Source organism: Citrobacter sp. NCU1, assembly GCF_010231475.1.
GTDB lineage: Bacteria > Pseudomonadota > Gammaproteobacteria > Enterobacterales > Enterobacteriaceae > Citrobacter_D.
In genome coordinates this window covers 54,374-100,178 of the sequence record NZ_NRDO01000012.1, presented here as the reverse complement: position 1 = coordinate 100,178, position 45,805 = coordinate 54,374, and the positions used below count along the sequence as shown (strand labels likewise).

45 protein-coding genes and 2 pseudogenes are annotated in these 45,805 nt (G+C 50.8%); 30 read left to right on the top strand and 17 right to left on the bottom strand.

Going from position 1 to position 45,805, the window contains the following annotated elements:
• Positions 1 to 183 precede the first annotated feature (183 nt).
• Together CJP72_RS05320 and CJP72_RS05315 are read left to right on the top strand one after the other, a co-directional pair.
• The gene (locus CJP72_RS05320) at positions 184 to 438 is read left to right on the top strand and encodes a GlsB/YeaQ/YmgE family stress response membrane protein (RefSeq protein ID WP_162379853.1); all 255 of its coding nucleotides are present in this window, start codon (positions 184 to 186) and stop codon (positions 436 to 438) included.
• A 136-nt stretch (positions 439 to 574) separates the two neighbouring features.
• A pseudogene (locus CJP72_RS05315) lies at positions 575 to 2,679 on the top strand (TonB-dependent siderophore receptor).
• 50 nt (positions 2,680 to 2,729) lie between these two features.
• Here the strand turns inward: CJP72_RS05315 and CJP72_RS05310 are convergent.
• From CJP72_RS05310 to dhaK, 4 genes are all read right to left on the bottom strand, one after another.
• The gene (locus CJP72_RS05310) at positions 2,730 to 4,436 is read right to left on the bottom strand and encodes an alpha,alpha-trehalase (RefSeq protein ID WP_162379852.1); all 1,707 of its coding nucleotides are present in this window, start codon (positions 4,434 to 4,436) and stop codon (positions 2,730 to 2,732) included.
• Between the two features lie 180 nt (positions 4,437 to 4,616).
• Positions 4,617 to 6,050 (bottom strand): dihydroxyacetone kinase phosphoryl donor subunit DhaM, encoded by a 1,434-nt coding sequence (gene dhaM, locus CJP72_RS05305; protein ID WP_162379851.1) that lies wholly within the window; start codon positions 6,048 to 6,050, stop codon positions 4,617 to 4,619.
• A gap of 10 nt (positions 6,051 to 6,060) precedes the next feature.
• Complete coding sequence (dhaL, locus tag CJP72_RS05300) at positions 6,061 to 6,693, bottom strand: dihydroxyacetone kinase subunit DhaL (RefSeq protein ID WP_162379850.1); 633 nt, start codon at positions 6,691 to 6,693, stop codon at positions 6,061 to 6,063.
• An 11-nt stretch (positions 6,694 to 6,704) separates the two neighbouring features.
• On the bottom strand, positions 6,705 to 7,775 hold the full coding sequence (gene dhaK, locus CJP72_RS05295; RefSeq protein WP_162379849.1) for a dihydroxyacetone kinase subunit DhaK: 1,071 nt from the start codon (positions 7,773 to 7,775) through the stop codon (positions 6,705 to 6,707).
• 323 nt (positions 7,776 to 8,098) lie between these two features.
• Between dhaK and dhaR the strand changes: the two genes are divergently transcribed.
• The 5 genes from dhaR (at position 8,099) to CJP72_RS05270 (ending at position 13,551) form a co-directional block, all read left to right on the top strand.
• Complete coding sequence (dhaR, locus tag CJP72_RS05290; protein WP_162379848.1) at positions 8,099 to 10,015, top strand: dihydroxyacetone kinase operon transcriptional regulator DhaR; 1,917 nt, start codon at positions 8,099 to 8,101, stop codon at positions 10,013 to 10,015.
• A 133-nt stretch (positions 10,016 to 10,148) separates the two neighbouring features.
• Complete coding sequence (gene umuD / locus CJP72_RS05285) at positions 10,149 to 10,583, top strand: translesion error-prone DNA polymerase V autoproteolytic subunit (RefSeq protein WP_162379847.1); 435 nt, start codon at positions 10,149 to 10,151, stop codon at positions 10,581 to 10,583.
• Complete coding sequence (gene umuC, locus CJP72_RS05280; protein ID WP_162379846.1) at positions 10,567 to 11,832, top strand: translesion error-prone DNA polymerase V subunit UmuC; 1,266 nt, start codon at positions 10,567 to 10,569, stop codon at positions 11,830 to 11,832. The genes umuD and umuC overlap by 17 nt, the downstream gene beginning before the upstream one ends.
• Before the next feature lie 137 nt (positions 11,833 to 11,969).
• The gene (leuE, locus tag CJP72_RS05275) at positions 11,970 to 12,608 is read left to right on the top strand and encodes a leucine efflux protein LeuE (protein ID WP_162379845.1); all 639 of its coding nucleotides are present in this window, start codon (positions 11,970 to 11,972) and stop codon (positions 12,606 to 12,608) included.
• A gap of 298 nt (positions 12,609 to 12,906) precedes the next feature.
• Positions 12,907 to 13,551 (top strand): hypothetical protein, encoded by a 645-nt coding sequence (locus tag CJP72_RS05270; RefSeq protein ID WP_162379859.1) that lies wholly within the window; start codon positions 12,907 to 12,909, stop codon positions 13,549 to 13,551.
• Positions 13,552 to 13,617: 66 nt separating this feature from the next.
• Here the strand turns inward: CJP72_RS05270 and fdhF are convergent, their stop codons facing one another.
• Complete coding sequence (gene fdhF, locus CJP72_RS05265) at positions 13,618 to 15,765, bottom strand: formate dehydrogenase subunit alpha (RefSeq protein WP_162379844.1); 2,148 nt, start codon at positions 15,763 to 15,765, stop codon at positions 13,618 to 13,620.
• 490 nt (positions 15,766 to 16,255) lie between these two features.
• Between fdhF and CJP72_RS05260 the strand changes: the two genes are divergently transcribed.
• Entirely contained in the window at positions 16,256 to 16,504 is a 249-nt protein-coding gene (locus CJP72_RS05260; protein WP_162379843.1) for a GlsB/YeaQ/YmgE family stress response membrane protein, read from the top strand.
• Positions 16,505 to 16,568: 64 nt separating this feature from the next.
• Here the strand turns inward: CJP72_RS05260 and CJP72_RS26100 are convergent, their stop codons facing one another.
• From CJP72_RS26100 to CJP72_RS05245, 3 genes are read right to left on the bottom strand one after another with little or no spacing between them, the layout of a single operon-like run.
• Positions 16,569 to 16,643: a hypothetical protein gene (locus tag CJP72_RS26100; protein WP_162379858.1), complete on the bottom strand. Its 75-nt coding sequence runs from the start codon at positions 16,641 to 16,643 to the stop codon at positions 16,569 to 16,571.
• Between the two features lie 2 nt (positions 16,644 to 16,645).
• Positions 16,646 to 16,744 (bottom strand): YoaK family small membrane protein, encoded by a 99-nt coding sequence (locus tag CJP72_RS05250; RefSeq protein WP_162379842.1) that lies wholly within the window; start codon positions 16,742 to 16,744, stop codon positions 16,646 to 16,648.
• Positions 16,745 to 16,791: 47 nt separating this feature from the next.
• Positions 16,792 to 17,817 (bottom strand): sensor domain-containing diguanylate cyclase, encoded by a 1,026-nt coding sequence (locus tag CJP72_RS05245; protein ID WP_162379841.1) that lies wholly within the window; start codon positions 17,815 to 17,817, stop codon positions 16,792 to 16,794.
• Positions 17,818 to 18,015: 198 nt separating this feature from the next.
• On the opposite strand from CJP72_RS05245, the gene CJP72_RS05240 reads away from it, so the two are divergent.
• Positions 18,016 to 18,267, top strand: coding sequence for a putative hemolysin (locus tag CJP72_RS05240; RefSeq protein WP_162379840.1), 252 nt, complete (start codon positions 18,016 to 18,018; stop codon positions 18,265 to 18,267).
• A 5-nt stretch (positions 18,268 to 18,272) separates the two neighbouring features.
• Here CJP72_RS05240 and CJP72_RS05235 read toward each other — a convergent pair whose 3' ends face one another.
• Positions 18,273 to 18,620: a DUF488 domain-containing protein gene (locus CJP72_RS05235; protein WP_162379839.1), complete on the bottom strand. Its 348-nt coding sequence runs from the start codon at positions 18,618 to 18,620 to the stop codon at positions 18,273 to 18,275.
• A gap of 198 nt (positions 18,621 to 18,818) precedes the next feature.
• Here CJP72_RS05235 and CJP72_RS05230 point away from each other — a divergent pair, with 198 nt between their 5' ends.
• The gene (locus CJP72_RS05230; protein ID WP_162379838.1) at positions 18,819 to 19,526 is read left to right on the top strand and encodes a CTP synthase C-terminal region-related (seleno)protein; all 708 of its coding nucleotides are present in this window, start codon (positions 18,819 to 18,821) and stop codon (positions 19,524 to 19,526) included.
• 34 nt (positions 19,527 to 19,560) lie between these two features.
• Here CJP72_RS05230 and CJP72_RS05225 read toward each other — a convergent pair whose 3' ends face one another.
• The gene (locus tag CJP72_RS05225) at positions 19,561 to 20,748 is read right to left on the bottom strand and encodes a CynX/NimT family MFS transporter (RefSeq protein WP_162379837.1); all 1,188 of its coding nucleotides are present in this window, start codon (positions 20,746 to 20,748) and stop codon (positions 19,561 to 19,563) included.
• A gap of 99 nt (positions 20,749 to 20,847) precedes the next feature.
• Between CJP72_RS05225 and CJP72_RS05220 the strand changes: the two genes are divergently transcribed.
• Positions 20,848 to 21,666, top strand: coding sequence for an AraC family transcriptional regulator (locus CJP72_RS05220; RefSeq protein ID WP_162379836.1), 819 nt, complete (start codon positions 20,848 to 20,850; stop codon positions 21,664 to 21,666).
• On the opposite strand, the gene CJP72_RS05215 is transcribed toward CJP72_RS05220, so the two are convergent.
• The gene (locus CJP72_RS05215; protein ID WP_003832453.1) at positions 21,623 to 22,069 is read right to left on the bottom strand and encodes a DUF441 domain-containing protein; all 447 of its coding nucleotides are present in this window, start codon (positions 22,067 to 22,069) and stop codon (positions 21,623 to 21,625) included. The two genes, CJP72_RS05220 and CJP72_RS05215, sit on opposite strands and share 44 nt — an antisense overlap.
• Before the next feature lie 203 nt (positions 22,070 to 22,272).
• On the opposite strand from CJP72_RS05215, the gene yoaI reads away from it, so the two are divergent.
• Positions 22,273 to 22,377 (top strand): small membrane protein YoaI, encoded by a 105-nt coding sequence (yoaI, locus tag CJP72_RS25405; protein ID WP_238339999.1) that lies wholly within the window; start codon positions 22,273 to 22,275, stop codon positions 22,375 to 22,377.
• A gap of 1 nt (position 22,378) precedes the next feature.
• Here yoaI and CJP72_RS05210 read toward each other — a convergent pair whose 3' ends face one another.
• From CJP72_RS05210 to yeaG, 5 genes and pseudogenes are all read right to left on the bottom strand, one after another.
• The gene (locus CJP72_RS05210) at positions 22,379 to 22,885 is read right to left on the bottom strand and encodes a YbaK/prolyl-tRNA synthetase associated domain-containing protein (protein WP_162379835.1); all 507 of its coding nucleotides are present in this window, start codon (positions 22,883 to 22,885) and stop codon (positions 22,379 to 22,381) included.
• A gap of 43 nt (positions 22,886 to 22,928) precedes the next feature.
• On the bottom strand, positions 22,929 to 24,419 hold the full coding sequence (dgcJ, locus tag CJP72_RS05205; protein ID WP_162379834.1) for a diguanylate cyclase DgcJ: 1,491 nt from the start codon (positions 24,417 to 24,419) through the stop codon (positions 22,929 to 22,931).
• A gap of 199 nt (positions 24,420 to 24,618) precedes the next feature.
• Positions 24,619 to 25,955: pseudogene (locus CJP72_RS05200) on the bottom strand (sensor domain-containing diguanylate cyclase).
• A 289-nt stretch (positions 25,956 to 26,244) separates the two neighbouring features.
• The gene (locus CJP72_RS05195) at positions 26,245 to 27,528 is read right to left on the bottom strand and encodes a YeaH/YhbH family protein (RefSeq protein WP_162379832.1); all 1,284 of its coding nucleotides are present in this window, start codon (positions 27,526 to 27,528) and stop codon (positions 26,245 to 26,247) included.
• 122 nt (positions 27,529 to 27,650) lie between these two features.
• The gene (yeaG, locus tag CJP72_RS05190; RefSeq protein WP_162379831.1) at positions 27,651 to 29,585 is read right to left on the bottom strand and encodes a protein kinase YeaG; all 1,935 of its coding nucleotides are present in this window, start codon (positions 29,583 to 29,585) and stop codon (positions 27,651 to 27,653) included.
• A 445-nt stretch (positions 29,586 to 30,030) separates the two neighbouring features.
• Here yeaG and CJP72_RS05185 point away from each other — a divergent pair, with 445 nt between their 5' ends.
• From CJP72_RS05185 to CJP72_RS05130, 12 genes are all read left to right on the top strand, one after another.
• A complete protein-coding gene (locus tag CJP72_RS05185) occupies positions 30,031 to 30,777 on the top strand; it encodes a MipA/OmpV family protein (RefSeq protein ID WP_162379830.1) in 747 nt (248 codons plus the stop codon).
• 229 nt (positions 30,778 to 31,006) lie between these two features.
• Positions 31,007 to 32,269, top strand: coding sequence for a tyrosine-type recombinase/integrase (locus tag CJP72_RS05180; protein ID WP_162379857.1), 1,263 nt, complete (start codon positions 31,007 to 31,009; stop codon positions 32,267 to 32,269).
• Positions 32,266 to 32,985, top strand: coding sequence for a hypothetical protein (locus tag CJP72_RS05175; protein WP_162379829.1), 720 nt, complete (start codon positions 32,266 to 32,268; stop codon positions 32,983 to 32,985). Before CJP72_RS05180 ends, CJP72_RS05175 begins: the two co-directional genes overlap by 4 nt.
• Before the next feature lie 126 nt (positions 32,986 to 33,111).
• The gene (locus CJP72_RS05170; protein ID WP_162379828.1) at positions 33,112 to 33,327 is read left to right on the top strand and encodes a helix-turn-helix transcriptional regulator; all 216 of its coding nucleotides are present in this window, start codon (positions 33,112 to 33,114) and stop codon (positions 33,325 to 33,327) included.
• A gap of 459 nt (positions 33,328 to 33,786) precedes the next feature.
• Entirely contained in the window at positions 33,787 to 34,038 is a 252-nt protein-coding gene (locus tag CJP72_RS05165) for a host cell division inhibitor Icd-like protein (RefSeq protein ID WP_162379827.1), read from the top strand.
• Positions 34,031 to 34,921 carry a tyrosine-type recombinase/integrase gene (locus tag CJP72_RS05160; RefSeq protein WP_162379826.1) on the top strand — a complete coding sequence of 297 codons (891 nt, stop codon included), beginning with the start codon at positions 34,031 to 34,033 and terminating at the stop codon, positions 34,919 to 34,921. The genes CJP72_RS05165 and CJP72_RS05160 overlap by 8 nt, the downstream gene beginning before the upstream one ends.
• Positions 34,911 to 35,216, top strand: a complete 306-nt coding sequence (locus tag CJP72_RS05155; RefSeq protein WP_162379825.1) for a hypothetical protein — start codon at positions 34,911 to 34,913, stop codon at positions 35,214 to 35,216. Before CJP72_RS05160 ends, CJP72_RS05155 begins: the two co-directional genes overlap by 11 nt.
• Positions 35,217 to 35,243: 27 nt before the next feature.
• On the top strand, positions 35,244 to 35,549 hold the full coding sequence (locus tag CJP72_RS05150) for a DUF4222 domain-containing protein (protein ID WP_162379824.1): 306 nt from the start codon (positions 35,244 to 35,246) through the stop codon (positions 35,547 to 35,549).
• Positions 35,546 to 37,684, top strand: coding sequence for a DUF927 domain-containing protein (locus tag CJP72_RS05145; protein WP_162379823.1), 2,139 nt, complete (start codon positions 35,546 to 35,548; stop codon positions 37,682 to 37,684). Before CJP72_RS05150 ends, CJP72_RS05145 begins: the two co-directional genes overlap by 4 nt.
• Before the next feature lie 172 nt (positions 37,685 to 37,856).
• Positions 37,857 to 38,516: an antitermination protein gene (locus CJP72_RS05140; RefSeq protein WP_162379822.1), complete on the top strand. Its 660-nt coding sequence runs from the start codon at positions 37,857 to 37,859 to the stop codon at positions 38,514 to 38,516.
• On the top strand, positions 38,516 to 38,728 hold the full coding sequence (locus tag CJP72_RS05135; RefSeq protein WP_162379821.1) for a PerC family transcriptional regulator: 213 nt from the start codon (positions 38,516 to 38,518) through the stop codon (positions 38,726 to 38,728). Before CJP72_RS05140 ends, CJP72_RS05135 begins: the two co-directional genes overlap by 1 nt.
• Positions 38,725 to 39,159, top strand: coding sequence for a single-stranded DNA-binding protein (locus tag CJP72_RS05130; RefSeq protein ID WP_162379820.1), 435 nt, complete (start codon positions 38,725 to 38,727; stop codon positions 39,157 to 39,159). The genes CJP72_RS05135 and CJP72_RS05130 overlap by 4 nt, the downstream gene beginning before the upstream one ends.
• Positions 39,160 to 39,225: 66 nt before the next feature.
• Here the strand turns inward: CJP72_RS05130 and CJP72_RS05125 are convergent, their stop codons facing one another.
• Complete coding sequence (locus CJP72_RS05125; protein ID WP_162379819.1) at positions 39,226 to 40,368, bottom strand: DUF2971 domain-containing protein; 1,143 nt, start codon at positions 40,366 to 40,368, stop codon at positions 39,226 to 39,228.
• Positions 40,369 to 40,548: 180 nt separating this feature from the next.
• Between CJP72_RS05125 and CJP72_RS05120 the strand changes: the two genes are divergently transcribed.
• From CJP72_RS05120 to CJP72_RS05100, 6 genes are all read left to right on the top strand, one after another.
• The gene (locus CJP72_RS05120) at positions 40,549 to 42,450 is read left to right on the top strand and encodes a lytic transglycosylase domain-containing protein (protein WP_162379818.1); all 1,902 of its coding nucleotides are present in this window, start codon (positions 40,549 to 40,551) and stop codon (positions 42,448 to 42,450) included.
• Between the two features lie 169 nt (positions 42,451 to 42,619).
• Positions 42,620 to 42,793: a hypothetical protein gene (locus CJP72_RS25200; RefSeq protein WP_193568598.1), complete on the top strand. Its 174-nt coding sequence runs from the start codon at positions 42,620 to 42,622 to the stop codon at positions 42,791 to 42,793.
• A gap of 86 nt (positions 42,794 to 42,879) precedes the next feature.
• Positions 42,880 to 43,443 (top strand): NUDIX hydrolase, encoded by a 564-nt coding sequence (locus tag CJP72_RS05115; RefSeq protein WP_162379817.1) that lies wholly within the window; start codon positions 42,880 to 42,882, stop codon positions 43,441 to 43,443.
• A 69-nt stretch (positions 43,444 to 43,512) separates the two neighbouring features.
• Complete coding sequence (locus tag CJP72_RS05110; RefSeq protein ID WP_162379816.1) at positions 43,513 to 44,190, top strand: DUF2213 domain-containing protein; 678 nt, start codon at positions 43,513 to 43,515, stop codon at positions 44,188 to 44,190.
• A complete protein-coding gene (locus tag CJP72_RS05105) occupies positions 44,187 to 44,513 on the top strand; it encodes a terminase small subunit-like protein (protein ID WP_162379815.1) in 327 nt (108 codons plus the stop codon). The genes CJP72_RS05110 and CJP72_RS05105 overlap by 4 nt, the downstream gene beginning before the upstream one ends.
• A gap of 46 nt (positions 44,514 to 44,559) precedes the next feature.
• Positions 44,560 to 45,387: a hypothetical protein gene (locus CJP72_RS05100; protein ID WP_162379814.1), complete on the top strand. Its 828-nt coding sequence runs from the start codon at positions 44,560 to 44,562 to the stop codon at positions 45,385 to 45,387.
• Positions 45,388 to 45,805 lie beyond the last annotated feature (418 nt).

Below are 45,805 nucleotides of genomic sequence, written 5' to 3'. Positions count from 1 at the left end.
CCTGACAGACTGTCGTCAGTTATCGGCATTGCGCGACAGAACTTAATACAAATGGGTGAAATTTTTTTTCAAACTGAACGAATTAAGGCGGCGTCCAAAAGCGCAGAATTTTGGCTTGCCTATACTTAGAGTGCGAGTGCAAGAACGTCTTGCGCATGCGTTCACTGGAAAGAGGGCCTGAAAATGGGAATTATTGCCTGGATTGTTTTTGGTCTGATTGCAGGTGTTATCGCCAAACTGATCATGCCGGGCCGTGATGGTGGTGGTTTTATCCTGACCTGCATTCTCGGTATCGTGGGTGCGGTTGTCGGTGGATGGTTGGCGACCATGTTTGGCATTGGCGGCAGTATCAGTGGATTCAATTTGAATAGTTTCCTGGTGGCCGTCGTTGGTGCAATTATTGTGCTGGGCGTCTTTCGACTCCTGCGGCGAAATTAACAGAACGGCTCCTGCGGGGGCCGTTTTTCTTTCTGCAGGCGCTGTAAGCGCTGGAATGTAAAGGGGGAGGGATGACTTGATTTGTTAATGAAAATGCGAATAATTGTCGTTCCATTTCTCATATAATAATTCACTCATGAAAACCACCCGTTGTTTTACATTGCGCGCACTCTCTGGATGTATCACCCTGGCACTGACACTCCCGTCGTATGCCGAAGAATCAACCATGGTCGTGACAGCCGCCGGGCAGGAGAGTCTGCTGCCCGCCTGGACTAACAGCGCCACCAAGTCGGCCGTGCCGGAAAGCAAAACGCCGCAGGTAATTAATACCATCGACAGTAAAGAGATCGAACAGCGCCACGCGAACTCGGTGAATGAGATCCTGCGCTACGCGCCAGGCGTCTCCACGGAGGTGCGGGGCAGTACCTCGTACATGAGCGAGTATAAAATTCGTGGTTTTACGGTCGAGCAGGAGTATTACAACGGCTTACAGCTCCCCTATAACGTGACCGGCAATACCAAGGCACGGATAGACCCCCTGTTGATTGAAAGCGTGGATATCCTGAAAGGCCCGGCATCGGTGCTTTATGGGAATGGCTCGCCAGGCGGGCTGGTTAACATCCAGGGGAAAAAGCCGCAAGCGGAACAAAAAACGGAAATGGGTTTTACGACCGGGACCCGCAATCTAAAAGAAGGTTTTCTGGATTCGACCGGGCAAATCAGCGACAGCGACTGGAACTACCGTCTGCTGGGCAAAGCGACGGAAGGCGACGATCAGCCGCATACCACGCGTTATGAAAACTATCTGGTGGCGCCCTCAGTCACCTGGCAGCCGGATAATAAAACGCGTCTGACCATTGATGCGCTGGCGCAGAATACGCCGTCGTTGTCACCTTCTAACCCGCTGCCCATCGCCTATTTGCGCTCAGGGTATGCCGACTCACGGGATTATGCCGGGGATGAGTGGAGTGGTTTCAAACAGCGACAATGGATGCTGGGATACAGTTTTGAACACCAGTTTGACAGCGGCTGGGGCTTTACGCAGAAAGCCCGTTATTTTGATGTCGATACCCATCAGCGTAGCGTCTACTCCACCGGGAATGGCATGAACCCGGTATGGGAATTAAATCGTTTTGCCTACACCACCGATGAAGATCTGAAGAGCTTTAATATCGACAATCAGGTGACCAAAACCGTTGAGTTGGGGGACTGGAAACACCATCTGCTGGCGGGTTTTGACTACCAAAAACTCGATAGCCATTACTGGTACCGTTATGCCAGCAACACGCCAGGGATCGATATGCGCGATCCGAATTATGATCAAATTCACAGCGATGAACTCGGGCTCTATACCGCGCAGAAAAACCGTCTCTCCTACCAGCAGAATGGCTACTATTTGCAGGATCAGGTGGAATTTGGCGGGCTGAATCTGCTGGCGAGCGTGCGTTATGACGACTACCGTTCCACGACCACGGATGATCTGCAAAATGGCGAGAAAACATGGATCTCCCAGGATCGCGTGACCAAACGTCTGGGCGCGCTGTATGCCTTCGAAAATGGCATCTCCCCGTTCATCAGCTACTCCGAAGGTTTCAAGCCGATTTCGCCGCAAGGTACGTTAACCGCAAAAGATGTGAAGCCGACGACCAGCAAGCAAGTGGAGGGCGGGGTGAAATACCTGCTGGCAGAATATGCCACCACCTTGACCGCCTCGGTGTTTAATATTCGTCAGAAAAACGTCCTCTCTGCCACGCCAACCTGGGATTACCGTCAGACCGGTGAGATAGAGTCAAAAGGGGCAGAGGTATCTGTTGTGAGCCGCCCGGCGGATAACATCACGCTGATCGCCAACTACGCCTATACCCATGCCATCAATACGGAAGATGAGACTTATGAAGGTAAGCGCCCGACGCAGGTTCCCGAAAACGCATTTAACCTGTGGGGCGATTACACCTTTGATGAGACGGTTTTGCGAGGACTGAACATGGGCGCCGGAGCGCGCTATACCGGACCGATGGAGATCTCGCCGGACAATAAAGGGGTAAGCTTGGCGGCACCACCCAGTACGATATGGCCGTATCGTATCGTCTGGGAGAAGCGCTGCCGTCGCTGACGGGCGTCACGTTAAAAGCCAGCGCGCAGAATATTACCAACAAAGAGACTTTCAGCTGTTATGACAGCACCAACTGCTGGATTGGTCGCGATCGTACGGTTCAGGTCGGTGCGAGCTACAGTTTCTGATAAAAGATGACCCGGCGTGCTGCCGGGTCATTGCATCTGGCTTACAGATTTCAGGGCGTGGCCTGTTTTTGTGGTGCAGGCGGAGTAGTCTCTGCCGGTGCCGGGCGCGTCGCGGGTACGTTGTCGCACGGTGTTTCTTTCGGGCAGATCAAATCGAGCATTTTCAGGGTAACGCCGTTCGTCCAGCCAAACCCATCCTGCAGCGGATACTCGCCCCCGCCGCCGCCCGTCCCGGTACTGCTGACATCATACTTCTCGACCAGCTTTTTCTCGCGCTCCCAGGTGTGTTGAACATTGGTCAGAAAACGCCAGGTGACGTCCATGGCAACCGTATCCTGACCATAATTCTGTAATCCTTCGGTGGCGACCCACTGTAACGGCGCCCAACCATTGGGGGCATCCCACTGTTGTCCGCTTTTCACCGACGTCGTGGCAAGACCGCCCGGTTGCAGTAAATGCGCCTGGGTTGCCGCCGCCACTTTGCTGGCCCGATCTTTTGCCGCGGCATTCACATACAGCGGGAACAGCGTCGCCGCCGTCAGTTGATTACGCACTTTTTTACTCTTGAGATCGTAGTCAGCGTACCACCCCTCTTTGTCATTCCACAGATGGTCCTCGATCCCTTTTTGTCTCGCACTGGCGAGGCTTTCGTACTGGCTGGCTTTGGCATCGTCGCCGGCGGCTTTACTGGCGCGGGCGAGTATTTTTTCCATCTTATACAGCAGCGCATTGAGGTCGACAGGGACGATAGTGGTCGTGCGGGTTGTACTGAGTTGTTGCGGGTCATCCATCCAGCGTGAGCTAAAATCCCAACCGGAGGCGGCCGCCGCGCGCAGGTCGCGATAAATTTCAGTGGCCGGGCGATTCGGATTGCTCTTCGCGGTGGCGATATCCTCTACCCAGGATTCCGGACGCGGCGTATCACGCTCATCCCAGTAACGGTTCAACACCGTACCGTCGTCGAGTTTGACCACCCGTTTATGCTGTTGTCCTGGCTGGAGGGATTCTGCGCCTTCCATCCACCAGCCATACTCTTTTTGCAACTGCGGCAGATATTTTTTCAGGGCGTCATCGCCCTCATGTTGCGCCAGCAACTCCACCATAAACGCGAAGAAAGGGGGTTGTGAGCGGCTTAAATAATAGCTGCGGTTGCCGTTGGGAATGTGACCCCAACTGTCAATTTCGTAGGCGAAATTGGCGACCATATCCGCGACGTTATCCCAGTGGTCGCTTTCCGCCAGTCCCAGCATCGTGAAATAACTATCCCAGTAATAGATCTCCCGAAAGCGCCCTCCGGGCACGACATAAGGTTCAGGTAGCGGCAGCAAAGAGTCCCATTTCCCCGCGCTTTTCGTCGAACGGGTCAACACCGGCCATAGCCCGTCAATATGTTCACGCAGCGATTGTCCGTCCGGAGGAATGTATTTTTCCCCCTCTTTGGGCAACGTAAAATTCACGTCGACAAAATGGCGTAAATCAAAGCCAGACTGACTTTTTTGCATACGATAATCGGCAAGGATTGTCAGGGGATCGCTGTTGGGGACGGCGTCGGCAAATGTCTTCTGGTCAGGGAACAGTTTTGCATTCTGTACATCGTTGAAAAGCGGCCCCAGCAGAATATCCGGGGGTTGCGGCAGACTGTCGTTCTGTTCTTGTGCCTGTACAGACCACGAGGCGAGCGTCAGAAACGTCCCCGTCAGGGCCAGTTTAATCATAAAAGGCAGCCAGCCTGGTTGGCGAATGGCAGGGGTTATCATTGAGGATCCTCCATAGCGGTGTGCCTGAGTTAGCGGCATTAACCCTGAGAAAACCTTAGTCCACGATTGCCCTCTGCGCGTGATTGAACCCACATTTTGGGAACTCACGGGCATTTCGCGCCTTATGGCATGAAATGAATAGCGCGGCCTTTTGCGGGCAGGGACGCGCTATTGATGGATTTATTCTGAGCGGAGAATGCGGCGGGTGGAAATATCCAGCGTAATCATTTCTCCCGTCTTCAACGTACTGACGGATTCGCCCTGCTGACAAAGCCAGCCGATACCCATTTCGCGGGCGATGAGTGCAGAGTGAGACATCTCGCTGCCGGCACTCAGCGCGATCCCTTTGACGAATTGCGGGTTGAGTTGCAACACGGTGGACGGGAAAATATTTTCCGTGAGCACAATTGTCGGGCGAGTGAAGAGCGGCATTTGCACTTTTATGCCACTCAGATGCCGAAGCGTACGGTGGAGCAGATCGTCAATGTCAATGTAGCGCGCCTGCAAATAGGCATCATCGAGATGGTGATACTGCTCTCTGAGGTCGCTCATGACATTTTGCCATGCCGCTTCTGCGCTATAGTGCTGATGGAGAATGAAGGCGCTGGCCATGTCATCCAGTTCCGGGTCGTCCAGCAAGGTGTGGTGCCCGGAAAATATCGCGGCCAGGTCAGCGGAGTATTTTTCCTCCGCGAGCGCTGTCAATTCGCTGAGGTCATCGAGCGTAAGCCGGATCGCGGCGCGAAGACGTTGTTGCTCTTCCTGAGGGGAGGTGGCAGTGATACTGGTGATGTCTGGCAGAACAGGCGCATAGCAAAACGCGATGCCAGTCACCGGGTCGGGTGGCAGATGCTCTGGAATGCCAGGGCCGCTCTCTTCCAGTGAATCACCAAAATTCTCTGCGGCAAGCTGTTTGAACGCCGTCAGCGCTTCATCTGCCTGTTCGCCTTTGGCGATCAGCCGCAGCGTGTCGTTACAGCGTATTTGCAGCAAGGCGATTTGATTCAGACTGTCTGGCGTGACGCATTTACCGTTTTTTTCCAGCAGCATGTCGGCGTTAAAGGCAGACAAAGTGGCGACCAGCCGGGAGGCCGGTCTCACGTGGAGCCCATGACGATTTTTGATGACGACAGAAAGCGAGCGCGCTTCACTGTCATGGACTGAGAACGGTGCTGTGGCGTTGTTTGCTTCAAACGGCGAGGGTAAACCCAGTTGCTCACGTTTGGCATCAAGGGCGTTCATGGCATCGCTGATGACTTTGTCGATACCGGCGCCTGTCGCGGCGCTCACTGTCGCCGCGAGCGTCCCCTCAACCAGCGGCGCGGCACACAGACGCACTTTCGCCGCGATGGAAGGATCGAGTAAATCCAGCGCCGTTTCTGCGCTCAGAAGCGCGCTGCCAATATCCATCATCACCAGCACGTGGTCTGCGTCAGACACGGACTCAATGGCTTCCATCACTTTGATGGGGTCGGTGCCAATGGGATTTTGCGGGTCATCGATGCCCGCCGCCACCGCGAGTTTGCAGCTTCCCCCCATCAACATCTGCCGGGCTAACTCCCCAACGCCTTCGCCCAGTTGGGCGCTATGAGAAACAATGACCAGGTTTACCATCGTATTCTCCTTACTCTCTGGCGGCTGCTGCCAGACATTGCATCATAAACATGACGGAGGTCGCCCCCGGATCCTGGTGACCGATGCTACGTTCGCCGAGATAGCTGGCGCGACCTTTGCGCGCCTGCATGGTGATGGTGCTTTGCGCCGCTGCTTCCGCCTGCTGACGGGCGACCTCCAGCGCGGCCGGTACGGACAGCGCCTGTTCGCAAGACTGGCGTAATGATTCCACCACCGGCAGCCAGACATCACACATCGTTTTATCACCCGGTTCGGCTTTACCTCGGTTGACTACACCCTCAGCGCCCTCGCGCACCATCGCATAGACCTCTTCGAGGGTCAGACTTTGATGGGACTGAGTAACCTGGGCGGCGCGAATGAAAAAGGTCCCAAAGAGTGGGCCGCTGGCGCCTCCGACGCTGGAAAGCAGGACCATTCCGGTATTTTTCAAAATAAAACCGATATCTTTGTCGGCAATCGCGGGTAATTTTTCGACCACTTTGCTAAACCCGCGATGCATGTTCAAACCGTGGTCAGCATCGCCAATTTCTCTGTCGAGTCCGGTGAGAAAATCACTCTCTTTGGTGAAGATTTCTCCGCACAGGTAGAGCCAGTTAACGATTTGTGTTCTGTTGAGCGACATAAAAAATCTCCTTATTTACCCCAGTTGAGAGCCGGGGTATGCACCGGGGCATCCCATAAGGCCAGCGTCTCATCGTCCACTTTCAAGAGGGTGATGGAAAAACCGGCCATATCCAGGGAGGTGCAGTAAGATCCGATCAGATTGCGTTCGATATGAATGCCCGTTTCCTGGCAACGGTTTTCGAGTCGGTGATAGACACCGAACAACTCGGATAACGGCGTCGCGCCAAGATTGTTGACCAGCGCAATCACGCGATCGCCACGTTGCAGCGGTTGTTTAGCCTGTTTGTCTTCCTGCCATGCGCCCTGTACAGGATCCCAGTGACGTAACGTACGGCTGTAGGCGCCGTTTTCCAGCAAGGTGTCGAACATTTCATCCACGGTCTTGTCGAGAGAGGTGAAAGCCCGACGGTCAATACCCGGTTCGCCGTGAATACCCACGCCAAACTCCATCTCATTATCCTGTAAGGTAAATGAGGGTTTACCGGCGGCAGGCACCGTACACGCACCCAGCGCGATACCAATGGAGTGGCCGAGATTGTTTAGTTTACGTCCAAGCTCTGCGCAGGCTTCCAGCGTGTCGCCGCGCTCGGCTGCGGCGCCGACCAATTTCTCAATCAGCACCGTGTTTGCCACCCCCCGGCGACCGGCGGTGTAGAGGCTATCTTTGACGGCCACATCATCATCAACGACGACGGTGGTGACCTTCACGCCGCTGTCGTGCAGGAGTTCGGTAGCGGTTTCAAAATTAAGAATATCGCCGGTGTAATTTTTGATAATCAGCAGAACACCTTCACCGCCGTCGATACGCATCGCGCATTCAAACATTTTATCCGGCGTTGGAGAGGTGAAAATTTCCCCCGGACAGGCGCCGGAAAGCATCCCCTGACCAATGTAGCCGCAGTGCATGGGTTCATGTCCGCTACCGCCGCCCGACAGCAGCGCCACTTTCCCTGGCACAGGGGCGTCTGAACGGGTGACATACAGCGGATCCTGATGCAGCGTCAGGGTAGGAAAGGCTTTCGCCATACCGGCCAGTTGTTCATTCAGGACATCTTCGACACGGTTAATCAATTTTTTCATTTTTGTGCTCCGTCGGTCGTCATGAGATGGCTGCAAAAAGGCACACATTGCAGACATCTGCGTGAGGGTATCGGTTATGGACAACAACACGGCGACCACATCCTGCCGATAAAGTTATTCTGCCGCAGCGACGGCAAAAGAAAATTCCACAAATAAATGTTTCAATACGGAACATATATTTTCATTTATGTTTCATAATGGAACGTAGAGAGGAATTTTTCGTCAAAAATGAGAGCGCCAACACTCTTTGTTGCCGCAAAAGGCGAAGAAAGGTTGCAGGTGTCCGGGACGTGGGAAAACGCGCTTATGCGTGCGGAGAAAATATGGCGACTCTACATCAAACCGGCGACAACGCCGTCTCTACGGTACTTAGTGCCTCATGGCAACGCTGTAGCAAAATGATGCAGCGGGAGCCCTGGATCCTGCCGCATCAGGCTCAGGGGCTGACGTTTGACTCTATTTGTCGACGAAAGACGGCACTGCTGGCGTTGGGGCAAGCAGCGCTGGAGGATGCCTGGGAATACATGTCCCCCCGGCAATGTGGATTATTCATTCTCGATGAGTCGGCCTGTATTCTGAGCCGCTGCGGCGATCCGCTTACGCTACAACAGCTTGGCGAACTGGGTTTTAACAACGGCGCCTGGTGTGCGGAAAGTCTTATTGGCACCTGTGCGTTATCCCTGGCGTCTGCGCTTGGACAGCCGATTCAAACCTCTGGCGATCAACATTTTAAATGCAAGCTGTCTGGCTGGAGTTTCTTCTCCACGCCTATTTTTGATAACCACGGCCGCCAATCGGGTTCCATCGCCTTGTGTTGCCCTGTCGGGCAGGAGGCGGCGTCTGATTTGCCGCTGACGCTGGCGATAGCGCGTGAAGTGGGCAATTCACTGCTGACAGACAATCTGTTGACCGAATCTAATCGTCATCTGAATCAGTTGTACGGTCTGCTCGAGGGGATGGTCGATGGCGTGATGGCCTGGAATGAGCAGGGAACGCTGCAATTTCTGAATGCACAGGCCGCGCGACTACTGCATCTGGATGCCCAGTCAAGCCAGGGGAAAAATATCACTGAGCTGGTCACGCTGCCTGCCGTTTTACAGCGTGCAATCCGGCAAATGCGTCAGCTCAACCATGTTGAAGTGACGTTTGAAAGCCAGCATCAATTTGTTGATGCCGTCATCACCCTGAAACCGATTATTGAGGCTCAGGGGGCCAGTTTTATTCTGCTGCTCCATCCTGTCGAACAGATGCGGCAATTGATGACCAGCCAATTGGGAAAGGTGAGCCACACGTTCGCACAGATGCCGGGCGACGACCCTGACACCCGGCGCTTACTGCATTTTGGGCGTCAGGCCGCGCGGGGACGCTTCCCGGTGTTGCTTTGTGGGGAGGAAGGGGTCGGCAAAGAACAGCTCAGCCAGGCCATTCATAATGAAAGTGAACGGGCTGAAGGCCCCTATATTGCCGTGAACTGTCAGCTGTATGCCGAGACCGTGCTGGGACAGGGCGATACCGATGACGCGACGGAGGGCGGGCGTTTAAGTCGTCTGGAACTGGCAAACGGCGGCACATTGTTTCTGGAGAAAATTGAATATCTGGAGCCGGAATTGCAATCGGCGCTTTTGCAGGTAATCAAGCAAGGGGTATTAACGCGTCTTGATGCCCGCAGGCTGATTCCTGTCGATGTTAAAGTTATCGCATCGACAACCCTGGATCTCGCGTTGCTGGTGGAACAAAACCGCTTTAGCCGCCAGCTTTACTACGCATTACACGCCTTTGAGATCACCATTCCACCGCTTCGAATGCGGCGAAACAGTATTCCTGCCCTGGTGCGTAATACGCTTGCGCGTCTTGAGAAACGCTTCTCGACGCGTCTGAAGATAGAGGATGACGCAATGGCGAAACTGGTTGACTGCGCCTGGCCGGGGAATGATTTTGAGTTGCTCAGTGTGGTCGAAAACATCGCTATGAGCAGCGACAACGGTCATATCCGGCTGAGCCATTTACCGGAGCATCTTTTCACCGAACGCGCCGAAGAGAGGGGCACGCGCCTCTCAACTCACCTGACATTTGCCGGTATTGAGAAAGACGCCATTATTCGCGCAGCGCAGGTTACCGGCGGCCGTGTACAGGAGATGTCCAGCGTATTGAACATTGGGCGCACAACGCTATGGCGTAAGCTAAAGCAGTACAACATTGATGTCAGTCAGTTTAAGCGCCATCGTCAGGACTCGCGTTGAGATTAAACGGGGCACGGATCACTGAATGTGTTGTGACTTCAACGGGTTTATTCTCTTATCGCAGAAGTCGCTTGATTTGAGCGGTAAATACAACATACTGTTTATATGTACAGTATTTATTGGTTTAGCCGCAATGAATGATATTTTTTCCTGTGAACGTAATGACATCATTACGTTACCTCTCTTTCTGGAGCGTGTGTCATGCGGGTTTCCCAGCCCGGCGCAAGACTACGTTGAGGACAGTCTCGATCTTAACTCACTGGTGGTGAAGCATCCGGGAGCAACGTACTTCCTCAGGGTCAGCGGTGACTCGATGGTGGGGGCCGGTATCAGCGATGGCGATCTATTGGTGGTTGACCGTTCGTTGACGGCGACGCATGGCGATATTGTGGTAGCAGCCGTGGCGGGGGAGTTTACGGTGAAAGAGCTGCGAACGCGGCCCCGTCTTCAGCTCGCCCCCCACAATCCGCATTATTCCCCCATCGTGTTGCAGAGCGAGGAAGAGCTGCAAATATTTGGCGTTGTGACCTTTACGTTGAAATCACACAGACATGTTCGCGCTGGTTGATGTCAACAGTTTCTATGCGTCCTGTGAGACGGTTTTTCGACCGGATCTCCAGGGAAAACCGGTGGTGGTGGTTTCAAATAACGACGGATGCATTATTTCGCGATCGGCACAGGCAAAAGCGCTCGGCATAAAAATGGGGGCGCCTTATTTCAAAGTGAAAGACGAATTGCGACGTCAGCACGTCGCGGTTTTTAGCTCAAATTATGCGCTTTATGCCGATCTCAGCCACCGTGTGATGTTGACCCTGGCAGAAATGGCGCCGTCGATAGAGGTCTACTCTATTGATGAAGCTTTTATCGATCTGTCAGGCGTTGCGCGTGGTCATTCACTCGAGGCGTTTGGGCACCAAATTCGTTCTCAGGTACTGAAAAACACGGGGTTGACCGTTGGCGTAGGTATTGCGCAGACCAAAACACTGGCAAAAGTCGCCAATTTTGCGGCGAAAACATGGCAAAAAACCGGAGGTGTGGTCGATTTGTCAGACACTTTGCGGCAGAGAAAACTGCTTGCTCACGTCCCTGTTGAAGACGTCTGGGGTATCGGGCGTCGTACCCGTCAGAAACTCAATGCGATGGGGATTGCGTCGGCGCTGCAATTGGCTGACAGCTCCCTCTGGGTGATGCGTAAACACTTCAGCGTAGTGACGGAACGTACCGTACGTGAATTGCGTGGAGAGTCCTGTCTGGCATTTGATGAGTTTGCTCCAACGAAACAGCAAATTATTTGCAGCCGATCGTTCGGCCATCGCATTACCCGATACGATGAGATGCATCAGGCGATTTGTATGTATGCTGAACGCGCGGCCGAAAAACTCCGGGCAGAACGCCAATACTGCTGCAACATCAGCGTATTTATTCGCACCAGCCCGCATGCCGAAAATGAGGTCTTTTACGCGCCACAGGCCTGCGGTCAGTTAACGATTCCGTCGAATGATACTCGCGACATTATTCGTGTTGCCTGCAGTGCGCTGGACAGGATCTGGAAAGACGGTTTTCGCTACATGAAAGCCGGCGTCATGCTCAGTGATTTTTTCAGCCAGGGGATTGCTCAGCTAAACTTGTTTGATGAAAACGCGCCACGCCCCAACAGTGAGAAATTAATGGCGGTGTTGGATCACCTCAACAGCCAAAAGGGGAGAGGCACCCTCTATTTTGCCGGGCAGGGGGTTCAGCAGCAATGGCAAATGAAACGGGAAATGCTCTCCCCACGCTATACCACCCGGTTTTCAGAGTTACCGCTGGTGAAATAGATAAGTTTTTCGTTATTTTTTCGGGATAATATTCTGGGTGTTGGTGGGCATCCTGATTTTCCTTCCCATCATCAGACGCATTCGTTAGCATATTGTTTCGCAGCTAAGCGTATCTGTGTTTTCAGGAAGAGGTTAACGTGTTCGCAGAGTATGGAGTTCTGAATTACTGGACGTATCTGGTTGGGGCAATTTTTATCGTTCTGGTCCCCGGTCCTAATACAATATTTGTGCTGAAAAATAGCGTCGGGCGTGGGATGAAAGGTGGGTATCTCGCGGCAAGCGGCGTGTTTATTGGCGATGCGGTGCTGATGTTTTTGGCTTACGCAGGCGTTGCCACGGTGATTAAAACGACGCCGGTGCTGTTTAATATTGTTCGCTATCTTGGCGCATTTTATCTGCTTTATCTTGGCGCAAAAATCCTCTACGCGACGCTGAAATCAAAAGAAAATGCGTCGACTGGCGAGGATGTCCCCTTTGGTGCGATTTTTAAACGCGCCTTAATTCTGAGCCTGACCAATCCAAAAGCGATCCTTTTTTATGTGTCGTTCTTCGTGCAATTTATTGATGTGAACGCGCCGCATACGGGGCTGTCATTTTTGATTTTGGCTATCACGCTGGAAGTGGTGAGCTTCTTCTACCTGAGTTTCCTGATTATTTCGGGGGCGTTTGTAACCCACTATATTCGGACTAAAAAGAAACTGGCGAAGGTCGGAAATTCTCTGATTGGTTTGATTTTTGTCGGCTTTGCCGCGCGTCTGGCGACGCTACAGTCGTAATACCTGCCGGCCCGTTTTTCTGACGGGCCTTGCTATTCTTCCCCTGTAAATCGAGACCCCATCCGGATTTGTGGTCAAAAAACAACCCTTAAAAACTGCAGTCAGATGAAATGAAAAATGTGCATGATGACTGCGCTGTGCGGCTTTTTGTTAATGGTCTGGCAGACTACCTTACCCGCAGACATCAGCAGAAATAAAATATTAAGAAAACCTTAAGGATATGGCATGGATTGCTAATGAATGGATATTCACAAAACTTATGATTCGGGTATCGAACGCGGAACAGGCTAAAATGCTTATGAAATTTGATACCCGAATCACCTCAACAACGGTGCTGCTTGCACTGGCCGCGATACTGATCCCCTTCACTGCAGACGGGCATCTTCCTCTGCTCGATGGCGTCGTGGTGACGTGGATCGAAAATGGACAAGCGTTATGGCTGCTGTTTGGTGCATTGTTTACCGTCTGGTATATCAAGCCACTTTCTCGCCCGGAAGGGGCAAAACAGTTTTGGCTATGGGCCGTTGTATGGTGGCTGGTGTTACTGGGGCGTAGCACCAGTTGGGGGCGTGCTTATTTCCCGGACGAACCCAGAATCATATTCAGAACCATCTCTGTCATCTTGATTGCCGCACTTGTATTACCGGTGTTTTTTTCGAAAACGCTGCGTCACGAAATTGTACGTCGATTACGTGAAGAGCCGTTCCCATTGTGGTTGTTCGTCGTGACCGCTGCGACTTTTTTGATTTCCGATACAGTAGAGCATCATCGTTTGATGGCGCCCGTTTTCCTGCATAACCAGCAATATGCCGAGCTTATTGAAGAACTGTATGAGTTGCCGTTTATGTTGGGATTATTTCTGATTACGCTGGGGTTTATGCAGCGGGAGATACAGGGTGAAAATGCGACGTCCAAAGTGGGTGACGTGCAGTTTGCGAAATAGTGCATTAGCCGATACATCTTGCCTGAGTCCGAAAAGACGGACCCAGGCGAGAGGCGATAACGAATCTTACCCGATGGCCTCACAGAGACGTGATTTCATCGCCGTGTAAGTTTCCACAGCATAGTTTTCCGCCCAGCGTTGATCGGCAATCGGCTCAATTTTCACGGCGCAATATTTTGTTTCGGGCGTTTTTGAGATGGGGTCAAGGTTATCCTGAGTCAGCTCATTACAGGCGCCAATCCACCATTGGTATGTCATGTATACTGCGCCACGGTTAATGCGATCGGAGACGTCGGCACGGCTGATCACCTTGCCGCGGCGAGAGGTTACCCAGACCAGATCGCGATGACGAATCCCTAGCTTTTTCGCATCAAGTCCGTTGATTTGCACATTCCCCGGTTCATCAGCCAGTGCCTGCAACGCCGCACAGTTACCGGTCATGGAACGGCAGGAATAGTGCCCGACCTCACGCACGGTGCAAAGCACCAGGGGAAAATGCTCATCCGGCACCTCAGCAGGCGCACGCCACGGGGCGGCGAACAGTTTGCCTTTTCTGTTGGGTGTATCAAATTTACTGTGCAGATAAAGATATGGAGTTCCGGGATGATCAAGGTCAGGACATGGCCACTGAATATGCCCCATATCGCCCATTTTTTCGTAGGTCACGCCATAGAATAGCGGGCATAACTCGCGCATTTCATCCCAGATTTGCTGATTATTTTTATAGTGCATGGGGTAGCCCATTGCGGTGGCGATCAGGCTGATGATTTCCCAGTCACGCTTCACGTCACCGACCGGCTCAACGGCTTTTTCGAAACGCTGAAAACCACGGTCGGCGCAGGTAAAGACCCCTCCGTGTTCGCCCCACGATGTGGCGGGCAGAATCACATCGGCCGCTTCCGCTGTTTTGGTCATGAAAATATCCTGCACCACGACAAAATCCAGCGCGTTAAATCCTGAACGCACCAGCCCCAGATCGGCCTCTGTCTGCAGCGGATCTTCCCCCATGATGTAGTAAGCTTTGACTTTACCTTCGAGCGCCAAATGAGGTACTTCAGTGATGCGCGTACCGACTTTATCGTCCATCAGGGAGGCATCAATGCCCCAGGCGCGGGCAAATTTCTCTCTGACGGCGGCATCCGTCACGTTCTGATAACCGGGAAATTGATTGGGCAACACACCCATATCGCACGCCCCCTGAACGTTATTCTGACCGCGCACCGGTCCCACGCCGACATGAGGACGCCCCAGGTTTCCGGTCAGCAAGGCCAGGCTCGACAGACCACGAACAACGTCAACGGCCTGACCAAACTGCGTCACACCCATTCCCCACATCACCGTCGCAGAAGGCGCGGCGGCGAAAGTACGCATCGCCTGACGTACCTGCTGTGCGGGAACGCCAGTCACGTGTTCGACGGATTCTGGCGCATAATCCTTTACGGTTTGCCAGTACGCATCAAACCCTTCGGTGTGTTTTAACACATACTCCCGATCATAAAGCTGCTCATCAATCAGGACATAGCCGAAGGCGTTGACCAGCGCCATATTGCAGCCGTTGTTTAACTGCAAATGCTGATCGGCGATACGGGCCGTTTCAATGCGCCTTGGATCGCACACGATAATTTTGGCGCCGTTCTGACGCGCTTTAATGACCCTGCGCGCCACAATAGGGTGAGAGTCGGCGCAGTTGTAGCCAAAAATGAGCAGGCATTTGGAGTGTTCGATATCGCTAATCGCGTTGCTCATCGCGCCGTTGCCCAGCGTCTCCTGCAAACCGGCAACGGAAGGGCCGTGGCATACGCGAGCGCAGCAATCGACATTGTTGGTATTCAGCACGGCGCGTGCAAATTTCTGCATGACGTAATTCGTCTCATTCCCTGTCCCGCGGGAAGAGCCGGTGGTCATGATGGCGCGAGGGCCAAAGGCGGCTTTAATGTCTGACAAACGCTTTGCGGTGTAGCGGATGGCTTCATCCCAACTTACGGGGGTGAGTTTGCCGCCTTTTTCATAGCGAATCATTGGACGCGTCAGACGTGGCGTCAGAAGGCGTGTGTCGTTAAGAAAATCCCAACCGTAAAATCCTTTTAAGCATAATTGATTCTGATTCGTTACACCCTCTGCACCTTCGGCGCGGATGATTTTGTTATTTTCAACAACAAGCTTGAGCTTGCACCCGGCCCCGCAATAAGGGCACACACTGGTGATTTTTTTCATCAATAACAGACCTGTTAAAAGCTGAAATAGCGCGAATTGTATAAGAAGTCAGCGCATTACAGGCGATGGACTTCGTTTTGTCATAGCGACGCGGGAAACTAAGCATAAGTTGTGCCAACAGCAGAGAGCCAGAGACGACGGGGCGCGACTGAAAAAGAGGGGGCGAAATGACAGGGGGATCGACAGAAATGACGGTCAGATGTCAAAAAAAAGCCCACCCTTATTGGGGCGGGCAAAACATACTGGAAGCAATGTGAGCAATGTCGTACCGAATACCTGAGCCATTTACTCAACTATTCGGTAATGAGAAAGATAATCTTTATCGTTTGATATTTCAACCCTGCGTTTGATGTGTGTTTATTTGATCAGATGATGGGTGAAGGTGAAAAATTGAAAGGTGATTGAGATCACAAATTTCAATTTTCTGTTCATGTGCTATTCTTTTTATCAGCGAATTAATCGCTAACGTAAAAACATAAGTGAGGAAAGAATGGGCATTATTTCATGGATTATCTTTGGGCTTATTGCGGGTATTCTGGCGAAGTGGATTATGCCTGGTAAGGATGGCGGTGGTTTCTTTATGACGATCATTCTCGGGGTCGTCGGTGCCGTAGTAGGGGGATGGATCAGCACATTTTTCGGGTTTGGCAAAGTTGACGGTTTCAACTTTGGCAGTTTTGCCGTTGCCGTTATTGGTGCCATTGTTGTTCTGTTTATCTACAGAAAAATCAAAAGCTAAGCGAAGAGTATCGCAAGATAAAAAGGCTACCGACGGTGGCCTTTATTATTTCAACTGACCGCCGTTACCACCAGCCCAACTCCGTTCCCAGCAACGCAATAATGGCCACGCCGATCATGATAAGTGTCGTTTTTTTCACCGTTATGCTCCGGGAGATGCGTAGCCACCAATAAAAAACCACGCTAAGAAAATAACCGCTGTAATAAAAATGACGACAGGAAAAACAATACCCAATCTCATGCTACCACCTGATTGTGTTATTTGAAGACGCGCCAGAATAGCAGGGCTCAGTGCGTGACAAAAGGTGTTTTATCGTTGCGTTTTTTATCCTGATACATGGCGCTATCCGCAGCGCGAAGAGCACTGTCAACGTCCGTCTCGCGAGGATTGACTTCAATAACGCCGAGGCTGGCGCCAGGGTACATGAGAACCTCGCCCTCTATCTGATATTCCCCACGAATCTGTTGTTGCAGGCGGTCTTTTAATGTTTGCAGACGCGTCTGGGGGCTGACGTCATTTTCCTCAGTCAGACAGACGGCCAGAAACTCATCGCCGCCCAACCGGCCAATAATATCGTGTTCGCTGCGCCAGTCGGTCAGGCGCTGACCGACCTGGATTAAAAACTGGTCGCCAGCGTCGTGCCCATAGCGATCGTTGATCTGTTTAAAATGATCCAGATCGATATACGCCACAATCACGTTGCGATTCAGATGGCTGGCCAGTGAGAAAAGCGCGTTCATATTCTCAAAAATGGCCCGCCGGTTTGGTAAGCGGGTGAGCGCATCAGTATACGAGTAAGCGATAAGCGCAGCATTGGCCGCCTGCAGTTGAGAAACCAGCGACTCTTTCTGAATATATTGGGCGATGAGTCCGGCAAACAGATGCAATACCTGTTCTCCCCGGTGACTCAACTTATGTTGCTGCTTACTGGTGGCGCACAGTGTGCCGTAAAACGTTCCATCCGGGAGATGAACCGGCGTGCTTAAAAATGTGGTGATTTCCAGCGCCTGGGCAGCGGTGCAATCCGGCCAGCGCTCGGGGACGTTATCACTAAAAAAGCAGTTATCGTCAATTGCGCGTTTACACAACGTGTCATCCCAGGGGACGGATAATCCTTCAGGAATGTGCATCTGCTTACTGTTGTGGGCATATAAAATGTGTTGCAAACGGGCGTCAAGATCGACTTTCGTCAGATAGGTCGATTCCATCTCGGTCACCATCTCCAGCATCTCCAGAAGTTGCCGAACCAGGCTTTCAAGGGACTGTTCGGTGACGAGCGATTGCGAGACGCGGGCAAGGATCATATCTGACATGACGCGGAGGTACTCCCTGATGAATGGCACTGCGTGCTAAAAATTTCGACTTTAATGGCATGATAGGACATCACCGTGAAAGATGAAATGTATCTGTGTTACAAAAAAGTAAATAACAGGGAAAAGGAGCTAATAAAACATGGAGATGCCTTATCAGACGGGTTACCCTGTGCGGATATTGCGTTAATGGGAGTTTATATGAAATTCAGTTTTGCCGTGCTGCCTTGTGTATTTGGACTGGCTGCATGCTCATCTTCAACACTGCCTGATGCCCCAAAACCCCCTCAGGTGGCTATGGCGAATCCCGCTGCGGTCTATTGTGAACAAAAAGGCGGGACACTCGTGCCGGTACAGACCCCACAAGGCGCGCGTGCTGACTGCAAACTGCCTGGCGGGGAAGTTATCGATGAGTGGACGCTTTGGCGCCGGGACCACCCAGCCACTCAGTGAGTACATTAAAAACCGCGTAACCACTCGGCCAACACCAGAGCATGATTTTGCTCGGTATTTTTCGCTGAATACAGCAGTGTGAGCGTTTGCTGGCGGGCAATATCCGCCAGCCGTTGTCCTTCCTGGGTGTGCTGTGCCAGTTCCGCGCGGTATTGTTCTGAAAAGTGGTTGAAATCGATAGCCTCAGCGTGAAAGGCTTTACGCAATTCGGTCGACGGCGTAATGACTTTATCCCACTCATCACACGCAAGATCCGACTTTTTGATCCCGCGGGGCCACAATCTGTCGACAAGGACGCGATATCCGTCGCGTTGATCTGTTGGATCATAGACACGTTTGCACTGAATCTTCATGTTTACCCTCTCATCAAATCGGCGGTTAACCCATCCATATTATTGCCATAAAACAGGGCATGCCATACTGACGCCATCGCGACACTATAGCACCTGGCAACAGCGCCCCCTAAATTAAGGGATTGTGATAACCGCAAAAGATCGGTAGTTTGAGATTCCTTATGTTGTCCCTCATTGTACTGGCATAAGGAACTCCTCATGGAATTCTCCCCTGTTAAAGATACGCTACGCATCGCGCTGGTGGGTGATTACAACCCAGAGATCGTGGCGCATCAGGCTATTCCCCTGGCGATTGATGACGCCGCCGCAGTGCTGGAGCTCATGGCCGATTACGACTGGCTGACGACGTCTGATATTGGTAGTGCTGAAGATCTGGTGGGCTACGATGCGATTTGGGTGGTGCCCGGCAGCCCGTATCAGAATACGGAAGGCGCGCTGACCGCGATTCGCTATGCGCGGGAAAATAGCATCCCTTTTCTGGGAACCTGTGGCGGCTTTCAGCATGCCATTCTGGAGTATGCGCGTAATGTGATGGGCTGGCACGATGCCGCCCACGCCGAGACGGAGACGTCAGGCCGGATGGTGATTGCGCCGCTGACCTGCTCACTGGTAGAAAAAACCGATGCTATCGAACTGCGGGCGAATACGTTGATCGCCAAAGCGTATGGGCAGACGGTGATCTCTGAGGGCTATCACTGCAATTACGGCGTGTCTGAGGAATTTACCGCTGAACTTGAACGTGGCGATCTGCGGGTGACAGGCTGGGATGAAGCCGGAGAGGTTCGCGCTGTTGAGCTGGTGACGCATCCGTTTTTTGTCGGCACGCTCTTTCAACATGAACGTGGTGCGCTGACAGGTAAACCCGTGCCGCTGGTGCAGGCGATGTTGCGGGTCGCAAGAGGTTAAACAAAAGGGCAGGCCAGGATGCCTGCCCGGTACATTATTGCGTAGCGATCTCCCGATCTCGTCCGGCGCAAAGTCCGAACACAGCCATTGCAAGCGATAACAACGCCACCGCCATCAGCGGAATGTGCCAGTCTCCGCGCGCGTCGTGAATTTTTCCCATCAATGGCGGACCGCACGCCGCAAGCAAGTAACCGACCGATTGTGCCATGCCCGAAAGCGCGGCCGCCTGGTGTGCAGAGCGGGCACGCAGACCGATAAAGGTCAGTCCGAGGATCATCGTTGCCCCAGAGCCAAATCCGAACAACAGCGTCCACAGCACTGCCTGTTCGGGCATCAGCCAGAATCCGGCGGTTCCTATCGCGCACAGTAACGACACCCCGGCGGCAATACCGCGTTGATCGTTAAACCGGTGCAGGATGAGGGGGATCAGGAGTCCAGGTACGGCGGTCGCCAGTTGCAACAGGCCGTGAACGGAGCCAGCCTGCGATTCGCTGTAGCCCTGGCTTATCAGAATCGCAGGCAACCAGCCGATGATAACGTAATAAACCAGCGAGTTAATTCCGAGAAACAGCGTGACCTGCCAGGCAAGGGCAGAACGCCAGATACTGCGTGTGTATAACGCTCTGGAGGTACTCAGAGTCGCCTGGGCGGTATTGCGCCACTGCGGTAGCCAGATGAGAAAGGCCAGTAACGGGAAAGCCATCAGCATGAATAGCGCGCCGCGCCAGCCAAAGCCGTGTAGCGCCAACGGGACGACCAGTGCCGAGCCGAGCGCGGCGGCAGCGCCCATCGTGAGTGAATAGGCGCCAGTGAGTTTTGCCACATGCTGCGAGAAATCGCGCTTGATAAGCCCTGGCAACAGCACATTACCGAGGGCGATGCCGCACCCAATGATGGCGGTTCCGCTGTATAAAAAGCAGGTGGCAGGGAGTGAACGTACGGCAATCCCGAGGCAGATCAGCAGAATGGCGGCAAACAAGCTGCGCTCCATCCCAAATCGACGAGCGATAAGCGCCGCCAGAGGCGAAACCAGCGCAAAGGCCAGTAACGGTAACGTGGTCAGGAGACCGGTTTGCGCCGTCGTCAGTCCGTAATCAGTACGGATAGACTCCAGCAGCGGTGCCGCACCGGTGAAGGTAACGCGCAGTGTGGTGGCAATCATCAGGATACCGGCAATCAGTAAGGCGGTATTTTTGCCATGTAATGAAGGTGATAGGGTCATTGCTTTCTCATCGTGTCAGGCGAGGCGCTACTTTACCGTTTTTACAGGCTGGATGAATCAAGCTAAAATGACAGATTATCGCTAAAATCGGACAAATTGATGATTGGTCTGAGACTGGATGGCTATGAGCCTGATCTTCACCACGATGTTGCCGTCGCATTTTGTATCCGCGCCAGAGAAGATGAACTGTTTAGCCCGTTGCATCAGCACCGCAAGGGGCAGTTGATCCTCGCCCAGCATGGCGCGATCACCTGCGACGTTGAAAATGCGATGTGGATGGTGCCGCCGCAGTACGCCGTCTGGATACCCGGTGGAATTGCGCACAGCAACCATGTTACCGCTGGGGCTGAACTGTGTTTTTTGTTTATCGAGCCGCAGGCAGTAAAAATGCCGGAACGCTGCTGCACATTGAAAATTGCCCCGCTGTGTCGGGAGCTTATCTTAGCGTTGGCCGACAGATCGGATCTTCAGCGTACAGAGCCGGGCACACAGCGATTGACGCAGGTATTGTTTGACGAGCTTCCACAGCAACCCCAGGAGCAGATGCAACTGCCGGTTTCCGGGCATCCGAAAATTCGCCGAATGGTGGCGACGATGGCGCGCGACCCGGCCCAATGGCAGACGCTGGGGCAGTGGGCCCGTGAGTTTGCCATGAGCGAACGTAATCTTGCACGGCTGGTTGTGAAGGAGACAGGGCTCAGTTTTCGTCGCTGGCGCCATCAGTTACAGCTTATCCTGGCGCTACAGGCGCTGATTGAGGGGCAGAGTGTGCAACAGGTGGCGCAAACGCTGGGTTATGACTCTACAACGGCATTTATCACCATGTTTAAAAAAGGCCTGGGACAAACACCAGGCCGTTATCTGACGGGATTAACTACTGCTTCCCAACGATCAGCGATACCAGTCCCGCCGCAATAAGCGGACCGACCGGCACGCCGCGAAACAAGGCGACGCCGAGTACGGTTCCCACCAGCAAGCCGGCGACAAGTTGCGGCTGACTGCCCATCAGCGTGACGCCGCGCCCTCCTAACCAGGAGACAAAGACGCCCACAGCGATAGCGACCAGTGATTTCCAGTTTACAAAGGAGTGGATCAGCGTGGAGGGGGGAAGTGTTCCGCTGGCGATGGGCGCCATCACGCCAATGGTCAGAATAATAATCCCCACCGTAAGACCCTGTTTCTCAATCCACGGGAAAAAGGTATTCAGCGGGGTCACGCGCACGATAATCAGCACCAAAATTGAAACGGCGACAGTGGTGTTATGGCTAACAAAGCCGAGAGCCGCCAGTCCGAGGAGGATTAGCAGAGTGACATCAAACATCGGGGTTTCCTTGCCAAAAAAGATAAGCCTGATTACTGTACGCGCAAATGCGTGGCTGAACAGGCTTTTTTTATTAATGGGTTTTATTTTTAGGCGAATGCCAGAGACCGATGTTTAAACAGAAGAGGCTGTCATTACATTGTCATCTATTTGCTTTATCAATAACAAGTGAGTTGTCATTCTTGTCACCACGGGGTGGAACCATGAACGATCACCTGTTTACTGAGACGCTGATCATTGCCTCTTCTTTTTTTGCCATTGCCGTCGTTATTGTGATTTCAGTGCTGGTCCTCGAAAGGAGCCATTAACTCACGATGGCGTACGACGGAATGTGACCAGCTCTGGCTTCGCGATGCGAAGGTAATCTTCGGTCTTCAGGATGACGGATTTTTCCAGAACGCCTGCGTTAAACGCAACCTCGCTATAACGCTCGAACAGCAGCGGATCGGCGACCAGTTTCAGCTTAGGATGGAAGCTGAAGGGAGGAATTGCGCCAAAGACGCAGCCGGTCAGTTCATCCACTTCTGCCGGGCTGGCAAGAGAGGCGCGCAAGCCGCCCAAATGGGTCGCCAGTTGAGCGAGATCGGCCTGCTGATCGGCGGGAAGAATGGCCAGTACGTGCTGGTTGACGCCATTGCCTTTTACTTTGCAGACCAATGCTTTTGCACCCTGACCCAGTGCGGTGCCGCGGATTTCAGAAACAGCTTCACATTTACCCACGGGCTCATGGCAGATCTCGCGCCAGCTTGCCCCTTCCTGTGATAATAAGGCAATCAAACGCTGATGTGTCGCGGCGCCTTTAACCACTTCGTTCATGTTTACTCCTGACTTCGCTGAGAAAAATCAATGCAAAAGACTATCATGAACGCTCCCGCTTTTGCTGTTTGTTGAGATAGAGTTGCGCGTCGGAGGCCTGATAAGCATCATCAATGGTGTCATTTTCCAGCATTGAATACATTCCCCAGGAAAAACTGATCTCTTTTTCGTGAGCGATGATTTGCAAATTTTTAGCGATCCGAATTGGCAATTTATCGGCTGCTTGGGCAGCATAATCAATAAGAATGATGCAGAATTCATCGCCGCCCAGACGAATGGCATAATCGCTTTTACGAATGGAGGCTTCAATGGACCTGGCGAGAATTGTAATTGCCCGGTCGCCCTCCTGATGCCCTTGCGTATCGTTGATCATTTTCAATTTATCGCAATCAATGGCAATAAACGTCACCGAAGTGCCTGATTTCACCAGACGTTGTAAACGTAGTTCAAGGGTGGGCGTTAATATTTTGCGATTATAGAGACCCGTCATGGCATCGCTGATATTTTCGCGCGTGACACTGTGATACAGACGAAAATGCATTCTGACCATATTCAGAAGCAGTGCCGTGGCCAACAGATAGGAGGCAAACAACTTCCAGGACGAGACGACAAAGTACATTAAATCGAGGGACAACGTGACACGCATTCCACCAGGAATATTATGAACATGGTGAACATACGGAAACAGGTCGCTTTCACTTTGGTGAATCACGATCGAGTTCCCTGAATCGACATCTGCCAGCGTCACATTCAGATAACGCCAGACCAGAGGGCGGTCTTCGGTATAAAAAATATTCTTCAGGTTATCCTGGTTAATGTCTACCATCACGACGCCTTTCAGCTTTCCGGATAAATAAACCGGTGTTAAAAAGCTCATCACTTTTTTTTGCGTCAGAGCGTCCCGATAGATACTGGAAATAACCGTGCGTCCGGTAAATAATTCATCGATATCTTCCCGCTTAATACCTAATGTTGCATTAGGCAGGAAAGACCAGTGATGCATAGAAAATTGGCGTGAATTGACCAGATCGTAAAAATAGATGTAGTGGTTTTTCAGGTCAAAATAATAGCGAAACTTATACTCCAGTGTTCCCAGTCCCTGGTTGAAATCCACCTGCTCACGATTGACGTTGACTGCCTGGTCGAAGGCCGGTAGCAAAAATACGTCATCGAGTTGATCCGTGCAGCGATCGGCTGCCGTCTGCAACGTGCCGTGTAGCGCAGGGTAATTATGCGCAGTGAGGTTGACCCCGTGCGTATCGTTGAGGGTCTCAAAACTATCGCAAAATGCGCGTTTCTCCTCTGCGGTGACAGGGGTTTGGGGAGACGCGAACGTACGCATTAAATGCGCAGCAATACTCTGATTTTTATATTTATCGTACAGAAAAGAGAAATCCGCTTTCTCGTTAATGTAACGCATATACGCGTTCATCGCCTTGTTACTGGCCATCAGCTCGTACACCAGGAAAGAAGAGGTCAGGACGATGACACTTGCGTAGATAAAGTGCCTGAGCGCTTTATGTTGCAATTTCATAGTAAATGACACCCCTTGCTCTCATTGCTGATTGGAAACCACAGATTATCGCACAATGCCCGTTTATACCCACAATGTAAAAGTGGCTAATTATACTCATGAATGGAGTATGGGACAGTGGGTATGAGTAAATACGCAACAAATGACAAGGCGGTTATGTCCATGCACAGTGTGCATGGACATAAATGAAACAGTTCGCTCAGGCTTGATGGATTGCCACTTGGTTACGGCCATTGTTTTTAGCTTCATAGAGTGCTTTGTCTGACAGAACCATGATATCTGAAGCACTGTAATTTGGCGTGGTCGCAAAAAAAACACCAATACTTATTGTTACCGGTTCTTGAATACCGTAAATGTTATTAGCCCCGGTCAGTATTTCAACATTTTTACGAATTCTTTCAGCAATGAATCTGACTTGTGTAATACTCGTATTACACATCATGACACCAAATTCTTCTCCACCGAGCCGGGCTAGTAGATCCTCAGAACGAATGCTTTTCTGTATGATGTCAACAACTGAGGTGATCACTTTGTCGCCTTCAGCATGCCCCCATCGATCATTGATACTTTTGAAATGGTCAATGTCGAGGAACATAAGACAAAAGCTCACCTTATTCCTGGTGTTTAACCGAGAATCGAGTTCACTAAAGAAGTAACGGCGATTATAAATGTTGGTCAAAGCATCATGAGCCGCCAGTTTGTTTGACAACTGTAACTCTTTAAATATATTATAAATAAGGACTGAAATGATGAACAACTTACTGATAACTTCAATCCCTCGACTGATATACCAGACACTATAGTTATAATCGTCCAGGGCTAAAAGCAGTAAGTTACAGCATATTGCAGAAAGGCACAATAGCGCAATGTAAGGCCAGAGTTTAGATGTCAGTCGGGTTTGTGTAATGATAAAGAAAAGTAAGAATGCCCACAAGCAAATAATGATTTCAATGAAATTGTTTTTCCATACTACCGATTTATTTTTTGCGGAGTAATCGATAAAAAACCAGCAATAATCTGGATTGTAACTGCTCAGGTTATGAGCAAACGTAGGGAGGGCAAATAAAGGGATTAGTGATAATACCAAAACGGCGATTTTCTTCTTGTTACCGGTTTGGTCCGCGTTATTGATGCCTGCAGCGTACAGTGCCAGAGACAGCAAAAAGATAAAGCTCAATTGCCGGAAGAGATAGAAAATTGAGATGTCATTGGCTTTTGTATAAATTAACGAACTTCCATTAATCGGTTCACGGATGATATAAATAGTTTCGACAAAATACACCAGGCCACTCAGAAACGCTAAGCTGAGAAGGAGAGTGGACAAATGTTGGGTGTTGGCAAAATATTTTAAAATCATGAAAATGAAAATTATTGTGTTAATGAAAAACAGCGCTACCACAACAATAAGGTAATTCATTTGCGGTATTAATTTTATACTGGAGTTTTCTTGATACAGCATTTTAACAAGAAACAAAATGACGGAAAGTAAAAAACGAATAATATGATGCCTGGCGCATTTGCTTTGTGTTTTCCCATAAGTATCTCTTGATGATAATTGATCGATGTGGGGGATTCTATTAATGAAGAAAATGCTCGGTTTTGATTAAGATCAACTATTTCTGCTCATTAAAAAAACAATTTTCTGACAGTGCGGAAAAAATAAATGTTTGATGTGATTTTTTTCGAATAATAACGGGGTAAATAAATTAAATGGAGGGATAAAATAACGGCGTTGACAATTAAGTGTGTATTTATTGCTTGTGCAAGCAAATAACCGCATTTATAAATCAGCCAGCGGCGTTAACCACTGGCTGAGAGTGGAGGATTATTCTCTGCTGGTGGCACCTTGCTTATGAAACAGTTCGCGGAAGACCGGATAAATATCATCCTGATCGCGAATATGTTGCATTGCAAAGTTCTCAAAGGTGGATTGTAGATGCTCGTATTCACGCCAGAGGGTCTGGTGAGCGCGACGGGTAATCTCGATATAGCTGTAATAGCGTACAACCGGCAGCAGTTTTTTCGCCAGAATTTCGTGACACAATGGCGAATCATCCGCCCAGTTATCGCCATCGGACGCTTGCGCCGCATAAATATTCCAGTGTGCGGGATCGTAACGATCCTTCACGACATCATCCATTAATTTCAGGGCGCTGGAGACAATGGTTCCGCCCGTTTCCTGAGAATAGAAAAACTCATGCTCATCGACTTCTTTGGCTTGAGTATGGTGGCGGATATACACCACCTCAACGTTCTTATAGGTCCGACTCAAAAACAGATACAGCAGAATATAAAAACGCTTGGCCATATCTTTGGTGGCCTGGTCCATGGAACCTGACACGTCCATCAAGCAGAACATCACCGCCTGGCTGGAAGGGTCAGGGCGTTTTTCATAATTCTTGTAGCGGAGATCAAAGGTGTCGATAAACGGCACGCGCGCAATTTTTTCCCGTAACTCGGCAATTTCTTTGCGCAGTCTCTCTTCTTCAAGTAACTGCACCGGTTCGCTTTTGCTGATGGTTTCCAGCGCGGCTTCCAGTTCATGCAATTCTCTGCGTTTACCTGCGGTCATTGCCGTACGGCGCGCCAGTGAGTTTTGCAGAGAACGCACCACGCTAATGTTGGCTGGAACACCGTTAGAGGTAAAACCCGCCCGGTGCGTTTTATACTCGGTCAGTTGTCGTTGTTGGTTTTTCTTCAGATTAGGCAGGGCTAAATCTTCAAAGAGCAGATCCAGATATTCGTCTTTTGAAATCTGAAAGACGAATTCATCCTGGCCTTCACCATCCTGACTGGCCTGGCCTTGCCCGCTTCCACCGCCACCGCCGCCGCCCTGAGGACGTTCAATACGGTCATTTTGCACAAAATGATCGTTACCCGGATGGACGCGATGGCGCAGACCGCCACGCCCCTGATGAAACATTGGTTCGCTGATATCTTCTGTGGGAATGGAGACGGACTCACCGCTCTCCACGTCGGTGACCGAACGCTTGTTAATGGCCTCGGAGATCGACTGTTTAATTTGCCCTTTATAACGGCGTAAGAAGCGCTGGCGATTGACAGTGCTTTTATTCTTCCCATTCAGGCGCCGGTCTATAAACCAGGTCATATGCCCCCCGTACTGCATTTGCCAACTTCACGCTACGCCTGTAGTGCCGGATAAGCGGTGCTTATCCGGCCTACGGTTCGCTGTCGTTCCAGACCCGGTAGCGCAACGCCACCGGGTTGGTTTTATGACGATTTACGTACGCGCAGATACCATTCGCACAACAGACGCACCTGCTTGCGGGTATAGCCTTTTTCCATCATACGGTCGACAAAATCGTCGTGTTTCTTCTGCTCATCAGTTGAGGTTTTGGCGTTGAATGAAATCACCGGCAACAGCTCTTCGGTGTTCGAGAACATTTTCTTCTCAATCACCGTGCGCAGTTTCTCGTAACTGGTCCAGTTCGGGTTACGACCACTGTTGTGCGCACGTGCGCGTAGAACAAAGTTGACTATCTCGTTACGGAAATCTTTCGGGTTGCTGATGCCCGCGGGTTTTTCGATTTTTTCCAATTCTGAGTTCAGCGACTCGCGATCAAACAGCTGACCGGTATCCGGGTCGCGATACTCCTGATCCTGAATCCAGAAATCCGCATAAGTGACATAACGGTCAAAAATGTTCTGTCCATATTCGGAGTAGGATTCGAGATAGGCGGTCTGGATCTCTTTGCCGATAAATTCAGCATATTTCGGGATCAGATAGCCTTTCAGGAACTCAAGGTAACGCTCTGCCTGCTCCTGCGGGAACTGTTCACGCTCGATCTGCTGCTCGAGGACGTAGAACAGATGCACCGGGTTGGCTGCCACTTCAGCGTGATCAAAGTTAAAGACGCGGGAGAGGATCTTAAACGCGAAACGCGTTGACAGACCGTTCATCCCTTCATCGACGCCGGCGTAATCGCGGTACTCCTGGTAAGATTTCGCTTTCGGGTCGGTATCTTTCAGGCTCTCGCCGTCGTAGACGCGCATTTTCGAGTAGACACTCGAGTTCTCCGGCTCTTTCAGTCGGGAAAGGATCGAGAAGCGCGACAGGGTTTCGAGAGTTCCCGGAGCGCAAGGCGCATGCGTTAACTCACTGTGATTAAGCAATTTCTCGTAGATTTTGATCTCTTCAGAAATGCGCAGGCAATACGGTACCTTCACGATATACACACGATCGAGGAAGGCTTCGTTATTTTTGTTATTGCGGAATGTCACCCATTCGGATTCGTTCGAGTGGGCAAGAATAATACCGTTAAAGGGCAGGGCAGAAATTCCTTCTGTCCCGTTGTAGTTGCCTTCCTGGGTCGCCGTCAGCAGAGGATGCAGCACTTTAATCGGCGCTTTGAACATCTCGACGAATTCCATAATCCCCTGGTTGGCGCGGCACAGTGCGCCGGAGTAACCGTAGGCATCAGGATCGTTTTGCGCATGGTGTTCGAGTTTACGAATGTCCACCTTCCCGACCAGCGCGGAAATGTCCTGGTTGTTTTCATCACCCGGTTCAGTTTTGGCAATGGCGATTTGTTCAAGAATCGACGGCCACACTTTCACCACGCGGAATTTAGTGATGTCTCCACCGAATTCGTGCAGGCGTTTCGCCGCCCACGGCGACATGATGGTGCCGAGATAACGACGGGGAATGCCGTACTCTTTTTCGAGAATTTGCGCGTCTTCCCGCGGATTAAACAGGCATAACGGGTGATCGTTTACCGGGCTGCGTTCACCGTTTGCGCTCAGGATATAAATTGGTACCAGCTGCATCAGAGACTTCAGTCTTTCAGCAAGCGAGGATTTACCGCCCCCTACAGGCCCCAACAGATACAGGATCTGTTTCTTCTCTTCCAGCCCCTGCGCCGCGTGTTTCAGATAAGAGACAATCTGCTCAATCGCGTCTTCCATGCCATAAAACTCTTCAAAGGCGGGATAACGAGCAATCACCCGGTTTGAAAAGAGTCGAGAAAGTCGGGGTTCCTGGGCAGTATCGACCATAATAGGCTCACCAATAGCCATCAATAGCCGCTCTGCCGCGTTGGCATACGCACTGCGATCTTGCCGACAAGTGGTAAGAAACTCCTGCAGTGTGAACTCTTCGTCCTTGGCAGCTTCATAGCGCTGGCGATAGTGATCGAATATATTCATGATATGCCGTCCTTTCGTTTTTTAGCACATGTTAAGAGCCGTTCATATGAATAGTAGAGGCCCCCGGAAGAGGTAAACTGAACGACGCCTTTGCTGTCTCTTGTTGTAAAAAGCAGCAACTCTCATGCCAAATTGGCGGCAAAGAGATCAACGTGCCCGGTGATACACCTTCTTAAAATTAAGCGTAGATGGCATTTGCAAAACTTGCCTGTACACGCAAATGAATTTCAATGGCATATCAATAACTCATCCACAAAAAATGCATATTTAATGTAAAGATAAAGCATGAAATTCACGCAGAGTTCACCTGGCTGAAAACGAAATGTCATCTGCTGCTGAAAAATTAGTCGGTTACATTTTGTATGTAATAAGCAAAATAGTTGGGTTGAAACGTATTGGCGGTTACAATTTTGCTGCTAAACATTTGAATAAGGAATTATGGATTGTGACCAAACTCAAACTTCTGGCACTTGGCGTGCTTATCGCCGCGACGACAAATGTCGCACAAGCTGAAAGCAACCTGACGTTGGGCGCAGGTGTTGGTGTGGTTGAGCACCCGTATAAAGATTACGATAGCGACGTTTATCCGGTTCCAGTCATCACCTATGAAAGTGAAAATTTCTGGTTCCGTGGCCTGGGTGGTGGATACTACCTGTGGAATGACAATACCGATAAATTGTCGATTACCGCATACTGGTCTCCGATGTATTTCAAACCGGAAGACAGCGACAACCATCAACTTCGTCAGCTCGACAAACGTAAAAGCACCATGATGGCAGGCTTGTCTTACGCGCATTACACTCAGTATGGCTACCTGCGCACTACGCTTGCGGGCGACACGCTGGATAACAGCAACGGCATCGTGTGGGATCTGGCCTGGCTGTACCGTTACACCAATGGTGGTTTGACACTGACACCGGGTATCGGTGTGGAATGGAACAGTGAAAACCAGAACCAGTACTACTATGGCGTTTCCGGCAAAGAGTCTTCGCATAGCGGTCTGCGTAGCTATGACCCGAATGACAGCTGGAACCCGTACCTGGAAATTAGCGCCAACTACAATTTCCTCGGTAACTGGAGCGTTTACGGTACTGCACGCTATACCCATTTGTCCGACGAAATTAGCGACAGCCCGATGGTGGACAAATCCTGGAGTGGCCTGATCTCAACCGGTGTCACCTACAAGTTCTGATTGTGCATCATTACAGTGCATTTTGTGTATGTAGATCAACGAATCAGTAAGATTCAATAAAAATCAAAATATCTCCAAGCCCGCATGTTGCGGGCTTTTTTTATGTGCATTACACTTCATAACGACGCATGAAAGCGCGTATTTTTCATGTACCCAAAGGTGTACCCATTAGGTGTATCTCATCAATTCGATGTTTTGGGTACAACATCCAGGCGAGGAAATGGCGAAAATGCCGAAACTAACTGATGCAGAAATTAAGGCCTGGGTGAAGGCTGATATTCGCTTTGAAGGTCGTTCTGATGGTAATGGGTTATACCTGCGGTACCGGGCCGTGGACCGCGTTCCAGTTTGGCGTTTCCGCTATAAGTTCGGCGGGAAACCCAGAGCTGTGGTGATCGGGTCGTACATTGATTTTCCACTGGCCAAAGCTCGCCAGCAGGCCAAAGAGCTTTCTGCTCGCGTCGCTCTGGGGTTCGATGTAGCCGGTGAAAAGAAGCAGCGTAAAGCTGAAGCCCTGGAAAAGATTGAGACCGAAAAGAATGCAGTTCGTGTGGACGGCTTGATCACTGATTTCTACGAAAGACACATCCTCCCAAGTTTTAAAAATCCTGAAATTTACAAAAAGGTCGCTTTCGCGAATATCAGCCCGGTTATCGGAAGCATGAAGGTTGAGGACGTTAAACCGCGACATATTGATGAGGTGCTTACTTCTATTCGTGATCGTGGGGCGTTGACAGTTGCGAACGACGTATTGCGGATGATGAAAAAAATTTTTGATTTTGCCGTGGTTCGTGGATTGATAGAGGTTAATCCTGCCTTGCCGTTTACTGCAAAAGATGCAGGTGGCAAAGAAGAAGGGCGAAAGCGTTTTCTGTCCCGATCTGAATTGGTGCAATTTTTTTCTGCGATGCACCAAACTAGGGCGTTCACTCGCGAAAATGAGCTTACGGTTAAATTGCTGCTAGCGCTTTGTGTACGAAAAATGGAACTGTGCGCGGCTCTGTGGGATGAGTTTGACCTTGATGCGGCTGTGTGGCATTTGCCTGGTGAACGGACTAAGAACGGTGATGATATTGACATACCGTTGGCGCAGCCGGTGATCGGATGGCTTGAGGAATTGCGAACTTTTTCCTGTAACAGTCGCTGGCTGCTACCAGCACGTAAGCTGCGTCTTACGGCGCACGTAAGTAGCAGTGTTCTCAATACGGCTATGCCGTACGTATTGGCAGAGATGCCTGGTGTTGAACGCTTTAGCGTGCATGATTTCCGGCGCACAGCCCGAACGCATCTGGCGATGCTTGGGGTTGATCCCGTCATTGCTGAGCGTTGCCTGAACCATCGTATACCAGGAGTTGAAGGTATTTATAACCGACACCAGTATTTTGAGGAACGCAAAGCGGCTCTTGCTCTGTGGGTGAATTTTTTGGTCGCTCTGGAGAATGGGGAAGACTACAACGTGGTTTCACTAATCAAACAGGGAAATACAATATGAAACAGCCACACCCTGTAATTGAGTACGTTCAAAAGGTCGAAAGGGAAACCCTACGATATGTAGATAAAATGATTGAGCAGATCGAAATATATTTTGTTCGAGATCGCTCTGGAGGTTATCACGGCCACCTAGTTTGTACGGAAGAACATTTATCTAAATTTAAGCTGGAAAATCCTAGTCTTATTTTTTATACAGAGGATGAACTGACTGATAATGAACGGTTGGAACTGGCGAGGGAATTTGACCTAGCTCCTAACGATGAGGATGAACAAATTGAAAAAAATCTTGTAGATCCTAATACCAGTTCATTTTTTAAAAATGCAGCCCTCATGAGGCTTGCTGGGTTATACAATGCCAGTAATGAACTGCTCAGGCTGGGCCTTCTTAATGATGTGAAAAAAGACACACTTCTGAACACTATCTACCATTCACACCAAAGATTCAAAAGTTTCGATGGTGCAAATAATGGCTCAAAAAAAATGCATTGGCTTAAAAATGAAATAGTTTCAGTGATAAAGGCAACGTGGGAAAGATATCCGACCCTTGCCCAGGTTAGATTGGTCGACAAAATTTTTAAACACTACACAAAAAACAACGTACCACAGGTATCTGAAAGAATTATTAGAGCTTGGATTAAAGCCAATAATTTAGCTCCAGCTAAACCAATAAAATATTATTCTGGTGAATTTAATTTGGTTTTCTCTTCCAAAAATTAGTTTTTGAAAAAGGCTGCTTTTACCTGGAAGTTACAGCCTTTTGCCTCTGCACAGATCCGCATTAGACGTATTTAATTAACCCCGTTGTTACGAGTCATCAGTCACCAACAGAAGGTAACGGGGCATATGAAAGACCAATCTACGAATCAATCAGCAATTCCTACAACGGGGTTTATCCGCCGCTACCGCCTGGCTGAAATGCTGGGTATGAGCCTCTCTACGCTTGATCGAAAGGTTCGTGACGGTAGCCTGCCAAAGCCCACGAAATTTGGTGAAAAAATCACTGCATTCGATGCTGTGGAGATCAACCGTTGGCTGGAAGAACGCCGTCAGTCTGCCTAATTAAGCAGATTCCTCAACCTGTAAACTAAAACCGGACATCAATATGAAACTGAATATATACCCTTACGGGCAGGGCTTCACTCACCCCGAACGCCAGGATAAGTTGATATTTCGTGCACAAAAAAGCCGGGAATCTTTCCCGGCTGTGGAACTGGAGGATCAGCCTTTCGGCTCAATGCCCCGTGACTGCAGTTCTTTTCGCAGTATCCGTTTTATCCAAGTGGCTAGCGAAGAATCTCCATCTTTGCGCATTTCCTCCTCCAATTGGGAGCGGAATTCTTCGTTTAATCGCATAGGAAATTGTGGTGATCGCTTTTCTGGTATTGACATGGTATACGCCATAGGTGATATTGTTAGGGTATATACCAGTGTATATGCAAATGACATTAAAGCGCAACGCCCCGTAGTGTTACCAGCACTAACGGGGCGTCTGACCACAACGTTATTCGAGGTAACATCATGGCTATCGAAAATAGTATCACGGAGCGCCTTCCTGCGTACACTTGGCTTTTTTTGGGTACCCCGAAGGGCCAGACTTGTACGCCCGTTGTTATTCGCATTGCCGCTGACACGGAAGAAGAAGCCCGCCAGTGGTATTCCCGCTGGGATCTGGTTTTTGCAGCAAAAATCCGCTCTGAATGCTCGCTTTACCAGTACATCAATGGTGCTTTTGAACTGGATGTTTCTCGTATGGAGGTGGTCTATGCTTAACCTTCAGACTCTGACCGCCAAAGCCCGCGAACTGCGCGGCAATGTGGTAAAAGCCGTCTCTACCAAAGGCAGCCGCACCATGCAACCCGTCTATGACCGCGACGAACAGCGCAAGCTGCGCGAGCGTATCCAGCAGACTCAGCCGGATTGGGTATTGCTCTGGTGGGATATTTCCGTGGTCACCGGCTGGCGCACCAGCGACGTGTGCAATCTGCGTTACTCCTGCGTCAATTGGGAAACCGGGCAATGCACTATCGTGGTGGCTAAGCAGACCAAAGCAGCCGAAGCACGGGCGACCCGCAAAGGGATCGAGATTGTCCGCAAACAACGTAAGGATGCTGCCCGTATTGCTGGCGACCATCTGGCCTACATGCAGTGGGACAGCGCGACCTGCGACGAACTGGCGGCTGATATGACCGATGAAGAACAGGCGATTGTATTCGACCAGGTATCCCGTGCTGAAGTGAAGCACGACACCAAACAGTTACCGCCGGGCGTAATTAAACGTCTGCGTGAACGGCTCGATCGTAATCTGGTCGATGATGACCTGGTATTTTCCCGCTCTCAAATCGACAGCAACCGTTGCCAGACATTGGAAGGTAGTGTGTCCCGCCAGACTATCTGGAATAAGCTGCACGGTGTAGTGCAGTGGTTTACCCGGTTCATTAACGCAAAACTGCGCCTGAGTGCCTACAGCACCCGAAAAATAGCTGCGTTTAACGTCATGACTGCTGGTGGTGAGCAGGGACTGTTAATTGCCTCCGAGTTGCTGGGACACAGTAACCCGGCCATAACCCGCACATACCTGCAGTTGGGCAGCAAGGCCAGCGCAATTCAGTCGAGCATTGCTATGGAGACCGTGGAGGTATGCTATGCCGAATAAAACTGAAATTATTCGTTTTCGCGCAAAAATCAGCAGCGGGCTGGTGCTGCGCAAAGAAGGCCGTATTACTGATGTCAGCGACATGTTGTTTTTATATGGCGCTGATGCATCCGGCATTGAGCGGGAATTATTCCGGGTGGAAATGGACGAAGCACATAAAGACAAATTTGATGAACTGACAGACGAATTACCACGCGCAGGGCACATCGCTGTTGCTCAGGCAATGTTAGCGCGTATGGAATCCATGAAAAATATGGCTGGTCTGGTGAGGGAAGTAAGAAACAGCCGCAAATAATGCCGTTTAACAGAGGTATTTAACGCCATGAAAAATAAAACCGGATTGGGTTCCGGGGCTTCCCTACACCCAAAAATCAGGCCTGGTGATATCTGGAAGGATCGCCACGGCTCCAGAGTCATTATTCTGGCGGCTTCTCCACTGCGTGTGGAATATCGCCGCGCCGGGTATGACAAAGACTGTATTAGTTCACCAGACCGTTTTACCCGCGATTTTAAATATGTGGAGGGGAACACGAACGAAAATGATGTGGCGCGTTTTCTGAATGCGTCTGATGGCGATAACAAGATCCGCGTATTACGCGAGATTCTCCAGGAAAGATTAAAAAAATGAAAAACGCACCAAACGTTAAAGAATTGCCAAAAGATAAATTCACCGAAGCGGTAATTTTTGCGGGAACTGATGCCTACGCTCACGCGCAGCACTGGATCGAGAGCGAAGGTAAAAAAGCGGGTGACAGTATCCCGCCAATTTTTCTGGAGAAAAAGCACCTTGTCGAGCTGCCGAACCTGCGCATTATCGATAAAGGTCGTCGTAGTGTCCGTGTGTACCGTTCCGGCGATATCAGCGAAGCGCAGCTTTTAGCGGTTGCTACGTTGCTGGCGCTGGCTGATGTGAAAGAGGCCCGTCTATTTAACGGAATACATGAACAGAAACCCTCAGAGGACTGGACGCCACAATTAGCCAGATTGAAAGAGCAGTCAGCAAATGGCAATAGCGTGCTCGATGATCTCACTCGTAGCCAAAAGAAACGGGCGCCAGCTGATGAACTGGCCCCATGTGTGGAATCCCGCGCTGGAGGCCTGTATTGGGTGACGCCGAAACTTGATAAGCAATCAGGGGAAATTACCCGCCCCGGCCAGTGGTTAAGCGGTCCGGTGGACGTGCTGGGAACGGGGGAAGGTGGCGGCAGCGACTTTGTTATTTTGCGCTGGCAACCGACCGGAAATCGCCCGGAGCGAACAGAGGCTATTCCGTCTGGTGATATTGGCAACCGTGAAGGCTGGTCGAGAATGGCAAGCCGCGGGCTGCGTGTGACGGCAAAACCGCAGTTACGTGCAATTCTTGCTGATCACCTGACAGACTGCGACAACGGTCAATTATGGAATGTGGCTACGCTGTCCGGCTGGCAACATGGCGTTTATATCATGCCGGATGGGAAAATTATCGGGGACGAAGATAAGCGCGTTGTGTTCCATGGCCGGAGCGCTACCGCGTCGGGTTATACCGTTGCCGGAACGGCGCGGTGCTGGCGCGAAAATGTGGCAGCGCTGGTGGTGGGCAATCCTTCAATGATGCTGGGTGTGGCGGCTGCACTGGCCGCGCCGCTGGTCGGTCTGGTTGGCGCGGATGGGTTCGGCGTACATTTTTTCCAGCAATCCAGTGCCGGCAAAACGACAGCCGCCAATATCGCCAGCAGTCTGTACGGCGATCCGGATGCGCTGCGTCTGACATGGTACGGTACGGCGTTGGGCATTGCCAACGAAGCACAGGCACACCATGACGGGCTACTGGCACTGGATGAGGTTGGACAAGGGGCCGATCCTAAATCGGTCGCGACTTCTGCCTATACCCTGTTTAACGGTTCAGGAAAATTGCAGGGAGCAAAAGACGGCGGCAACCGGGAGTTAAAACGCTGGCGAACGGTGGCAATTAGCACCGGGGAAATGGATATTGAAACATACCTGCTGAGTCATGGAATGAAGCCCAAAGCCGGGCAACTGGTGCGCCTGCTGAATATCCCGCTGGAAAAATCCACGAATTTTCACGGCCTGCCATCGGGTAAAGCCCATGCCGACGCCCTGCGTGATGCGTGGACGGCGCACCATGGCGCTGCCGGGCGTGAGTGGGTGCGATGGCTTGCCGGCCACCAGCAGGAAGCGCAGGAGGCCGCTGGCGTCGCCCGGGAACGCTGGCGCGGGCTTATCCCCGAAAGCTACGGCGAGCAGGTCCATCGCGTGGGGGAAAAATTCGCCCTTATGGAGGCAGCGTTGACTCTGGGGAGTCATATCACTGGCTGGGATGTGCAGGCATGCAGAGACGCCATACAGCACAGTTTTAATGCCTGGGTAAAAGAATTTGGCACAGGTAACAAAGAACATCAGCAAATCATTGAGCAGGCAGAGGCGTTTCTGAATGCCTATGGCATGAGCCGTTTTGCGCCGTTGAACTATGACCCACGGGATTTACCGATCTCCGAGCTGATGGGATACCGCGACAGCGGAGATCGGGTTGATGCCCCAGCGCTGTTTTACGTGTTACCCGCACCATTTAAAAAACATGTTGCCGGGACGCACAACAAAGATGCCACCGCGCAGGTTCTTCATGACGCCGGAATGCTTAAAAAACCCGCCAGTGGTAAAGGCTGGCAGATAAGAACACCGCGCCTGAAGCACCAGAACAACGCCCGCCAGTGGACCTATGTCCTGCTGTTTGCCCCGGAAACAGAGGGAACCGAAACCGAATAATCTACATATACGTGAAAAAACACTTATCCCACTTGTCCCACTTATCCAGGATGTATCCAACTGGCTGTTATTTATGAATATTGGTGTTTTTGGCTGGGACAGATTTGGCAGGTTTTGGGATAAGTCAGAGCTGTTTTGGGATAAATCAAAAATTGAATGGTGCAGGAAACCTATGAGACTGAAATACGCCATCACGATTGGCGACCCCAAATCACCGGGGATCGAGTATCAGGGGAGAGCGACGGGGAGCAGCCACCTGACCAGGGTTGATGTGATTGCAGCGATGGGCATGGCGCAGGCCCACCAGCCAGCAGGTATGGCGCTGATAACGGCGAAGTACATCAAGGGCGGTGGCGCGATGAGAACCGCGCTACTCGGGCTGGAGAAGCACGCTCAGGCCATAAGGGGAAAATATCTCGGCAAGGATGCCGGGAAGAGCATCACCCAGGCTGTTGCGTTGCTGGCGGCCTATGTGCTGGAGGACTACTCCAGAACGGCAGACACCCCCGGCGCGAAATGTCTGTGTGGTGGGCGCTGTGAAGTCCAGGACATGAAGGAAAGTAAGCGGCAGGGCTGCCCGGTGATGAAGCCGTGCAGTCGCTGCAAGGGAACGGGGCTAAGGCCGCTGACGCAGAGTCGGGTGCATCATGCCTTGTTGCGTTATGTGCAGGTCTCCCAGCCCACGTACTCGCGTCGCTGGAAGCCGTTTTACGATGAGCTGGTGTCATGGTGCTACCAGCAGGAGAGTGCCGCTGAGCGGTGCTACAACGACTTTGCCGGGTTGCGTCCACTGGTGACGGAAACCGGAGATAATTTACAGGAGGTTCGGTGATGGCTTACCCGAACGGCGAGAAATTTCAGATTTTTGACGAGCATGCAGAGAGCCTGGAAAAGCGCGGATTATGGCGCCGCGCGGCAGTGCGCTGGCTGGCGGTACTTGATGGCGCTCTGGACGAGCACACGCGGGAAGGGGCGATGTTCCGGCGCAACCACTGCCAGCGGATGGCGGCTAAGCCCGTTATGGCTCAGGAGGTGGCTGATTGACAGCACAGATGGCGGCTTATGGCAGAGTGGTTTCAGAGGTGCAGTCGAAGACCACAGGTAACGGCGGTACCATGGCGTTCACTCGCCTGGCTGTGGCGCTGCCATGCCGGGCAGCTGAGAACGGCGAGACAACGATGTGGCTCGGTGTGACGGCGTTCGGCAGGCAGGCCGACGCGCTGGTCAGACACCAGAAGGGCGACCTTGTGAGCGTATCCGGCCAGCTGCAGGTGAACCAGTGGACCGGGCAGGGAGGTGAAATACAGAGTGGCTACGCGCTGGTGGCCGACAGTGTGGTCAGTGTCAGAACTGCGCGGCCGGGTGGGAAGAAAGGCCAGCAGGGACAAGCCACCGATGCGCTAAAACGGGCGCAGGAGCAACAGTCCCGCAACGAGTATGATCAGACACCGCCGGATGATGACATACCATTCTAATTTTTATCTGACGAATAGCCCATCCACTGGAGTGGGCTATTAATTCTTACTTGTCTTTTTGCTACTTTAATCCAGTACAACTCTGCTACAACTATTTCCTTTTCCATTTTCGCTTTTTTGAATGTGTAGTGCTTCCCCATGTGACCATGAAGTGAATTTTGATGCAAACTCAGGGTCCGATTTTTTGATCGATTTCCCGCAATTAAATATTTCAGATGGGTTAATCAAAATGGCGTGTTGTTTATCATCGAACTGGCTTTCAAATGAGACGATGTCAAATAAAAATCTATCACTACGTGAATCCATATATCGCTCTATGCTTTTTTTCAAAAGAATTTCCCTGATGATTTTTTTATTGGATTCTGACATTCGCATTCCGAATATAACCCCGGCAATCTGGCTGTTATCATAATGAAATATTCTGTCGATAGGGGATAATAAATCTTGTGATACGCAAGCAGACGATGCTGCTATGTATAATCTGGCCTCCTGTTCATAATCCCAACATGAAGACTTCGTCAGATACATATTCTCCATGTTTTCCCAGTATGATTTGTGTTCCTCGGCGCTCATTTGACGGCCATAAACTCCATGCGGGAACAAAGTGAAACCATCAACACTGTTTCTTGTCCCATAAAGGACATCATGAAGTTTAAAATTCTTAGAAATGCCTAAAAAAGAATGCTCACTTGTTTTTATTGACTCTTTGCTACGTGAGGGACATTGGTTAATGCTGCCATCGATACTTCTGAAAATCAGACAGTACCCTTCATGCTTGCCAGTGTAGTGTGACCACATTAACGCATTTTGGTACGTTTTAGAGAATGAGACTGAACATCCTTCACTTGGAATATATGCGGATATATAATTTTTTAAGGATTCGGCAAGCACAAAAGCTATATTTTTATGAGTTGGGTCTATACCTTCTAAAATTTTTTCATAGATCGTTTTTGGTGACGTTGCTAGTTCTTTTACCGAGAGGGGTGAACTTTTTGCAAAAATCTCAGCGATACGGGTGGTATCTATCGGTAAATCTTTCCAGGCAAAATCTAATAGCCGTTTCCATTTTGGAAAGTCTTCTGGAAATTCATAACTGATAAATCCATCAAGTGGATCATTCAATTCACTTGGATAAGAGAAATAAAGTTCATCGTAAATAAGTTCCTTGGTAGATAGCAGGTTGGCAGAACGATATCTGTAATACAACATCTCAATACCCTCAATATGTTAGATGAGGCATTGTACCCAATAAATTAACCTTCCGCTAAGTAAGTATTTATTTTTTCATAAAATGAAATGATATTCTTGTTTATTGCGATAGTTGCAATCATCATTGCTGGTGTACCGCGCCACGCAACCACGGCGCATATCGCAACCAGGAGTTATGCAATGTCAGAAAGCCAGTTACCCGTGCTGACGCTGGATTTCAGTGATGAAAAAATCCAGAAACTTACCGAGATAGCCGACAAGTTCAAAAATGCTTTTGCTGTTGGTCCGGGCGGTTTTTCGGTACCACAGCAGCCAGCCTTCAAACCGCCAGTCACTGGCGGCGGTGGTAAAAAACCTGATGCTGATTTCACCTCAGGCATCGATAAATTTTTCAAAGGGCTAAACAAAGAGGCCGAAGCCACGGCGAAAACATTCGGGGTGATAAACAAAACGCTGGCGACGACTACCAGCACGCTGAAAGGGTTGTTTACCACGACGGTTTCGTGGGGAGCAAAAATTGCGGCTATCAGTGGTGGTGGCGTGTTTGGTTACGGATTCATGGCGCACCGGGCGACCGAACAGTACAAATCAGCCCAGGGGCTGAACGTCACGACCGGAGAACAACAGGCTGCGCATAATGTGTTCGGGACGCGTTTCAGCGCCACCAGTAACATCATGCAGGCACTGGCAACAGCGCAGCAGGATCGAACCAGTGAGGAATCAAGAGCACTGATGGCTCTGGGGCTAAATCCGGCCGATTCTCCGGGGAAAAATTTACCGGATTTTCTGGCCGCAGTTGATCGCATGCGAAAACACTATGGTGAAAACGCATTGCCGGCGCTCAGGGCAATGGGTGTCAGCTGGATAGGGGCTGGTGACCTGAACCAGATTGCGGCGAACAGCAGCATTATTCCTCAGTTGCGCCAGCAGTATGATGATCAGTCCAGGCATCTCGACTCGCAGACCAGTCCCCAGGTGATGAAGGGATACCAGGACGTAACAGCCAACTTTTTGAATAATTCTTCCAGGATTGGAAATGCATTTCTCTCATCGGTCAGCAGGCTTAACGGCCCGATCACGCAACTGTCGGACGGACTGACCGCCAGCATCGAACGCTTCCTGAATGGCAGGAACGGGAAAGCGTTGTTTGACAGTATCGGTAATGGATTGCAGAAGCTAGGAGACTGGCTGGGCAGTGATGATTTCCAGCGGGATATGAAATCCTTTGCCGATACGGTGAGCACCATCGTTAGGGCATTGGGTAAAGCGGCTCAGTGGTTCCTTGGATTTGTCGAAGGAAGCGGATCAGGGAGTACGTTTGCCAGCAAAGCAGGCGAGGCCAGCAAAACCAGCTATTTCAGTAAAGAGCATCCAGCCACATCGACGACACCCGCTGTTCCTGCCTTGTCTCCGGGTGAGGAAAAAGACTCCAGTTTCTGGGGGCTACTGAAAGCGACTGGTAAGACGTTGGGCGGTATCGGTGGGGTTATTGGCGGGAATATGTTCCCCGACATGGCTAAGCGCTGGTCTGCAGGTGGCTGGGCTAACTACGGAGACAACAAGCTGCCACGCGGATTGCGGAACAACAATCCCGGAAATCTGAATTTTGTGGGGCAGTATGGCGCCAAACTTGAGGATGGTCCGGACGCCCGGTTCGCTCAATTCCCGTCGATGCTTGATGGCATTGCGGCACTCGATAAACAGGTTGGGTTGTACCTGAAACGCGGTACAAACACGATTGATAAAATCATCGATATTTACGCACCGAAGTCGGATAAGAACGACACCAACGCGTATAAAAAATACCTGACAACTTTCACCGGGCTTAGCGCCAACGACAAAATCGATGGCTCAAATACGGAGCAAATCAAACGCCTTATTGTGGGCATCATCAACCATGAGAACGGGCCTGCGGCGAGCACTATCAGCAATGACGACGTGCTCAGGGCGATGGCGATGAATCGCGGTGGTCAGGTTTCTGGTGGTCCGACACAGTCTCAGTCTATGAAGGTGGAAATAGTGCAGAAACCTGGCTCCGACATCCAGGCTCAGGTGAAAGGGATCACATTAGCGGTTAGATAATAAAAAAGCCCCCGACGGGACCAGCGTCAGAGGCCTTTTGCTTACGCCGCAGGTGAGACGGCAGAGATGAGGTTTGGACGAGAATGTTATCTTGCGATAACCGCAACATGATGGATCATTATTTCAGTATATGCAATGATGATTGTTGTAATCGTCAGGAGATCACAACATGCGAAGCCCAAACGTTAAGCCCGTATTGCTCACCAAAGAACAGATCGACGCTCTCCACCAGTTGCAGGAAAAAGAGCGGAAAAACTCCCCTCTTGGCATTGCGCCGAGCCTCCATGAAGTCGCTCGCCGACTGATGGATAAAGCTCTGGATTCCGCATTGCTACACGCCTGAATCCCTGTCAATGAATTGCGGAAAGCATCCGTAATACGCAGGCGCATACAGCGCCCACTTTCAACAAGTTGCAAAAGGTAATCAATATGCCACTTTCAGAAGATTTAAAAGCGAAGCTGCTGGCAGTGCTCGGCGAGGGGGCAACTCCCGACGACATTCTGCTGGCGCTCAATGAGCTGCCCACCGATGACCTGTCGAAGGTTAAAGACAATAAGCCGGACATGCGAACGGCTGCCGCAGACGAAGATCAAAATTTAATGACTGAAGCGCAGGTGAAAGCTGACTCAGCCTACCGCGCCCTTGGCAAAACAGCACCTTCACCTTTCTCTGGCGAAAAAGCAATGGACTACCGTAAGCGAGTGCTGATTGGAGCACAGCGCCTGGCGAAGGATTTTAGCGGAGTGAATATACGATCTGTTTCTGATTCAGCGACTCTCTCAGTGCTGGAGGATCAGATTTACAAGGCCGCTCGTGAGGGCACTGAATGGGCAATGGAGAATACGCCAGGGTATCTGCACAAAACAGTCCGCATGGATGAAGCTGGCCGCCGGATTACTGAATATCAGGGGGATCCGAACGTCTGGCTATCAGCCTTCAAAACTCCTGGCCGCATCCTTTCCCGAATTAATACCCAAGGCAGCATTCGTTAAGCAGCCGTTATTCCGCCCGGCTCTGGTGCTTCAGGCCGGGTTCAGTTTCAACGCCTCAAGGAAAATCCCATGCTTTTGACTGAAATTGATGCCGCCAAACAGGTGCGTGATGGGGGGCTTCCATCGCCGCACAAGTTTACAAACATGTGGCTGGTGAACCTGCGCATCACCGGCACCGGGCTGGCTTACCGCTCAAACGAAAAAGAATACGTCTGGCGTTCGCCGCAGACTTACCTTAACCCACAGTTCCTGGAGCGATGCTCAGGTGTTCCGGTGATTATCGATCATCCGGAAGGTAAGATGCTGGAACAGGTTGGCAATAAGCACCGTATTGTCGGTACCGTCATGCTGCCGTACATCCGTGGGGATGAGGTTTGGGCTATTTGCCGCATATATGGGCAGGAAATTATCGACTACATAACGAAGAATAAGGACTGCGTCTCGACAAGCCCGAACGTTGTGTTCTGCGGTGCGGCTGAGTGCCCTGTAGTAGAGAATGCCATGGGTGAGGACAATTTTTGCATTGAAGGGACGCCGTTCCTCATTGACCACGTTGCACTGGTTCCGCTGGGTGTATGGGATAAGGACGGGAAGCCTGCAGGAGTTGAGGTCACCACACCGTCAGAGGACGAGCAAATCGCCGCGGTCATCAAAGCTGCGGTTGATGCAGCTTTTAAGCCAGCGACAGAAAAACTGGAAAAATTATCCGGGCGACTGGATGAGATGGAGAGGATTACAGCAGCATGAGCGAGAAAAAAAATAAAAAAACTACCGTTGCTTACGACCGTCAATTAGGGATGATTGCCTATGATGCGATTATCGATGGTAAGAGTTACAGCGAAATAGCCGAAATTGACGGGATGCCGGACACCGCCGGGTTACTGGAGTGGCAGAGAGATGAACGGGAATTTCGGGATATTGTGGCGGCAGCCCGTGGCTACCAGAGAGCACGAATGGTCACTGAAATTCAGGAAATTGCCGATAATGCCGATCCCACCGTCCCGGGAGAACTGGAAAAGGCGCGGTTGCGGTGCGAGGTGAAAATGTGGATGGTTGATAAAGTGTTTTAGCCGGCAGCATGCTGGACAGTGGAAAGTAAACGGACGGTAAAGCGGTATGAGCAAGGAAATTGACTGGGGAGAAATCGAAAAAAAATGGTGTGCTGGTGCAAGCGCCCGTGACCTGTCAAAAGAGTATGGCGTGAGCCACACCGCCATAAATAAACGCGCAAAAATCGAACAATGGGAGAAAGTTTCCACTAAGGTTTCCACCCGCAAAAAAGTTTCCACTGGAAACCGGGGGGGAAACCTTGATAAAGCCAGTAACGGCAAGCATTCCAGCGAGGTTTCCACTTCGAAAAAAAGTAAAAAAACGCTCAAAACGAAACGGAACAGCCGTAGTGGAAACCCCCAGCCTGGAAACCTGTTTCCCCCTCAAAACCGTGCCTCCCTGAAGCATGGCGGTTATGCCCGCCGTCTGCTGACTTCCGATGCCAATCTGGAAGATGCCGCCGCCCTGACGCTGGAAGATGAGCTGTTGCGCGTTCGGGCCGCCAATCTGGAAGCTGCCGAATGTATCGGGCGTTGGAAAACTCAGTTGATTGATGTTGACGAAGAGAAGAAAAAAACGCTGATTTCCTATATCGATGGCGCGTATAAGGCGATGGACAGGAACACTGCCCGTATTGAGTCGCTGGCCTCCAGACTGACGCTGGGACGGAAAATGGAGGCTGAGACGCTTCTCAAACTCGCGGCCCGAGATAAAGCGCTATTCGAGCTGCAGCGGGAAAGAGATCTTGCATCGCTGGAGGCTGAACGCCGGGAACTGGTGAACAAGAAAATTCAGGCCGATATTGATAAAGCCGATCCATCGTCTGAAGAAAATCTCATTGTCGTGCATAACGCGCTGCAGGTGCCTGGTGCGGTGCAGCCGACAAAGCATTAAAACACCACCCTCCACCGTGCTCGCAGTCAATCTCGTACATGTGAGAGGGGTTTTGCTATGACTGCGACACTCTGGGCGACGCGTTGGGACAAGTCGAAAACAGGGCAATTTATCCCAAAATCAGGATGACTTATCCCGAAAATAAAAGCCGATGTCAATAAAATCATATGGTTATGTGCGTTGGGATAAGTGGGACAGGTGGGACAAGTCAATTTGTATATCTATAGGGCAATTTTTCTGATACTCACCGTCGTTTTCTGATGGCGTGATCAGTTATATAAGAGGGCAAGCGAAGTAGTTGCGTATAAAAATATAGCTCACCACATCGCCTTGTTTACTGGCTTATCCATGATTTGTACTACTCCCTTCGCCCGGTGGTTCCGGCGGGAACTCAGCATTCTGGTGGGAGAGTATGAAC

What these genes read in the sequence shown, in the direction of transcription:
- CJP72_RS05320 (WP_162379853.1), top strand. Translation starts at nt 184, where the DNA reads ATGGGAATTATTGCCTGGATTGTTTTTGGTCTGATTGCAGGTGTTATC.
- CJP72_RS05310 (WP_162379852.1), bottom strand. Translation starts at nt 4,436, where the DNA reads ATGATAACCCCTGCCATTCGCCAACCAGGCTGGCTGCCTTTTATGATT.
- dhaM (WP_162379851.1), bottom strand. Translation starts at nt 6,050, where the DNA reads ATGGTAAACCTGGTCATTGTTTCTCATAGCGCCCAACTGGGCGAAGGC.
- dhaL (WP_162379850.1), bottom strand. Translation starts at nt 6,693, where the DNA reads ATGTCGCTCAACAGAACACAAATCGTTAACTGGCTCTACCTGTGCGGA.
- dhaK (WP_162379849.1), bottom strand. Translation starts at nt 7,775, where the DNA reads ATGAAAAAATTGATTAACCGTGTCGAAGATGTCCTGAATGAACAACTG.
- dhaR (WP_162379848.1), top strand. Translation starts at nt 8,099, where the DNA reads ATGGCGACTCTACATCAAACCGGCGACAACGCCGTCTCTACGGTACTT.
- umuD (WP_162379847.1), top strand. Translation starts at nt 10,149, where the DNA reads ATGAATGATATTTTTTCCTGTGAACGTAATGACATCATTACGTTACCT.
- umuC (WP_162379846.1), top strand. Translation starts at nt 10,567, where the DNA reads ATGTTCGCGCTGGTTGATGTCAACAGTTTCTATGCGTCCTGTGAGACG.
- CJP72_RS05270 (WP_162379859.1), top strand. Translation starts at nt 12,907, where the DNA reads ATGAAATTTGATACCCGAATCACCTCAACAACGGTGCTGCTTGCACTG.
- fdhF (WP_162379844.1), bottom strand. Translation starts at nt 15,765, where the DNA reads ATGAAAAAAATCACCAGTGTGTGCCCTTATTGCGGGGCCGGGTGCAAG.
- CJP72_RS05260 (WP_162379843.1), top strand. Translation starts at nt 16,256, where the DNA reads ATGGGCATTATTTCATGGATTATCTTTGGGCTTATTGCGGGTATTCTG.
- CJP72_RS05250 (WP_162379842.1), bottom strand. Translation starts at nt 16,744, where the DNA reads ATGAGATTGGGTATTGTTTTTCCTGTCGTCATTTTTATTACAGCGGTT.
- CJP72_RS05245 (WP_162379841.1), bottom strand. Translation starts at nt 17,817, where the DNA reads ATGTCAGATATGATCCTTGCCCGCGTCTCGCAATCGCTCGTCACCGAA.
- CJP72_RS05240 (WP_162379840.1), top strand. Translation starts at nt 18,016, where the DNA reads ATGAAATTCAGTTTTGCCGTGCTGCCTTGTGTATTTGGACTGGCTGCA.
- CJP72_RS05235 (WP_162379839.1), bottom strand. Translation starts at nt 18,620, where the DNA reads ATGAAGATTCAGTGCAAACGTGTCTATGATCCAACAGATCAACGCGAC.
- CJP72_RS05230 (WP_162379838.1), top strand. Translation starts at nt 18,819, where the DNA reads ATGGAATTCTCCCCTGTTAAAGATACGCTACGCATCGCGCTGGTGGGT.
- CJP72_RS05225 (WP_162379837.1), bottom strand. Translation starts at nt 20,748, where the DNA reads ATGACCCTATCACCTTCATTACATGGCAAAAATACCGCCTTACTGATT.
- CJP72_RS05220 (WP_162379836.1), top strand. Translation starts at nt 20,848, where the DNA reads ATGATTGGTCTGAGACTGGATGGCTATGAGCCTGATCTTCACCACGAT.
- CJP72_RS05215 (WP_003832453.1), bottom strand. Translation starts at nt 22,069, where the DNA reads ATGTTTGATGTCACTCTGCTAATCCTCCTCGGACTGGCGGCTCTCGGC.
- yoaI (WP_238339999.1), top strand. Translation starts at nt 22,273, where the DNA reads ATGAACGATCACCTGTTTACTGAGACGCTGATCATTGCCTCTTCTTTT.
- CJP72_RS05210 (WP_162379835.1), bottom strand. Translation starts at nt 22,885, where the DNA reads ATGAACGAAGTGGTTAAAGGCGCCGCGACACATCAGCGTTTGATTGCC.
- dgcJ (WP_162379834.1), bottom strand. Translation starts at nt 24,419, where the DNA reads ATGAAATTGCAACATAAAGCGCTCAGGCACTTTATCTACGCAAGTGTC.
- CJP72_RS05195 (WP_162379832.1), bottom strand. Translation starts at nt 27,528, where the DNA reads ATGACCTGGTTTATAGACCGGCGCCTGAATGGGAAGAATAAAAGCACT.
- yeaG (WP_162379831.1), bottom strand. Translation starts at nt 29,585, where the DNA reads ATGAATATATTCGATCACTATCGCCAGCGCTATGAAGCTGCCAAGGAC.
- CJP72_RS05180 (WP_162379857.1), top strand. Translation starts at nt 31,007, where the DNA reads ATGCCGAAACTAACTGATGCAGAAATTAAGGCCTGGGTGAAGGCTGAT.
- CJP72_RS05175 (WP_162379829.1), top strand. Translation starts at nt 32,266, where the DNA reads ATGAAACAGCCACACCCTGTAATTGAGTACGTTCAAAAGGTCGAAAGG.
- CJP72_RS05170 (WP_162379828.1), top strand. Translation starts at nt 33,112, where the DNA reads ATGAAAGACCAATCTACGAATCAATCAGCAATTCCTACAACGGGGTTT.
- CJP72_RS05165 (WP_162379827.1), top strand. Translation starts at nt 33,787, where the DNA reads ATGGCTATCGAAAATAGTATCACGGAGCGCCTTCCTGCGTACACTTGG.
- CJP72_RS05160 (WP_162379826.1), top strand. Translation starts at nt 34,031, where the DNA reads ATGCTTAACCTTCAGACTCTGACCGCCAAAGCCCGCGAACTGCGCGGC.
- CJP72_RS05155 (WP_162379825.1), top strand. Translation starts at nt 34,911, where the DNA reads ATGCCGAATAAAACTGAAATTATTCGTTTTCGCGCAAAAATCAGCAGC.
- CJP72_RS05150 (WP_162379824.1), top strand. Translation starts at nt 35,244, where the DNA reads ATGAAAAATAAAACCGGATTGGGTTCCGGGGCTTCCCTACACCCAAAA.
- CJP72_RS05145 (WP_162379823.1), top strand. Translation starts at nt 35,546, where the DNA reads ATGAAAAACGCACCAAACGTTAAAGAATTGCCAAAAGATAAATTCACC.
- CJP72_RS05140 (WP_162379822.1), top strand. Translation starts at nt 37,857, where the DNA reads ATGAGACTGAAATACGCCATCACGATTGGCGACCCCAAATCACCGGGG.
- CJP72_RS05135 (WP_162379821.1), top strand. Translation starts at nt 38,516, where the DNA reads ATGGCTTACCCGAACGGCGAGAAATTTCAGATTTTTGACGAGCATGCA.
- CJP72_RS05125 (WP_162379819.1), bottom strand. Translation starts at nt 40,368, where the DNA reads ATGTTGTATTACAGATATCGTTCTGCCAACCTGCTATCTACCAAGGAA.
- CJP72_RS05120 (WP_162379818.1), top strand. Translation starts at nt 40,549, where the DNA reads ATGTCAGAAAGCCAGTTACCCGTGCTGACGCTGGATTTCAGTGATGAA.
- CJP72_RS25200 (WP_193568598.1), top strand. Translation starts at nt 42,620, where the DNA reads ATGCGAAGCCCAAACGTTAAGCCCGTATTGCTCACCAAAGAACAGATC.
- CJP72_RS05115 (WP_162379817.1), top strand. Translation starts at nt 42,880, where the DNA reads ATGCCACTTTCAGAAGATTTAAAAGCGAAGCTGCTGGCAGTGCTCGGC.
- CJP72_RS05110 (WP_162379816.1), top strand. Translation starts at nt 43,513, where the DNA reads ATGCTTTTGACTGAAATTGATGCCGCCAAACAGGTGCGTGATGGGGGG.
- CJP72_RS05105 (WP_162379815.1), top strand. Translation starts at nt 44,187, where the DNA reads ATGAGCGAGAAAAAAAATAAAAAAACTACCGTTGCTTACGACCGTCAA.
- CJP72_RS05100 (WP_162379814.1), top strand. Translation starts at nt 44,560, where the DNA reads ATGAGCAAGGAAATTGACTGGGGAGAAATCGAAAAAAAATGGTGTGCT.